General features: G+C 73.3%; 45 protein-coding genes and 4 pseudogenes (2 of these 49 running past the window's edge). 20 read left to right on the top strand and 29 right to left on the bottom strand.

Translation table 11 applies throughout. From position 1 onward, the window contains the following. Nucleotides 1–1,927: the 5' portion of a DUF3516 domain-containing protein gene (locus ABZ624_RS12275; RefSeq protein ID WP_360085901.1), read on the bottom strand. 587 nt of this gene lie to the left of the window's left edge; only the first 1,927 of its 2,514 coding nucleotides appear in the window; the start codon lies at nt 1,925–1,927; its stop codon lies off the left edge, out of view. A 145-nt stretch (nt 1,928–2,072) separates the two neighbouring features. On the opposite strand from ABZ624_RS12275, the gene ABZ624_RS12280 reads away from it, so the two are divergent. Further along, the gene (locus ABZ624_RS12280) at nt 2,073–2,867 is read left to right on the top strand and encodes a metal-dependent hydrolase (protein ID WP_360085904.1); all 795 of its coding nucleotides are present in this window, start codon (nt 2,073–2,075) and stop codon (nt 2,865–2,867) included. 35 nt (nt 2,868–2,902) lie between these two features. On the opposite strand, the gene ABZ624_RS12285 is transcribed toward ABZ624_RS12280, so the two are convergent. From ABZ624_RS12285 to ABZ624_RS12300, 4 genes are all read right to left on the bottom strand, one after another. Further along, nucleotides 2,903–3,166 (bottom strand): type B 50S ribosomal protein L31, encoded by a 264-nt coding sequence (locus tag ABZ624_RS12285; RefSeq protein ID WP_360085907.1) that lies wholly within the window; start codon nt 3,164–3,166, stop codon nt 2,903–2,905. Nucleotides 3,167–3,184: 18 nt separating this feature from the next. Then, nucleotides 3,185–3,655 (bottom strand): DUF5709 domain-containing protein, encoded by a 471-nt coding sequence (locus ABZ624_RS12290; RefSeq protein ID WP_360085910.1) that lies wholly within the window; start codon nt 3,653–3,655, stop codon nt 3,185–3,187. A 684-nt stretch (nt 3,656–4,339) separates the two neighbouring features. Further along, nucleotides 4,340–6,121, bottom strand: coding sequence for an ABC transporter ATP-binding protein (locus tag ABZ624_RS12295; protein WP_360085913.1), 1,782 nt, complete (start codon nt 6,119–6,121; stop codon nt 4,340–4,342). Continuing rightward, complete coding sequence (locus ABZ624_RS12300) at nt 6,118–7,923, bottom strand: ABC transporter ATP-binding protein (RefSeq protein ID WP_360085916.1); 1,806 nt, start codon at nt 7,921–7,923, stop codon at nt 6,118–6,120. Before ABZ624_RS12300 ends, ABZ624_RS12295 begins: the two co-directional genes overlap by 4 nt. A 186-nt stretch (nt 7,924–8,109) precedes the next feature. Here ABZ624_RS12300 and ABZ624_RS12305 point away from each other — a divergent pair, with 186 nt between their 5' ends. Then, a complete protein-coding gene (locus ABZ624_RS12305; RefSeq protein WP_360085919.1) occupies nt 8,110–8,943 on the top strand; it encodes a L,D-transpeptidase family protein in 834 nt (277 codons plus the stop codon). On the opposite strand, the gene ABZ624_RS12310 is transcribed toward ABZ624_RS12305, so the two are convergent. Next, entirely contained in the window at nt 8,940–10,892 is a 1,953-nt protein-coding gene (locus ABZ624_RS12310) for a peptidoglycan recognition family protein (protein ID WP_360085922.1), read from the bottom strand. The two genes, ABZ624_RS12305 and ABZ624_RS12310, sit on opposite strands and share 4 nt — an antisense overlap. 222 nt (nt 10,893–11,114) lie before the next feature. Continuing rightward, nucleotides 11,115–12,689: a M1 family metallopeptidase gene (locus tag ABZ624_RS12315; RefSeq protein WP_360085925.1), complete on the bottom strand. Its 1,575-nt coding sequence runs from the start codon at nt 12,687–12,689 to the stop codon at nt 11,115–11,117. A gap of 151 nt (nt 12,690–12,840) precedes the next feature. On the opposite strand from ABZ624_RS12315, the gene ABZ624_RS12320 reads away from it, so the two are divergent. Next, complete coding sequence (locus ABZ624_RS12320; protein WP_360085928.1) at nt 12,841–14,451, top strand: peptide-N4-asparagine amidase; 1,611 nt, start codon at nt 12,841–12,843, stop codon at nt 14,449–14,451. A 182-nt stretch (nt 14,452–14,633) separates the two neighbouring features. Here the strand turns inward: ABZ624_RS12320 and ABZ624_RS12325 are convergent, their stop codons facing one another. Next, nucleotides 14,634–15,083 carry a MarR family transcriptional regulator gene (locus ABZ624_RS12325; RefSeq protein ID WP_360085931.1) on the bottom strand — a complete coding sequence of 150 codons (450 nt, stop codon included), beginning with the start codon at nt 15,081–15,083 and terminating at the stop codon, nt 14,634–14,636. Between the two features lie 114 nt (nt 15,084–15,197). Between ABZ624_RS12325 and ABZ624_RS12330 the strand changes: the two genes are divergently transcribed. Next, entirely contained in the window at nt 15,198–17,006 is a 1,809-nt protein-coding gene (locus ABZ624_RS12330; protein WP_360085934.1) for an ABC transporter ATP-binding protein, read from the top strand. A gap of 62 nt (nt 17,007–17,068) precedes the next feature. After that, complete coding sequence (gene mltG / locus ABZ624_RS12335) at nt 17,069–17,968, top strand: endolytic transglycosylase MltG (RefSeq protein ID WP_360085937.1); 900 nt, start codon at nt 17,069–17,071, stop codon at nt 17,966–17,968. Nucleotides 17,969–17,980: 12 nt separating this feature from the next. Here the strand turns inward: mltG and ABZ624_RS12340 are convergent, their stop codons facing one another. From ABZ624_RS12340 to ABZ624_RS12360, 5 genes and pseudogenes are all read right to left on the bottom strand, one after another. Further along, complete coding sequence (locus tag ABZ624_RS12340) at nt 17,981–19,060, bottom strand: NAD(P)-binding domain-containing protein (RefSeq protein WP_360086067.1); 1,080 nt, start codon at nt 19,058–19,060, stop codon at nt 17,981–17,983. 114 nt (nt 19,061–19,174) lie between these two features. Next, nucleotides 19,175–20,035, bottom strand: a pseudogene (locus ABZ624_RS12345) (ABC transporter substrate-binding protein); the annotation flags it as partial. Between the two features lie 11 nt (nt 20,036–20,046). Beyond that, a complete protein-coding gene (locus tag ABZ624_RS12350; RefSeq protein ID WP_360085940.1) occupies nt 20,047–20,808 on the bottom strand; it encodes an ABC transporter ATP-binding protein in 762 nt (253 codons plus the stop codon). Next, a pseudogene (locus tag ABZ624_RS12355) lies at nt 20,781–20,984 on the bottom strand (ABC transporter permease); the annotation flags it as partial. The pseudogene ABZ624_RS12355 and the gene ABZ624_RS12350, both read right to left, overlap by 28 nt. 90 nt (nt 20,985–21,074) lie before the next feature. Next, nucleotides 21,075–21,158: a putative leader peptide gene (locus tag ABZ624_RS12360; protein WP_352027631.1), complete on the bottom strand. Its 84-nt coding sequence runs from the start codon at nt 21,156–21,158 to the stop codon at nt 21,075–21,077. Nucleotides 21,159–21,280: 122 nt separating this feature from the next. Here ABZ624_RS12360 and ABZ624_RS12365 point away from each other — a divergent pair, with 122 nt between their 5' ends. After that, entirely contained in the window at nt 21,281–21,703 is a 423-nt protein-coding gene (locus ABZ624_RS12365) for a secondary thiamine-phosphate synthase enzyme YjbQ (RefSeq protein WP_360085943.1), read from the top strand. 144 nt (nt 21,704–21,847) lie between these two features. After that, on the top strand, nt 21,848–24,277 hold the full coding sequence (locus ABZ624_RS12370) for an NB-ARC domain-containing protein (RefSeq protein WP_360085946.1): 2,430 nt from the start codon (nt 21,848–21,850) through the stop codon (nt 24,275–24,277). Here the strand turns inward: ABZ624_RS12370 and ABZ624_RS12375 are convergent. Next, a complete protein-coding gene (locus ABZ624_RS12375) occupies nt 24,260–25,888 on the bottom strand; it encodes a hypothetical protein (protein ID WP_360085949.1) in 1,629 nt (542 codons plus the stop codon). The two genes, ABZ624_RS12370 and ABZ624_RS12375, sit on opposite strands and share 18 nt — an antisense overlap. Nucleotides 25,889–26,312: 424 nt before the next feature. After that, nucleotides 26,313–26,714: a DUF5997 family protein gene (locus tag ABZ624_RS12380; RefSeq protein WP_360085952.1), complete on the bottom strand. Its 402-nt coding sequence runs from the start codon at nt 26,712–26,714 to the stop codon at nt 26,313–26,315. A gap of 82 nt (nt 26,715–26,796) precedes the next feature. Here ABZ624_RS12380 and ABZ624_RS12385 point away from each other — a divergent pair, with 82 nt between their 5' ends. Beyond that, nucleotides 26,797–27,570, top strand: a complete 774-nt coding sequence (locus ABZ624_RS12385) for a LysR family transcriptional regulator substrate-binding protein (RefSeq protein WP_360085955.1) — start codon at nt 26,797–26,799, stop codon at nt 27,568–27,570. 322 nt (nt 27,571–27,892) lie between these two features. On the opposite strand, the gene ABZ624_RS12390 is transcribed toward ABZ624_RS12385, so the two are convergent. After that, nucleotides 27,893–29,356, bottom strand: coding sequence for an MFS transporter (locus ABZ624_RS12390; protein ID WP_360085958.1), 1,464 nt, complete (start codon nt 29,354–29,356; stop codon nt 27,893–27,895). A gap of 258 nt (nt 29,357–29,614) precedes the next feature. Beyond that, complete coding sequence (locus tag ABZ624_RS12395; RefSeq protein WP_189300821.1) at nt 29,615–30,091, bottom strand: Lrp/AsnC family transcriptional regulator; 477 nt, start codon at nt 30,089–30,091, stop codon at nt 29,615–29,617. 235 nt (nt 30,092–30,326) lie between these two features. Between ABZ624_RS12395 and ABZ624_RS12400 the strand changes: the two genes are divergently transcribed. Together ABZ624_RS12400 and ABZ624_RS12405 are read left to right on the top strand one after the other, a co-directional pair. Continuing rightward, nucleotides 30,327–31,817 (top strand): FUSC family protein, encoded by a 1,491-nt coding sequence (locus ABZ624_RS12400; RefSeq protein WP_360085961.1) that lies wholly within the window; start codon nt 30,327–30,329, stop codon nt 31,815–31,817. A gap of 182 nt (nt 31,818–31,999) precedes the next feature. Beyond that, nucleotides 32,000–33,055: a lactonase family protein gene (locus tag ABZ624_RS12405; RefSeq protein WP_360085964.1), complete on the top strand. Its 1,056-nt coding sequence runs from the start codon at nt 32,000–32,002 to the stop codon at nt 33,053–33,055. Nucleotides 33,056–33,193: 138 nt separating this feature from the next. Here the strand turns inward: ABZ624_RS12405 and ABZ624_RS12410 are convergent, their stop codons facing one another. From ABZ624_RS12410 to ABZ624_RS12420, 3 genes are all read right to left on the bottom strand, one after another. Next, nucleotides 33,194–34,120 carry a hypothetical protein gene (locus ABZ624_RS12410; protein WP_360085967.1) on the bottom strand — a complete coding sequence of 309 codons (927 nt, stop codon included), beginning with the start codon at nt 34,118–34,120 and terminating at the stop codon, nt 33,194–33,196. Nucleotides 34,121–34,327: 207 nt separating this feature from the next. Next, entirely contained in the window at nt 34,328–35,302 is a 975-nt protein-coding gene (locus tag ABZ624_RS12415; protein WP_360085970.1) for a BadF/BadG/BcrA/BcrD ATPase family protein, read from the bottom strand. Beyond that, nucleotides 35,299–35,541 (bottom strand): hypothetical protein, encoded by a 243-nt coding sequence (locus ABZ624_RS12420; RefSeq protein ID WP_360085973.1) that lies wholly within the window; start codon nt 35,539–35,541, stop codon nt 35,299–35,301. Before ABZ624_RS12420 ends, ABZ624_RS12415 begins: the two co-directional genes overlap by 4 nt. Nucleotides 35,542–35,691: 150 nt before the next feature. On the opposite strand from ABZ624_RS12420, the gene ABZ624_RS12425 reads away from it, so the two are divergent. Further along, a complete protein-coding gene (locus tag ABZ624_RS12425; RefSeq protein ID WP_360085976.1) occupies nt 35,692–36,369 on the top strand; it encodes a uracil-DNA glycosylase in 678 nt (225 codons plus the stop codon). 375 nt (nt 36,370–36,744) lie between these two features. Here ABZ624_RS12425 and ABZ624_RS12430 read toward each other — a convergent pair whose 3' ends face one another. Further along, the gene (locus ABZ624_RS12430) at nt 36,745–37,833 is read right to left on the bottom strand and encodes an exo-alpha-sialidase (protein ID WP_360085979.1); all 1,089 of its coding nucleotides are present in this window, start codon (nt 37,831–37,833) and stop codon (nt 36,745–36,747) included. Between the two features lie 288 nt (nt 37,834–38,121). Between ABZ624_RS12430 and ABZ624_RS12435 the strand changes: the two genes are divergently transcribed. After that, nucleotides 38,122–38,712: a hypothetical protein gene (locus ABZ624_RS12435; RefSeq protein ID WP_360085982.1), complete on the top strand. Its 591-nt coding sequence runs from the start codon at nt 38,122–38,124 to the stop codon at nt 38,710–38,712. 422 nt (nt 38,713–39,134) lie between these two features. On the opposite strand, the gene ABZ624_RS12440 is transcribed toward ABZ624_RS12435, so the two are convergent. Together ABZ624_RS12440 and ABZ624_RS12445 are read right to left on the bottom strand one after the other, a co-directional pair. Next, nucleotides 39,135–41,135: a HEAT repeat domain-containing protein gene (locus ABZ624_RS12440; RefSeq protein WP_360085985.1), complete on the bottom strand. Its 2,001-nt coding sequence runs from the start codon at nt 41,133–41,135 to the stop codon at nt 39,135–39,137. 167 nt (nt 41,136–41,302) lie between these two features. After that, on the bottom strand, nt 41,303–42,997 hold the full coding sequence (locus ABZ624_RS12445; RefSeq protein ID WP_360085988.1) for a DNA alkylation response protein: 1,695 nt from the start codon (nt 42,995–42,997) through the stop codon (nt 41,303–41,305). 72 nt (nt 42,998–43,069) lie between these two features. Here ABZ624_RS12445 and ABZ624_RS12450 point away from each other — a divergent pair, with 72 nt between their 5' ends. The 5 genes and pseudogenes from ABZ624_RS12450 (at nt 43,070) to ABZ624_RS12470 (ending at nt 49,732) form a co-directional block, all read left to right on the top strand. Beyond that, nucleotides 43,070–43,828: a PaaX family transcriptional regulator C-terminal domain-containing protein gene (locus ABZ624_RS12450; RefSeq protein WP_360085991.1), complete on the top strand. Its 759-nt coding sequence runs from the start codon at nt 43,070–43,072 to the stop codon at nt 43,826–43,828. After that, entirely contained in the window at nt 43,825–44,244 is a 420-nt protein-coding gene (locus tag ABZ624_RS12455) for a DUF6221 family protein (protein WP_360085994.1), read from the top strand. Before ABZ624_RS12450 ends, ABZ624_RS12455 begins: the two co-directional genes overlap by 4 nt. Before the next feature lie 39 nt (nt 44,245–44,283). Further along, a pseudogene (locus tag ABZ624_RS12460) lies at nt 44,284–44,589 on the top strand (SGNH/GDSL hydrolase family protein); the annotation flags it as partial. Between the two features lie 206 nt (nt 44,590–44,795). Then, nucleotides 44,796–45,425: a hypothetical protein gene (locus ABZ624_RS12465; RefSeq protein WP_360085997.1), complete on the top strand. Its 630-nt coding sequence runs from the start codon at nt 44,796–44,798 to the stop codon at nt 45,423–45,425. Nucleotides 45,426–45,433: 8 nt separating this feature from the next. Then, nucleotides 45,434–49,732, top strand: coding sequence for a cation-translocating P-type ATPase (locus tag ABZ624_RS12470; protein ID WP_360086000.1), 4,299 nt, complete (start codon nt 45,434–45,436; stop codon nt 49,730–49,732). A 332-nt stretch (nt 49,733–50,064) separates the two neighbouring features. Here ABZ624_RS12470 and ABZ624_RS12475 read toward each other — a convergent pair whose 3' ends face one another. Continuing rightward, on the bottom strand, nt 50,065–51,144 hold the full coding sequence (locus tag ABZ624_RS12475) for an NADH:flavin oxidoreductase/NADH oxidase (protein WP_360086003.1): 1,080 nt from the start codon (nt 51,142–51,144) through the stop codon (nt 50,065–50,067). 131 nt (nt 51,145–51,275) lie between these two features. Here ABZ624_RS12475 and ABZ624_RS12480 point away from each other — a divergent pair, with 131 nt between their 5' ends. Continuing rightward, nucleotides 51,276–51,632, top strand: a complete 357-nt coding sequence (locus tag ABZ624_RS12480) for a helix-turn-helix domain-containing protein (protein WP_360086006.1) — start codon at nt 51,276–51,278, stop codon at nt 51,630–51,632. Here the strand turns inward: ABZ624_RS12480 and ABZ624_RS12485 are convergent. Next, nucleotides 51,549–52,958 (bottom strand): nucleobase:cation symporter-2 family protein, encoded by a 1,410-nt coding sequence (locus tag ABZ624_RS12485; RefSeq protein WP_360086009.1) that lies wholly within the window; start codon nt 52,956–52,958, stop codon nt 51,549–51,551. The two genes, ABZ624_RS12480 and ABZ624_RS12485, sit on opposite strands and share 84 nt — an antisense overlap. 152 nt (nt 52,959–53,110) lie before the next feature. Next, a complete protein-coding gene (locus ABZ624_RS12490; RefSeq protein ID WP_360086012.1) occupies nt 53,111–54,445 on the bottom strand; it encodes an FAD-dependent oxidoreductase in 1,335 nt (444 codons plus the stop codon). Between the two features lie 195 nt (nt 54,446–54,640). Here ABZ624_RS12490 and ABZ624_RS12495 point away from each other — a divergent pair. Both ABZ624_RS12495 and ABZ624_RS12500 read left to right on the top strand, forming a co-directional pair. Beyond that, a pseudogene (locus ABZ624_RS12495) lies at nt 54,641–54,940 on the top strand (DUF6214 family protein); the annotation flags it as partial. Nucleotides 54,941–55,180: 240 nt separating this feature from the next. Further along, complete coding sequence (locus ABZ624_RS12500; RefSeq protein ID WP_360086069.1) at nt 55,181–55,528, top strand: DUF6214 family protein; 348 nt, start codon at nt 55,181–55,183, stop codon at nt 55,526–55,528. 17 nt (nt 55,529–55,545) lie between these two features. Here the strand turns inward: ABZ624_RS12500 and ABZ624_RS12505 are convergent, their stop codons facing one another. The 3 genes from ABZ624_RS12505 to ABZ624_RS12515 form a co-directional block, all read right to left on the bottom strand. After that, nucleotides 55,546–56,223 carry a helix-turn-helix domain-containing protein gene (locus ABZ624_RS12505; protein WP_360086015.1) on the bottom strand — a complete coding sequence of 226 codons (678 nt, stop codon included), beginning with the start codon at nt 56,221–56,223 and terminating at the stop codon, nt 55,546–55,548. A gap of 275 nt (nt 56,224–56,498) precedes the next feature. Beyond that, nucleotides 56,499–57,188 carry an HAD-IA family hydrolase gene (locus tag ABZ624_RS12510; RefSeq protein ID WP_360086017.1) on the bottom strand — a complete coding sequence of 230 codons (690 nt, stop codon included), beginning with the start codon at nt 57,186–57,188 and terminating at the stop codon, nt 56,499–56,501. Between the two features lie 10 nt (nt 57,189–57,198). Further along, nucleotides 57,199–57,671: the 3' portion of a phosphatase PAP2 family protein gene (locus ABZ624_RS12515; protein ID WP_360086072.1), read on the bottom strand. Its footprint extends 157 nt past the window's final position; only the last 473 of its 630 coding nucleotides appear in the window; its start codon lies off the right edge, out of view; its stop codon occupies nt 57,199–57,201.

A 57,671-nucleotide genomic window follows, 5' to 3' on the forward strand; every position in this document is an offset into this window, starting at 1 on the left:
TGCCCTCGGTGCGGGCCAGCTCGTAGAAGGACACCAACTCCGTGAAGGACATAGCCCGTTCGTACATGTCCCGGATGACGGACTTCGGCGACAGAGGGTGGTCGCCGACCCACGGGTGGCTCTTGCGGTAGGTGTTGTACGCGTGGAAGAGCAGCTCTTCCAGCGGCTTCGGGTACGTGATGTCCTGGAGCCGCTCCATGCGCTCCTCGTACTCGACGCCGTCCGCCTTCATCGCGGCCACGGCCTCACCACGCGCCTTGTTCTGCTGGGCGACGAGGATCTGCCGTGGGTCGTCCAGGGTGGACTCGACGACGGACACCATGTCGAGGGCGTAGGAGGGCGACTCGGGGTCGAGGAGTTCGAACGCGGCGAGCGCGAACGTGGACAGCGGCTGGCTGAGCGCGAAGTCCTGCTGGAGGTCGACCGTGAGCCGGACGATGCGGCCCTCGGCGTCGGGCTTGTCGAGCTTCTCCACGATCCCGCCGTCGAGCAGCGAACGGTAGATCGCGATCGCCCGCCGGATGTGCCTCAGCTGCTGCCTGCGCGGCTCGTGGTTGTCCTCCAGAAGGTGACGCATCGCCTCGAACGCATCGCCCGGGCGGGCGATCACCGACAGCAGCATCGTGTGCGTCACCCGGAAACGCGAGGTCAGCGGCTCCGGCTCCGACTCGATCAGCTTCTGGAAGGTGTTCTCCGTCCAGCCGACAAAGCCCTCCGGAGCCTTCTTGCGCACCACCTTGCGCCGCTTCTTCGGGTCGTCGCCCGCCTTCGCCAGCGCCTTCTCGTTCTCGATGACGTGCTCGGGTGCCTGCGCGACGACGAGCCCCGCCGTGTCGAAGCCGGCCCGGCCGGCCCGGCCCGCGATCTGGTGGAACTCACGGGCCCGCAGGGTGCGGACACGGCTGCCGTCGTACTTGGTCAGCGCCGTGAACAGCACGGTCCGGATGGGTACGTTGACACCCACACCGAGCGTGTCCGTGCCGCAGATGACCTTGAGCAGACCGGCCTGGGCGAGCTTCTCCACCAGGCGCCGGTACTTGGGCAGCATGCCGGCGTGGTGCACGCCGATGCCGTGCCGGACGTAACGGGAGAGGTTGCGGCCGAACTTGGTGGTGAAGCGGAAGTTGCCGATCAACTCCGCGATCTGGTCCTTCTCCTCACGCGAGCACATGTTGATGCTCATCAGCGCCTGTGCCCGCTCCACGGCCTGCGCCTGCGTGAAGTGCACGATGTACACCGGCGCCTGCTTGCTCTCCAGCAGGTCGGTGAGCGTCTCGGTGAGCGGAGTGAGCTGGTACTCGTAGGAGAGGGGTACCGGTCGGGTCGCCGAGCGGACCACGGCGGTGGGGCGGCCGGTGCGGCGGGTGAGATCCTTCTCGAAGAAGGACATATCGCCCAAAGTGGCCGACATAAGGATGAACTGCGCCTGGGGCAGCTCCAGCAGCGGGATCTGCCAGGCCCAGCCGCGGTCGCCCTCGGCGTAGAAATGGAACTCGTCCATGACGACCTGGCCGACGTCCGCGTTCTTGCCGTCGCGCAGTGCGATCGAGGCCAGTACCTCGGCGGTGCAGCAGATCACCGGAGCGTCGGCGTTCACGGAGGCGTCGCCGGTGAGCATGCCGACGTTCTCGGTGCCGAAGAGCTTGCACAGCTCGAAGAACTTCTCCGACACCAGCGCCTTGATCGGGGCCGTGTAGAAGGTGACCTCGTCCCTGGCCAGGGCGGCGAAGTGCGCGCCGGCGGCGATCATGCTCTTGCCGGAGCCGGTGGGCGTCGAGACGATCACATTCGCGCCGGAAACCGCCTCGATCAGCGCCTCCTCCTGATGCGGGTAGAGGGTGAGACCGCGCTCCTGCGCCCACGACTCGAAGGCTTCGTACAGGGCGTCGGGGTCGGCGGTCGGCGGCAGCTGATCGATGAGGGTCACACACCCATCTTGCCTGGCCTCGTCCCCGAGAAGGGAATCGGCTGCGGGCACGAAGATCACGGCCGCTACGCTGTGACGCCGACGCAGGGTCAGCGCACCAGGTCAACTGGACAGCGGCACACGAGGAATGGGGCGGGAAGCGGCCATGATGGGACCAGCACACTCACTGTCGGGGGCCGCGGCCTGGCTCGGCGTCGGAGCGGCCGCCGCCGCGGCCGGGCGCCCGATGCCCTGGCCGGTCCTCCTCGTCGGCGCTCTGATCTGCGCGGGTGCCGCGCTCGCCCCGGACCTCGACCACAAGGCGGCCACCATCTCGCGCGCCTTCGGACCGCTCTCGCGCTGGATCTGCGAGATCGTGGACAAGCTGTCGTACGGCGTCTACAAGGCGACCAGGATGAAGGGCGACCCGCGCCGCTCCGGCGGCCACCGGACGCTGACGCACACCTGGCTGTGGGCGGTCCTGCTGGGCGCCGGCTGCTCGGCGGCGGCGATCACCGGCGGCCGGTGGGCGGTGCTGGCGATCCTGTTCACGCACATGGTGCTGGCGATCGAGGGCCTGCTGTGGCGGGCGGCGCGTGGCTCCAGCAGCGATGTCCTGGTCTGGCTGCTGGCGGCGACCAGCGCATGGATTCTCGCGGGCATCCTGGACAAGCCGGGCAACGGCTCCCACTGGCTGTTCACCGCGCCGGGGCAGGAGTACCTGTGGCTCGGCCTGCCGATCGTGCTCGGCGCCCTGGTGCACGACATCGGGGACGCGTTGACGGTGTCGGGCTGCCCGATCCTGTGGCCGATCCCCTTGGGCCGCAAGCGCTGGTACCCCGTGGGGCCGCCGAAGGCGATGCGGTTCCGCGCCGGAAGCTGGGTGGAGCTGAAGGTGCTGATGCCCGTGTTCATGCTGCTCGGCGGAGTGGGCTGCGCGGCGGCCCTCAACGTGATCTGAGGCACCCGTCACCTGACCTGAGGCACCGCTCCGGATCAGGTCGCGTCGCCCGCGTCGGCCCCGCCGTACCGGCGCTCGAAGCGGGAGATGCGGCCCTCGGTGTCGACGGTGCGGGCCTTGCCCGTGTAGAAGGGGTGGCTCTCCGAGGAGATCTCCACGTCGATCACCGGGTAGGTCCGGCCGTCGTCCCACTCGATGGTCTGCTCGCTCCGCGCGGTCGAGCGGGTCAGAAACGCGTAGCCGGCGGCGCGGTCACGAAAGACCACGGGGTGGTAGTCGGGGTGCTTGTCCTCCTGCATGGCGGCTCCTCGTGCGGTTCAGCCGGACAGGGAGTCCTCGTCGACGATGTGCATCGCGGCCTCCTCGGCGGAGGCGGCGGCGCCGTCGATGCCGACGTCGGTGGCGACGAGGGCGGCCTCCTCGTCCTCGTGCGCTCCCTCGTCGGGTGCCACCAGCCGGCCGGAGCGGAGGTGGCCGACCTCGTTGTCCAGGAGTTCCCCGTCGGTTCCGGTGCAGTCGCCGAGGCCGTCGCCGCCGGGCGTGTCGAGGTCGGGCAGTTCCTCGGCGAGCCGCTGGTCGAGGGTCTCGCCCGCCTGGCGCTCGGCCGCCGTCACCCCGCGGTGCTCAACCGCCCACGGGCGCTCCGGAGGGGACCAGCCGCGGTCGAGCGGGTCGTTGACGCCGTCGAAGTCCAGTGTGTCCTCGACATCGAGCACCCCCGAGTCCTCCCGGATCTCCGAGGGATCGGGCTGGTAGACGTCGTCCCCCCAGCCGTCGGCGCTGTCCACGAGTACCTCCAGGTGGTGAGGACGGCCGGGTGCCACCGCGATGGGCGGCGGGCCGTCGGCACGCGCGGCACGGGTGTCACACGCCGCGGACCGGGTGGTTCCGGAGCGTTCCCCGAGCCTGTGCCGTTCTCCAGCCTTCCACCCCTGCTCGGGACCGCGCAACGGCACGGACGCCGGTCAGGCCCACCACTCGTGCACCGGCACCCGGCAGTCCCCACCGGGCCCTGCCCGGCCGCCCCGCGGACGGACTCCACCGAACGCCGGACGCGCACCCCGGCGGCCTCCATCGCACGCCGCCCCACCACGACCCGCCCACTCCGGAAACCGGCGCCCTCCATCGCAAGCCGCCCCACCACGACCCCCCACTCCGAAAACCGGCGGCCTTCATCGCACGCCGCCCCACCGCAGCCCGCGCATCTCAAGCGCTGGCGGAGCCGCGGCATCTCAAGCCCTGGCGGAGCCCGCCGTACGTCGCCCCGCCGTGGTCCCGCGCACCCCGAACACCCCGAACACCGGCAGACCCCCGCATGCCGCCCCGTCCCGCCCCGACCGGCCCGGGTTCCGGCCGTCGCGGCCACGGTGTCCGGCGGGGCTGGTCCGGGTGCGGTCGGCGGCATACCCGTGGCGAGCGTGGTGACCGGCGCTGCGGGCGGGTGCCTCGCTGCCGTACCGGCCGGCGGATCCTCACCCGTGCCAGGACCGCCACAGCGCGGCGTACGCGCCGTCCGCGGCGACCAGCTCGTCGTGGCTGCCCAGCTCGCTGATGCGGCCGTTCTCCACGACGGCGATCACGTCGGCGTCATGGGCGGTGTGCAGGCGGTGGGCGATGGCGACCACCGTGCGGCCGTCCAGGACGCGAGCCAGGGAGCGTTCCAGATGCCGGGCCGCGCGCGGGTCGAGCAGCGAGGTCGCCTCGTCCAGCACCAAGGTGTGCGGATCGGCGAGCACCAGCCGGGCCAGCGCGATCTGCTGGGCCTGGGCCGGGGTCAGCGCGAGTCCGCCGGAGCCGACCTCGGTGTCCAGGCCGTCGTCCAGCGCCCGCGCCCAGGCGTCCGCGTCGACCGCGCCCAGGGCGGCCCACAGCTCGGCGTCCGTGGCGCCGGTGCAGGCCAGCAGGAGGTTGTCGCGCAGTGAGCCGACGAAGACGTGGTGTTCCTGGTTGACGAGGGCGACGTGCGAGCGGACGCGTTCCGCAGGCATCCCGGACAGCTCCGCGCCGCCCAGGGTGATCCGGCCCTCCCGCGGCGCGTAGATCCCGGCGAGCAGCCTGCCGAGGGTGGACTTGCCCGCCCCCGACGGGCCGACCAGGGCCAGCCGGGTGCCCGGGGCGACCTCCAGGGACACCTTGCGCAGCACGTCGACGCCCTCGCGGTAGCCGAAGTGCACCCGGTCGGCGTGCACGTCCCGCCCGTCCGGTGCCAGTGAGGCGTCCCCCGCGTCCGGCTCGATGTCCCGCACACCGACCAGCCGGGCCAGCGACACCTGCGCGACCTGCACCTCGTCGTACCAGCGCAGGATCAGGTTCACCGGGTCGACGAGCATCTGCGCGATCAGGGCGCCCGTGGTCAGCCGGCCCACCCCGATCCAGCCGTGCAGGACGAACACCCCGCCGACCATGAGGACCGAGCCCAGCACGATGACGTGCACGGCGTTGATGACCGGGAAGAGCACCGACCGCAGCCAGAGCGTGTACCGCTCCCAGGCCGTCCACTCCTTGATCCGCCGCTCCGACAGGGCGACCCGGCGGTCGCCGAGCCGGTGCGCTTCGATGGTGTGGCCGGCGTCCACCGTCTCGGCGAGCGCGGCGGCGACTGCCGCGTATCCGGCGGCCTCGGAGCGGTAGCCGGCGGGCGCCCGCTTGAAGTACCAGCGGCACCCGGCCACCAGCACCGGCACGGCGAGCAGGACAGCGGCAGCCAGCGGCGGTGCCGTCACCACGAGTCCGCCGAGCAGCAGCAGCGCCCACACGACGCCGATGGCCAGCTGGGGCACGGCCTCGCGCATCGCGTTGGCGAGGCGGTCGATGTCGGTGGTGATGCGGGACAGCAGGTCGCCGGTGCCCGCCCGTTCCAGCACGCCCGGCGGCAGTCCGACCGACCGGACGAGGAAGTCCTCGCGCAGGTCGGCCAGCATCCGCTCACCGAGCATCGCGCCCCGCAGCCGTACCTGCCGTACGAACACGGCCTGCACGGCGAGCGCGAGCACGAACAGACCGGTGGTCAGGCCGAGATGAAGCTCCCGTGCCCCGTCGGACAGCCGCTCGACCAGGCCGCCGAGCAGGTACGGCCCCACCATGGACGCGACCACGGCCACCGTGTTGACCGTGATGAGCAGCAGGAAGGCCCGGCGGTGCCGACGGAACAGCTCGGTGACGTAGGCCCGTACGGTCGCCGCCGCGCCGACGGGCAGGGTGGTGGCGGTCGTCGGGGCCGCCGGGTCGTACGCCGGTGGCGCAACGCCGATCATGCGCTCTCCTCGATCTCTTCCAGCTCCTGCCGCGCGCCCGTCAGGGCACCCTTGTCGGCCGCGATCAGTTCGTCGTCCGTCTCCCGCGTGACCACGGCCCGGTATCGCGGCTCGCCGTCGATCAGTTCGCGGTGCACGCCGACTGCGACGACCTCGCCCTCGTGGACCAGGGCGACCAGGTCCGCGCGGTCGAGGACCAGCGGTGAGGAGGTGAACACCACGGTTGTGCGCCCCGAGCGCAGCCGGTGCAGCCCGTCCGCGATCCGTGCCTCGGTGTGCGAGTCGACCGCGGAGGTCGGCTCGTCCAGCACCAGCACCTCCGGGTCGGTGATCAGCGACCGGGCCAGCGCGAGCCGCTGGCGCTGGCCACCGGACAGGGAGCGCCCGCGCTCGGTGATACGGGCGGCCATCGGGTCCGCGGCGTCCAGCGATCCCTGGACGAGCGCGTCCAGGACGTCGCCGCACTGCGCCGCCTCCAGCGCGTCCGCGGCCCGTACGGTTCCGGAGGCGGGGACGTCGAGCAGCTCGCGCAGGGTGCCCGACAGCAGCACCGGGTCCTTGTCCTGGACGAGGACGGCGGTACGGGCGCTGTCCAGGGGGAGTTCGTCCAGGGGCACCCCGCCGAGCAGCACCGAGCGGCCCGGCTCGGTGGGATGACCGCCCAGCCGTTCCGCGAGCCGGCCCGCCGCGTCCGGGTCGCCGCAGACCACGGCGGTGAGACGGCCGGCGGGAGCCAGCAGACCGGTGCCGGGGTCGTACAGGTCGCCACCCGGCGCCTCCGCCTCGCGGGTGCCCTCGGTGGCCGTGGACCGCTCCAGCGACAGCACGCGGGCCGCCCGTTTGGCTGACGGGCGCGAGAAGGAGTACGCCATGGCGATCTCCTCGAAGTGCCGCAGCGGGTAGTTGAGGACCATGACCGCGCTGTAGACGGTGACGAGTTCGCCGACGGTGATGCGGCCCTGGCGAGCCAGGTGGATGCCGTGCCAGACGACGGCGATGAGCAGCAGTCCGGGCAGCAGTACCTGAATGGCGGAGATCAGCGACCACATCCGGGCGCTGCGCACCGCGGCGTGCCGTACCTCCTGGGAGGCCCGGCGGTAGCGGTCGAGGAACAGCTCCTCGCCGCCGATGCCGCGCAGCACCCGCAGTCCGGCGACCGTGTCCGAGGCCAGCTCGGTGGCCCGGCCCGCCTTCCCGCGCTGCACGTCGGCGCGCCGCGTCGCCCGGGGCAGCAGCGGCAGCACGGCGATGGCCACCACGGGCAGTCCGACGGCGACGACCACGCCCAGGGCGGGCTGGTAGACGAGGAGGCCGGCACAGACCACGACGACCGTCAACGCGGCGGCGGTGAACCGGGAGACGGCCTCGACGAACCAGCCGATCTTCTCGACGTCACCGGTGGAGACGGCCACCACCTCGCCGGCGGCCACCCGCCGGGTCAGGCCGGAGCCCAGCCGGGAGGCCTTGCGGGCCAGCAGTTGCTGGACGCGCGCGGCGGCCGTGATCCAGTTGGTGACGGCGGCCCGGTGCAGGAAGGTGTCGCCGAGGGCGATGCCCGTGCCGCACAGCAGCATCAGACCACCCGTCAGGGCCAGCCGGGTGCCGGAGCGGTCGACGACCGCCTGGACGGCGAGACCGACGCAGAAGGGCAGCGCCGAGACGGAGACGAAGTGCAGCAGGCCCCAGGCGAGCGACTGCAGCTGTCCGCCCAGCTGGTTCCGCCAGAGCCACCACAGGAATCGTGGGCCCGAACGTGCGTCGGGGACGCCCGGATCGGAGTACGGAAGGTCTTGAATCTGCATGACGTCCCAGTTGCTCGTGTCAGGGGAGGGAAGCGGCGATGAGCGCTGACAAGCCGTGACAGGTTCGCGTCGCAGAGTGGTGAATTTCAAACGGTTTTCTCGGCCGCCTCCCGGATACACCGGCTTCCGGCCAAGGGGTTATCGAAGATCACACAATCGGCCGGTGTGTGCTGCGACCATGGTCCGGTGCCCTTCGAGAACGACAGCGTACGGCGGCGTGTGACGGTGGCGACGGCGGCCTGCGGAGCGCTCTTCGCGACCCTCACCGCATGCGCCAGCCCCGCATCCGGTCCCGCTCGCACCGGCGGCGCGCCGGCGTCCGGCGGCCGGACCGCCCACAGCCCGAGCGAGTCCCCGGCTCCCACGACCGACCCGGCCCGTATCCCCGGCGTCGGAGCCCGTCTCTACCGGCGGATCCCCGCCGACTCCCGCCAGATCGTGGCCGTCTACGGCGAGGGCGCGAACTCCGCCGAGTCCAGGATGGTGCTGTACACCCGCCGTGGTGCCAAGTGGCACCGGATGGCCAGTTGGCCCGCCCACAACGGGCGGCACGGCTGGACCGCCGACCACCACGAGGGGGACCGGCGGAGCCCGGTCGGTGTCTTCACCCTCTCCGACGCGGGCGGTGTGCTCCCCGACCCGGGCGCCCGACTGCCGTACGACCACGACGTGAGCGCCTATACGCCCCCGGCCGACTGGGACGAGGCGCACCGGCACGACTTCGACTACGTCATCGCCATCGACTACAACCGCCTCCCGGGCACCCCGCCGCGCGACGCCGGCCGCCCCTGGGGCGCGGACAAGGGCGGCGGCATCTGGTTGCACATGGACCACGGCAGCGGCACCTCGGCCTGCGTCAGCGTCTCCAAGCAGGCCATGGAGTTCCTGCTGCGCACGCTCGACCCGGCGCGCCATCCGGTCGTGGTGATGGGGGACCGGGCGGAACTGGCCGCCCAGGCCCTGTCGTCACATTCCCGCCTCCCGGCGGGCGGACGACGGGAATCTGACGACAGAGCCTAGCGTCCGGCCGGTCCGTCCATGGGCGCCGACGGCGGTCCTGCGGCGGCCGGGGCGCTCTCGGTGATGTCCACGTCACTCGCCCGGACGTAGGCGAGCCGGTGGCCGAACTGGATCTCGTAGTACCCCTCGTGGCCCTGCACCACCGGGTCGGGCGTGTCGACGATGGACGACCGGGGAATGTACGAGCTGCGCACGCGAGCCTGTGTCACATACCGCTGTCCCGCCAGCAACCGGTAGGGCAGCGGCGATTCGGGCTCCTCCTCCACTCCCTCGGGGTAGGCCTCCTCCTCCGGGAGGGCACGCCCGTACACCGGGATCTCGTCCAGGCCTTCCTTCGGCGTCACCATCCGGCCGCTCGCGCCGACGGCCGTCGGGTGTTTCGCCGGGTTCTTGAACCAGGCCCTGTGGCCCTGGAACCAGATCGCCGTCCAGTCGCCGCTGCGGTCGGCGACGGCGAAGGTCTGGCCGGCGGAGACGCGTGAGCCCAGGTCGTTGACGTCCTCCGTGGAGGGGTCGCCGTCCGGTTTGCGGCCGGGGTCCTGGATCAGCGGGGCGTTGTCGTCCGGTCGGGTGCGGAGGCGTACGGCGCTGGAGCCGTGCGCCGGACACGGTTTGTCGCCCTTGCACCCGGTGAACCGTGGCTTGTGCGTGGTGTAGTCCGGAAGGATCATCACCATGTCGCTGTCCGGTCCGGCCGAGGCCCGCAGCGGCGCGCCGAGCAGGTCGAAGTAGTGCCGCCAGTCCCAGAAGGGACCGGGGTCGTCGTGCATGTCGGGGATGCTGTCGGCGGTCGGCGCAGGCACGTTGTCGTGGCCGATGATGTGCTGCCGGTCGAGCGGGACCTCGTACTTCTTCGCCAGGTAGCGCACCAGGCGTGCCGAGGCCCGGTACATCGGTTCCGTGTACCACTTGCCGGGCTGGGTGAGGAAGCCCTCGTGCTCGACGCCGATCGAGCGGGCGTTCACGAACTGGTTGCCGGAGTGCCAGGCCTCGTCCTTGGTCCGCACGTGCTGGGTGACGTGGCCGTCGCTGGAGCGGATCGAGTAGTGCCAGGACGCCTCCGTGGGATCCTGCACCGTCTTGAACATGTTCGGCAGATACGCCTCGGTGTCGTGGATGACGATGTAGTCGATCTTCTGGTCGACGGGCCGGTTGCCGAGGTCGTGGTTGCCGTAGTCGCCGTCCTCGTCGATCTCCTCGTACGGCGCGCTGAGCCAGTCGCAGGACAGCTCAGCGGGGCACTCGACCTGCTTGGGCCGCGGTGGGGTCTGTGCCCGTGTGACGCGGGGGCGTACGCCGGGGCTGGCGGCGAGGGTGACGTCCTGTCCTTCGGCGGTGGTGCGGTGCGCCCCCTTGCGGATCACGTCGAAGACATCGTTCGCGTACGTGGTCGCCGCCGTGACGTCACGGGTGCCCGGGTAGTGCTGCACCGCCTCCCACCAGTCCGCCGGGTTGTCGCTCAGGGGCTTGCCGAGCTGGCGCTGCGTGGCGGCCAGGAGCGCCGCGCCGCCGCGGATGTTGGCGGTGGGGTCCGTCCGCAGGCGTTCGCTCGGGACGTCGATCAGGCGTGCGGCGCGGTCCAGGTCCGCAGGCTGGACGGTGTGGCCGGGCGAAGGGGCGGCCTCGGGTGCGGCAGGGGTTCCGGCCGCCCCCGCGTGCGGCCGGATGCCGGAGCCGTGCTCTGCCGAGGGGCCTGCATCCGCTGCCGGGGCCTCGGCTCGGCCGGGGTCCACCAGGTGCATCGGCCCGTAGCCGCCCGCGACGCTGGGGGCACCCGGATGGGTGTCCCAGCGCGTCTGCATGTAGGACACGCTCATGAGCACACTGCGCGGCACGTGGAACTCGTGGGCGGCCTCCGCGAAGGTGTTCTGCAGCTGCTGGTCCGGTGCGTCGTCGTCGGCCAGCGGGATGAGCAGCAGCGGCACCAGCACCGCCGCCGACGCGATCACACAGGCCGTCCGGCGGCACTCGCGAAGGGAGTTGGGAACCCGTGGGGCGGCCGGTCTTCTCATTGCACGGTTCTCCAGACATGTCGTCACCACCAGAACACAGGGATGGGTCCTGGACGCCACCCTTGGTACGTTTCCGTGCCTTACGCGCCGTGTCGCGCCAAGCGTCACCGGGGTGGCCGAGCGGCCGGGCAGGGGCCACTCGGTCGGCGGCGTGCCGGCTCAGTCCTCGACCGGGTCCACCTGCCAGTCGGGATGGCCCGGCATGGGCGGGGTGTGCGGCCCGTACAGCCACGGGGTCAGGAACGGGCCCAGGTCCTCGCCCGCAACGCGGGACGCGACGGCGATGAAGTCCCGGGTGCCGGCCGCCCGGCCCTGATATGCCGTCACCCAGGAGCGCTCGATCCGGCCGAAGGTCTCCGCGCCGACCTTCTCCCGCAGGGCGTAGAGCACCAGCGCCGAGCCGTCGTAACGCATCACCTTGAACAGCGTGGGCTCCGTGGGCTCGGCGGGTGCCCCTTCGTCGTGCCGCCACTGGTCGTGCTGCTCGTAGGCCGCCCGCATCGCGTCCTCCAGGCCGACGCCGCCGTGCCCGGCGGAGTACAGCCGTTCGTAGAAGCGCGCGTGACCCTCGCTCAGCCACAGGTCGGACCAGCGCCGGATGGCGACGCTGTCACCCGTCCAGTGGTGGGTGAGCTCGTGTACGAGGTTGCGTTCGGCGTCGACCCGGTCGCCCAGCAGGTCGTCCTTCGGTACGACGGACAGCGACTGCGTCTCCAGGGCCACCGGCAGGTCGGTGTCGCCGACCAGCACGCCGTAGCGGCGGAACGGATACGGGCCGAGGCGCTGTTCCAGCCACGCCAGATGCTCCGGGGTGAGCGACCGGAAGCCTTCCGTGTCGCCGACCAGGTCGTCCGGGACCACGTCGCGGACCGGCAGTCCGCGCGGGCCGGTGCTGTCGGCGAACGTGAACCTCCCGATCGCCATCTGGACCAGCTGCGCCGCGATCGGCTGCTCGGAGTCGTAGGTCCACCTGACGCGTCCGTCGCGTCGCCGGACGGTGCCGACGAGGCGGCCGTTGGCCGCCGCGCTGATACCGGGCGGGGTGGTGATGTGGAAGGTGACGGGCGCCCGCAGGCTCGGGTGGTCGTTCGCCGGGAAGATCAGTTTCGCGCCGTCGGGCTGAGCGCAGACCAAGGTGCCGTCGGCCGTGGGCACCCAGCCGTAGTCCTGGATCGCGTCGGCGCGGTGGCGGCTCTGCGTGGGGTCGGCGGTGTAGGTGACGCGGACGGCGAACGTGCTGCCGAGGGGGATGGGGCGCGCCGGGGTGACGACGAGTTCGTCGCCGTCGCGTGCCGCGGTGGCCGGTGCGCCGTCGACCGTCACCTGGTGCAGCGTGTTGCCCGCGAAGTCGAGGTCGAAGCGGGACAGGGACTGCGTGGCGGTGGCGCTGATGGTGGCGCCGGCGGTGAACGGCGTCCGGGGAGCCCGCCAGTCGAAGTCGAGCGTGTAGTGGCGGACCGTGTAGCCGCCGTTGCCGGCGAGCGGCATGAGTGGGTCGCCGATGCCCGGGGCGCCGGGGGAGGGCACCGGGTCCGCCGAGGCGGCCGGGCCGGGGGCGGGCGAGCCGGGGGCCCCGTGCGAGAAAAGGGCGGCGAACGCGACGGCACCGGTGACGGCACCGGCGAGGGCCAGGGTCAGGGCGGCGCGAGGGGTGCGGAGGGCGGGGTGGGGGCGCCGGTGCCGGGGCTTCTGGCGCGGGGACCCCGCTGGGCGGCCGGCGGGCATGATCTTCATGACCGCACTATGTCAGCGAAGTGTGCTTATAGCATTAAATGTTCCACTGCGTGGTCAGCCGGTATGCGCTCCCGCCGGACCGGCTCGCGCGGAGACTGTCGTCCGATCTCCTCATTGCGGCCGGTGGTCGACTCCCCGTAGAACTCGGGCCATGAGAAGACGGATAGTCATGTCCATGCTCGCCGGAGTGACCCTCCTGGCGAGCGCGTTCTTCGGCACCGGAGCCGCTGCCGCGCAGGCGGCCGACGTTCCGCCCGAGTTCGGCACCGACTGGCACGACCCGGTCACCGCGGCGCCGCCCGTCGACCGGCCGCACACCCCGTCCTGTCAGGTCACGCTCGCCGACGCCCAGTTCCGCGACTTCACGCCCTACCGGGGCACGTACACCCCGCCCGAGGGCTGCGGCGACCGCTGGAGCAAGGTCGTGCTGCGGCTCGACGGCAAGGTGAAGGGCCGTCAGTACGACCGCCTCGGCTATCTGCACGTCGGCGGGGTCGAGATCCTGCGCACCTCCACACCGGAGCCCTCGCCCGACGGCATCGCATGGCACGTCGAGAAGGACGTCACCCGCTACAGCGACACCTTCCGCAGCGCGCAGGACGTCGAGATGCTCATCGGCAACGTCGTGGACGACACCTACACCGGCGTCATCGACGTGCACGTCACCCTGACCTTCTACGCGGGCCGTCCCGCGGAGCGGACCCCCGACCGCGTGCTCACCCTGGCCGACACGCCCGACGGCACGACCCTCACCACGCCACGCAACAGCGAACGGATCGTCGCCGAGGTGTACGCGACCGGTTCGGGCGGCGGCTGCGAGGAGTTCTGGTATCTGACGGTGGCCGATCCGGCGTCGTACTCCTGCAAGGCCGATCACGGCCCCTACCGCGAGGTGCAGATCAAGGTCGACGGCCGGCTCGCCGGAATCGCCGCGCCGTTCCCGAACGTCTGGACCGGCGGCTGGTCCAACCCGTTCCTCTGGTACGTCCTCCCGGCGCCGGGAGCCTTCGACGTCCGCCCGATCACATACGACCTCACGCCCTTCGCCGGCCTGCTCGACGACGGCCGTCCGCACCGCGTCGAGGTCTCCGTGGCCGGCGTGCCCGCGGGCCAGCCGGGCTGGAGCGCGCCGGTGAACGTCCTGGTCTGGCAGGACGCGCACCGTGACCGCGTCACCGGCGCGCTGACCGCGGACCGGGCGACGGACATCGCCAACTCCTCCGTCTACACGCCCGGTTCGGAGAACCGCGTGACCACCGACGCCGGACACCGGCTCACCGTCGCGGGATACCTCGACACCTCGCACGGCCGCGTGACCACCACCGTCACCCGGACGCTCGCCAACACCTCCGTCCACCGCTGGACCGACGGCGAGAACACGGACGGACTGGACGCGGCCTGGTCCGACGACCAGTCGGTCGCCGTCGGCGGACAAGGGCCCGCGCGGACGACGCACACGCACCGGACGTACACCCTGAACGGCGCCACGACCATCGGCACGGACGACCGGCTGCGCACCGTGCTGACGCTCGGCGACCGTGCGACGGTCGTGGAACTGCGGGACGGCCGGCGCACCGCGTGGTCGCGGCTCGACGACACCTACAGCGGCGACGCGGCGTACACCATGAACGTCCCGCGCGACCAGCGGCACGCGGTCGGCACGTCGAGCGAGCGCTACCGGCTGTACGGCTCCGACGGCTGCTACGACCGTTCGCTGGCCACGGCTCAAGGGGTGCTGACGGAGGACCGCGACCGCTGTTGAGCACGGGGCACCAGCGGCGGGACGAAGGCCTTGATCAGGCGAGTGCCTTGATCAGGCGAGTGCCTTGATCAGGCGAGCGGCTTGACCAGGCCGGCGCCTTGGTCAGGCCAGAGGAACAGCCGCCGCGCGGCTGGGAAGCCGTGGCCCACTCCGGCCACGGCTTCCCGCGTCGGCCCGCGGGCTCAGCAGCGTGTGCCGCCGTCCCCCTCGACCAGCGTGTCCAGCAGGACACCGAGCACCTGCCGTTCCTTCTCCGTCAGCGGAGCGAGGATCTCCTCGGCCGCCGAGCGGCGCGCGCCGCGCAGCTCGCGCAGGGTCGTGCGTCCCTCGTCCGTCAGCTCGATCCGCGTCACCCGCCGGTTCGCCGGATCCGGCGCCCGCCGTACTTTCCCGCTCGCCTCCAGGCCGTCGACCAGCGTCGTCACCGCACGTGGCACCACCTCCAGGCGCTCGGCCAGGTCGGCCATGCGCGGGGGCGATGCGTAGTGCGCGAGGGTGCGCAGCAGCCGGGACTGGGCCGGGGTGATGCCCAGATCGTGCCGTTCCAGATGGCGTTTCTGGATGCGGTGCACCCGGCGGGTCAGGCGCAGCAACTGCTCGGCGAGCAGGCCGTCGCGGTCGGGGGTGGTCATGCGGGAACAATATCAGGATGCCGTTCATTGTGAGTATAGGTAACAATGAGCTACGATCCGTTCGTCCTCGTCGGTCGATCCCTGACCGGCGTCCGTTCACCTCCGTAGGAGCCCATGCATCCCGACCGTGAAACGTCCTGGACCCCGCCTGCCGACGCCAGGGAACAGCCCCGGCAGGTGCGCCGCATCCTGAAGCTCTTCCGTCCCTACCGCGGCCGGCTGGCGGTCGTCGGCCTGCTGGTCGGCGCCTCCTCCCTGGTCTCGGTGGCCACGCCGTTCCTGCTCAAGGAGACCCTGGACGTCGCGATCCCCCAGGGCCGCACCGGCCTGCTCAGCCTGCTCGCGCTCGGCATGATCCTCAGCGCGGTCCTCTCCAGCATCTTCGGCGTGCTGCAGACGCTGATCTCGACCACCGTCGGCCAGCGCGTCATGCATGACCTGCGCACCGCCGTCTACGGCCGCCTCCAGCGCATGTCGCTCGCCTTCTTCACGCGCACCCGCACCGGCGAGGTGCAGTCCCGGATCGCCAACGACATCGGCGGCATGCAGGCCACCGTCACCTCCACCGCCACCTCCCTCGTCTCCAACGCCACCAGCGTCGTCGCCACGATCGTCGCGATGGTCGCCCTGGACTGGCGGCTCACGATCGTCTCGCTGCTCCTGCTGCCGGTGTTCGTATGGATAAGCCGCCGCGTCGGCAGCGAACGCAAGAAGATCACCACACAGCGGCAGAAGCAGATGGCCGCGATGGCGGCCACCGTCACCGAGTCGCTCTCGGTCAGCGGCATCCTCCTCGGCCGCACCATGGGCCGCTCCGACTCGCTGACCGCGTCCTTCGCGGAGGAGTCCGAGCGCCTGGTCGACCTGGAGGTGCGGTCGAACATGGCCGGCCGCTGGCGCATGGCCGTGATCACGATCGTCATGGCCGCGATGCCCGCCGTCATCTACTGGACCGCCGGTCTCGCCCTCCAGCTCGGCGGCCCGAAGGTCTCGCTCGGCACCATCGTCGCCTTCGTCTCGCTCCAGCAGGGGCTGTTCCGCCCGGCCGTGAGCCTGCTGGCGACCGGCGTCCAGATCCAGACCTCCCTCGCCCTCTTCCAGCGCATCTTCGAGTACCTCGACCTGCCCGTCGACATCACCGAGCGCGAGCGGCCCGTCCGGCTCGACCAGGTCAAGGGTGAAGTCCGCTTCGAGGGCGTGGAGTTCCGCTACGACAACGACGACGGGTCCCGCCCCGTCCTCGACGGCATCGACGTCACCGTGCCCGCGGGCGGCAGCCTCGCCGTCGTCGGTCCGACCGGCGCCGGCAAGTCCACGCTCGGCTATCTGGTGCCCCGCCTCTACGACGTCACCGGCGGCCGCGTCACCCTGGACGGCGTCGACGTCCGGGACCTCGACTTCGACACCCTCGCCCGCGCGGTCGGCGTCGTCTCGCAGGAGACCTACCTCTTCCACGCCTCGGTCGCCGACAACCTCCGCTTCGCCAAGCCGGACGCGACCGACGAGGAACTGAGGGCGGCGGCCAGGGCGGCGCAGATCCACGACCACATAGCCGCGCTGCCCGACGGCTACGACACGGTCGTCGGCGAACGCGGACACCGCTTCTCCGGCGGTGAGAAGCAGCGCCTCGCGATAGCCCGCACCATCCTGCGCGATCCGCCGGTCCTCATCCTCGACGAGGCGACCAGCGCGCTCGACACCCGTACGGAGGCCGCCGTCCAGGAGGCGATAGACGCCCTGTCGGCCGACCGGACGACGATCACCATCGCCCACCGCCTGTCCACGATCCGCGGCGCCGACCAGATCGTGGTCCTGGACTCCGGGCGGGCCGCCGAGCGGGGCAGTCATGAGGAGCTGCTGGAGCTGGACGGGAGGTACGCCGCGCTGGTGCGCCGGGACGCCCAACTCGAACCGACGAGCTGACGCTGTGACCGACAACTGCATATGTGCCGGATTTAGGGCGATATACGTATTACCGTGCCCGCATGCAGACGAAGATTCCGCCACGGGGCACGATGCGACTGACACGCCGGGGCAGGCTCGTCCTCCTCGCGGCCGGCGCCGTCGTGGTCGGCGCCGCCGTGGCGGTGCCGCTGCTGACGCTGGACAGCGGCCCGGGGGAGCCGCCACCGCCCGCCGCGCTGGTCGTCCCGGAAGGCTGGCGCGCGAGTCAGGTGTACGACGCGATCGACAGGGCCCTCAAGCTGCCTGCGGGAAGCACGCGCAAGTCCATCGGGAAAGCGGGGCTGCAACTGCCCGGGGAAGCCCAGGGCAACCCGGAGGGCTATCTCTTTCCGGCGACGTATCGCATCGAGAAGGGAACGACGCCCGAGTCGTTGCTGCGCTCCATGGTCGACACGGCCAACAGCGAGTTCAACGCGGCGCCGGTCGCGGCAGGGGCGCAGCGCAACGCGATGAACGTCTACCAGGCGGTCACCATCGCCAGCATCGTCCAGGCGGAGGCCGCGACGCAGACCGACATGGGGAAGGTCGCCAGGGTCGTCCTCAACCGGCTGGAACGCGGGATGCCGCTGCAGATGGACTCGACGATCAACTACGCGATGAACCGCAGCACCGTCCGCACCAGCCAGGACGACACCCGCATCGAGAGCCCGTACAACTCCTACCAGCGCATGGGCCTGCCGCCCACACCGATCGACAACCCCGGTGAGGAGGCGATGCGCGCCGCACTCAACCCGACGCCGGGCGACTGGCTGTACTTCGTCACGGTCAAGCCGGGAGACACCCGCTTCACCTCCGACTATCCGACGCACCTGCGCAACGTGGCGGAATTCAACGCCGTGCACCAGGCGCCGGGCCAGGAGCAGAACCCGGGCCAGAGTCCGGGCGGCTCCGGGGCCTCCTCGCAGCCTTCGGTCCGCTGAGCCGGCGGACGGTCACGCGGCGACCGGCTGTTCCTCCGCCGGCAGCCGCCTGATGTCCCGGACGGCCGCGCGGCCCGCGCGGTTGGCGCCGATGGTGCTGGCCGAGGGGCCGTAGCCGACGAGGTGGACGCGCGGATCGGCCACCGCCCGGGTGCCCACGATCCGGATCCCGCCGCCCGGCTCGCGCAGCCGCAGCGGACGGAGATGCTCCAGCGAGGCCCGGAACCCGGTCGCCCAGAGGATCACATCCGCGTCCACGCGCCGTCCGCTGCGCCACGCCACGCCATCCGGGGTGATCCGGTCGAACATCGGCTGCCGGTCCAGGACCCCGTCGGCGAGCCCCTGCCGAACGGCGTCGTTGAGGGGCAGCCCGGTGACCGAGACCACACTGCGCGGCGGCAGGCCCTGGCGTACCCGTTCCTCCACCAGCGCGACGGCCGCCCGGCCCGCCTCCTGGTCGAAGGGCCCCTCGCGGAACACCGGAGGCCGCCGGGTGACCCAGGTGGTCGCGGCCGCGTACGGGGCCAGCTCCAGCAGGTGCTGGGTGCCCGAGGCGCCTCCGCCGACGACCACGACCCGCTGTCCGGCGAAATCCTCGGGTCCGGCGTACTGCGCGGTGTGCAACTGCCGCCCGCGGAAGGTCTCCTGACCGGGACAGCGCGGCCAGAACGGCCGGTCCCAGGTGCCGGTCGCGTTGATCAGGGCGCGCGTCGACCAGTCGCCGTCCGAGGTCTCCACGAGCAGCCGCCCGCCGTCTCCCTCCCGGACGGCCCGTACGTCGACGGGCCGTCGTACGCGCAGGCCGAAGGCGCGCTCGTACCGGTCGAAGTACGCACCGATCACCTCTGCCGAGGGCCGCGCGGGGTCGGCGTCCGTCAGCTCCATGCCGGGCAGGGCGTGCATCCCGTGCACCTTGCCGTAGGTCAGCGAGGGCCACCGGAACTGCCAGGCGCCGCCCGGCGCGGGGGAGTGGTCGAGGATCACGAAGTCGCGCTCCGGCTCGTAGCCGGTGCGCCGCAGGTGGTAGGCGCTGGACAGCCCGGCCTGGCCGGCGCCGATGACGACGACCTCGACCTCACGCGATTCGTTCACGCTTCTACTAACAGGGCTTCCGGTGCGGATCTTCCCGGGACCGGGAATCCGGGAGTCCGGGAATCCTGCCGGGGCGTCCTCTCCCCTCAGCCCTCGGCCGGGCTCGTCGACGGCGACCGCTACCCGGGTGGAGTTGCTCCGCTTCACCGAGGCCAGCGCCACGTCGTACGGCAGCCCGGTGTCCTTGGCCCACACCCGGGCCCACTCCTGCTGATGGCTGTAGACCCAGACCTGGGCCCGTCGCAGTCGGGCCAGGTAGTCCTTGACGACGGCTGCCTTCTTCGGGTCCTTGAGGGCGGAGGGCGCGGCGACCTGGAAGGTGAGCCCGTTGGTGATGCCCTCGCCCGTGGTCAGCACGCGGCCCTGCCTGGCCTGGAGGATCCGGGAGGTGCACGGGTCCCAGACCGCCCATGCGTCGACCTTGCCGGAGGTGAACGCGGCGAGTGCGTCGGCCGGCTGGAGATACTTGACGTGGACGTCGGCCAGGCTCAGCCCGGCCGCCTTGAGGGAGGCGACCAGCTGGTAGTGCGCCGACGACCCCTGGGCCACGGCGACGGACCTGCCCTTGAGCTGGTCCGGCCGGGTCAGCTTGGAGCCGTTGGGCACGAGGATGGTGTCGCCCTTGGAGGTGCCGTGCCAGGCGGCCACGACGGAGATCTTCGAGCCGGCGCCCGCCGCGAAGACGGGCGGGGTGTTGCCGACGCCGCCGATGTCGACGGCCCCCGCGTTGACGGCCTCCAGCAGGGGCGGGCCGGAGGTGAAGGTCGACCACTTGATTCTGTAGTCCAGGTTCTTCAGCTCGCCGGCGGCGCACAGGATGGCCTCGGAACCGCCCGTCTGGTCACCGACATCGAGCGTGACGGAGCCCTGTCCGTCGGTGGCCGTGCCGGTGTTCGCGGACGAGTTCCCTCCGCAGGCGGTGAGCAGAAGCGCAAAGGGCAGGAGCAGAGCGGCGGGGACGAGGTGTCGTCGCATGGCGGTTCCGTTCAGGTGCAGGGAGGTCCGAGGGGCCAGGCGGCTTCGGCGGCGGTGCTGACGCCGAGCCGTGCCAGCAGGCCGGCGCGGAGCCCGGCGAAGCGCGGGTCGGTGATCTCCCGCGGCCGGCCGAGGCCGATGCGCTGCTCGTGGGCGATCCGGCCGCTGTCCATCACCAGGACGCGGTCGGCGAGCAGCACGGCCTCCTCGACGTCGTGGGTGACCAGCAGCACCGCGCAGCCGCGACGCTGCCACACCTCCCCGACCAGTCGCTGTGCCCTGATCCGGGTGAGCGCGTCGAGGGCGCCGAACGGTTCGTCGAGCAACAGCAGATCGGGCTCGCGCACCAGGGCGCGGGCGAGTGAGGCGCGCTGTGCCTCGCCGCCGGAGAGGGTCTTCGGCCAGGCGTCGATCCGGTGACCGAGACCGACCTCGTCCAACACCCGCTCGGCGACGGCGCGTTCGGGCCTTCCGGGCAGACCCAACAGCACGTTGCGCCAGACCTTCTTCCAGGGCATGAGCCGGGGCGCCTGGAAGGCGACGGCCCTGCGCCGCGGGACCAGCGCGGTGCCCTGGATGTCGCGGTCGAGTCCGGCGAGGATGCGCAGCAGCGTCGACTTGCCGCAGCCGCTGCGGCCGAGCAGGGCGACGAACTCGCCCGCAGCGATGTCGAGCCGGAGGTCGTCGATGACGGCACGCCCGTCGAAGGAGCGGGCCAGCCCCTCGACACGCACCGCGGGTCCGGTCACCGGCCGGTGAACGTCGGTCGCCATTGCAGCAGCAGCCTTTCGAGGGAACGGACGATGAAGTCGGCGAGCAGGCCGAGAAAGGCGTAGACGCTCAGACAGACGACGATCACGTCGGTTTGCAGGAACTCGCGTGCCTGCACCATCAGAAAGCCGATGCCGGCGTCGGCGTTGACCTGCTCGGCGAAGACCAGCGCAAGCCACACGGCGCCGACAGGTCATGCCCGTATCAAGGGGTGGGGCGGTGGTGGAGCCGGCGGAGCCGGGAAACAGCGGAGAAGCGGGAAAGGGCGTCAGCGACCGCGGCGACACGCGGCGGAGGCCACCCGCAGCAGGTCGATGTGACCGCGCGTGGTGAGCAGGGCTGTACGCAACATGCGGCCGAACGTAGCCAGACGGCCGCTCCATGGTCAATGGCGTCTCGCCCAGTGGACCGCTCGTCTCGGCGAACACCCGTGCCGCAGGGTGTGAAACCCGGCGTACGGGCCAGGATGGGGGCATGTCAGATGCCTTCACCACCCGAACACTGAACGTCTCCACCGGCTCCCGGGAACGCGTCGTCGACCTCACCGCCGACTGCGAGGACTTCCTGCGGGAGGCGGCGGCCGGCCGCGACGGCCTGCTCAACATCTTCGTCCCGCACGCCACCGCCGGAATCGCCGTCATCGAGACCGGTGCCGGGAGCGACGACGACCTCCTCGCCGCCCTGCATACCCTGCTCCCCGCCGACGACCGCTGGCAGCACCGCCACGGCAGCTCCGGCCATGGCCGCGACCACGTCCTGCCGGCCATCGTCCCGCCCCACGCGACCCTCCCGGTCATCGCCGGCCGCCTGGAACTGGGCACCTGGCAGTCGGTGTGCCTGGTGGACACCAACCGCGACAACCCCGAACGCAAGGTGCGGCTGAGTTTCCTCGGCTGACTCCGGTGGCATCCGCGCCGGCCCGGACCCGGTGCCGGGCCTGGAGACGCATCGGCTCCGGTGGCGCCGACTGGGAATTCGGTGAAGATCCTTCTACCGTGGGGTCCGCCTGTCCCGGTGCCGCTGACGACGTAAGGGGGCTTGGTGGAAGCCGAGTTGGGGACGCTCGCCGCGCAGGGGGCCACGGCCCTGGTCGGGCTGGTGGTCGCGGACGCCTGGGTGCAGATGAAGCATGTGCGGCGGCGGGTCGCCTGCTGGCTCTCGCGGCGCGGAGCGGACGACGAACTCGACGCCGCGCGCGAGGAGTTGGAGTCGGCCCGGCAGAGCGGCGACGAGGAGGACGCGGCAGGCCGCGTCGCCGCCGACTGGGAACGTCGCCTGCTTCGCATCCTCCAGGAGGACCCCGAGGCGGCGGAGGAACTGCGCCGGCTGCTGGCCGAGGTACTGCCGGGAACGTCGTACGACATCGCTTTCGACGTCCGCTCGGCCGGCCCCTCCGTTCCCGGCGCCCAGCCCGACCACATCCCGGCCCTCACCGGCACGTTCAGCAACCGCGTCGCCGAGCTGGACCGGCTGGACGCCGTGGGCGGCGAGCGCGGCCGGGTGGGACTCGCGGTGCTCGCCGGCCTGCCCGGCGTCGGCAAGACCGCGATCGCCTGCCGCTGGGCGGACAAGGAACGCGACCGGTTCCCCGACGGCCTGTTCTACGTCGACTACGCCGCCCTGCGCGACGAGTCCGCCGTCGGCGCCGCGATGGGCGCCGACGTCTCCCAGGCACTCACCGGGATCCTGCGGGCCCTGATGGGCAGCGACGAGCACATTCCGGCGACGCTCGCGGAGCTGACCCGGCAGTACACGGCCCACTCCCGCGACCGGCGCATCCTCGTCCTCATCGACAACGTCACCCTGCCCGCCCAGGTCCGGCCGCTGATCCCGAGCGGACCCGGCAGCACGGTCGTCGTCACCAGCCACAACAAGCTCGGCGAACTCGTGGCCGTGGACGGCGCCGAACTCATCGCGCTCAAACCCCTCGACGCCGAAGGCGGCCTGAAGCTGCTCGCCGACCACCTCGGGGAGCGGACCGTGACGGCCGACCGCGCCTCGGCCGAACGCCTGGTGGAGCTGTGCGGTGGCCTGCCGGTGGCGCTGCGGATCGTAGCGGCCCGGCTGCTCAGCGACGAGTTCCTGACCCCCGCCGACCTCGCCGGGGAACTCGACGACGAGGCCGAACGCCTGGAGGGTATGTCCCTGCCCGGCGGCAGCCACTCGGTGTCGGCCGTCCTCGGACCGTCGTACCGTCTGCTGCCGCCCGGGCCCGCCCGGCTGTTCCGGCTGCTCGGCTGGCTTCCAGCCGGCCTGTTCGACGCGGGCGTCGCGGCGGCGGCGACGGGCATCGACCTGCGCACCGCCCGCCGGCTGCTGCGCGAACTCGTCGCCGCCAGCCTGCTGGAGACCGAACGCGACGGCCGCTACCGCATGCACGACCTGGTGCGCCTCTACGCCCGGGAACGCGCCGCCGAGGAGGAGCGGGCCGGCGAGGAGACGGCCCTCGTCGAGCGGGTCGCCACCCACTACCTCGTCCTCGTCGCGCTCGCCGACCGCGCGGTGCGCGCGGACCGGCTGCGCGTCGCCGATCTGACGCCCCTGCTGGCCCAGGCCACCGACCCCTTCACCGCCGCCGGCGGCCCCTCCGCGCTGACCTGGCTCGACACCGAGTGCGCCACGATCCTCGCCGTGCTGCGCGCGGCCGTACGACACGGTCTGCACGGGCTCGCCTGGCCGCTGGCCGAAGCGTTCACGGTGCTGTTCCTGCACCACCGCTACCTCGGCGCCTGGAAGGAGTCCCTGGAGCTGGGCGCCGAGGCCGCCGCCGCACTGGCGGCCTCGGCCCCGGACGGCTCCGCCGGCCCCGCCGCCGACGCCGTGGCCGGCGAGGCCCGCCTGCGCAGCCTGCTCTCCCGACCGCTGATGGACCTCGGGGAGCACGACCGAGCCCGCGCCGAACTGGAGCGCGCCGTGGCCCTCGCCGAATCCACCGACCGCCTGCTGCTGCGCGCGTCCGTCCAGGAATTCCACGGCCGCTACCTCGACCGCTGCGACCCGCCCCGCGCGGTGGACACCTACCGGTACTGCCTCGAACTCAACCGGCGCGCCCAGGACCAGCGCGGCGAGGCCCTGGCGCTGCTCTTCCTCGGCTCGGCCATGGACGCGCGAGGGGAACACGCGGAGGCGCTCGCCGTGCTCCGGCAGGCGCGGGAGGGTCTGCTGAACCTGCCCGAACCCGACGTACGCATGGCGGCACGCGCCCTCCTCGCCGCCGGCCTCGCCCACGACCACCTTCAACAGACCGAAGAAGCCGTCCGCGCGCTGCACACGGCGGCCCGCACCCTGCGAGAGCAGCGCGCCACCAGCTATGAGGCCGACGCACTGGAGGCCCTCGTCGGGATCGCCGAGCGCACGGGACGTCATCGGGACCGGATGCGCGCGTGGCTGAGCCGGGCCGTCGAGATCCATGACGGCAGCGGCAACCGGCGGGCGGACGAGCTGCGGCGACGGCTACGGGAACTCGGCTGACGGACGCATGCGCAGCACCACGTCCTCGTCCCTGACCCCGGCGAGGCGCAGGGTCAGCAGGGCGTCGGCCGGGGCCGGCCGGTCCGCAGGCGCCGCACACAGCTGCCGTAGCCAGGCGTAGACGACCGCCGCCGGGAGCCCGGAGGCCGTCGCCGGTCCGGTCACCGCCGTCTCGACCACCCGGCCGTCGCGCAGCCCCACCAGATGGCCACCGCTGCGTACCGCGCACGCCGCGAGCAGAGCGCCGGGCAGCTCCGCCAGGGTGGCCCGGATCCAGGCCAGCGCCTCGGCCGCCGAACCGGCCGGGGCGGTCCGCGCGATCACCGAGGCGCTCTCCAGCCGCCGGCGGTCGCGCTCACCGTCCGAGCAGGCGAGATGAACGCAGCGCAGCGACCCGTCCTCGGCGTCGATCCCGCCCCGCGCATGCGCACGCGCCGCCGCCGGATACCGCCGCACCGTCACGACCGCACCGGACGCCTCCATGCCCGTCTCGGTGACGACCAGCCACGAGGTGACGGGCTCGGCGGCCGGCTCCGGGCGGGGCAGCAGCAGGTCCGGCGGGGGTCCGGACGCGGGCTCCGGGAGATCCAGCAGCTCGTAGACGACCTCGCGGAGCCGCACGAGCGCCCGCCCCGCTCCGGCGAAGGCCTGCCGCGTCACCGGCGCGTACCGCTCGGGGGTGTGGTCGCGTACGACGTCCTCGACCTGGGCCGCCAGATCACCGCCCGGGTCGAGGCGCGGGGCCGCGGCGGCGAGTCCGCGCACGGCCGTCTCCGGCACCGCGTCCGCGCCGAACGCGCCGAGCAGCACCGGGTGGCCGAGGGCGGCGCCGTACAAGGTCACCGAGCCGTGGTCGCCGATCACCACGTCCGCCGCGACGAGCGCCGGCCGCCACGCGTGCACGGGCGGCATCAGGATCAGACCCGCGTCGAGCGCCGAGGCCTGGAGGGTGCGGATCTGCCAGGCCCCGTGCGCCGACCAGACGTTGGGGTGGACGACGGCGGCGACCCGGTACGCGTCCTGGGGGAGCGCGCCCAGCAGGCCGACCGGCAGATCGGGGTGCCGGCCGAGCAGGGAGGTCGGGCCCCAGGTGGAGCTGATGACGACGAGCCGCTGATCCGCCGCCACCCCGAGGGCCTCGCGGTACGCGTCCCTGCGGGCGCGGCCGGCCAGCAGTTCGTCGTAGCAGGGGTCGCCCAGCAGCAGGGTGCGGCCGGCGGTCTTGGGGTGGGCCGCGAGCAGCTGCCGTTCCTGGTCCGGGTGCGAGACGGCGAGCCAGGCGCGTCCGGATTCCAGCAGCGTGTCCGGGACGAGGCCGGACAGCCGGTCGTGCGGCCCACGCGCGTCCGGGACGCGCTTCTGGAAGCCTATGCCGTGCGGCAGTACCAGGACCGGGCAGTCGCCCTCCGGTACGTCCACGTTCTCGCTGGCCGTGAGGATGAGATCGGCGTCTGTGTGCGCCAGCTGCTCCCAGGGCATGACCCGGCACCCGGACGCCCGCAGAAGGTCCCGTACCCCGGAGCCGAACGCGGAGCTGGGGTCGTGGGCGAAGACGACGCTCACCCGCGGGTCGTCGCGCAGCAGCGCGGGCAGCGACTCAAGGATGCGCACGGTGGACGTGACCGTACGCGCGGCGACGACGAGCGTCCGCTCGGCGGGGAAGGTACGCCAGCGGTGGGCGTCGGGGCCTACGGGAACCCGCAGAAACCCTTCAGCCGCCAGACGCCTCCCGGCTCCCGGCTCCCGGGCGGCCGCCCTATCACATGGCTAATTGACTGACAACCCTTCAGATCGGCTCGGATTCCGGCGGACCGCTCCACGGTAACGAATCATGCGGAGCGAGCCCAGGCGCAGGGTGGGCCGGCCGACGGTAGTTCCTCCCGACCAGGCCGCGAGGCAGAGCGCGCGCCGGCCACCCGAGTGACGGGAACTGTAGGCCGGGCCACTGACAACGCCCCCCGGAGGCCGGAGGGCGTTGTGGGAAAACGGTTTTGGAGCAACGAGGGAAGAAGACGGGGCAAGAACCGGGGGGAGATCAGTCGCGCCCGGCGGCGCGCTCCTGCTTCTCCTTCTTCAGCTGCTTGACCCGCGCGCCTTCCTTGCGGACCTCGGCCTGCGTGCCGCGCTCCTTCTCCAGCCACTCGGGCCGCTCCTGCTTGAGCGCCTCGATCTGCTCGGTGGTCAGCGCCTCGGTGACCCCGCCGCGCGCGAGGCCGGCGATGGACACGCCGAGCTTCGCCGCGACCACCGGACGCGGGTGGGGGCCGTTGCGCCGCAGCTCGCTCAGCCACTCCGGCGGGTTCGCCTGCAGCTCGTTCAGCTCGGCGCGCGAGATGACGCCCTCCTGGAACGAGGCGGGGGTGGCGGGGAGGTACACACCCAGCTTCTTCGCCGCGGTCGCGGGCTTCATCGTCTGGGTGCTCTGCTGCGAACTCATGTGGCCAAGGGTATCGGCCGCGTGCCGGAGGGCCGACCACGGCCGGTGCCGGAGGGCCGGCCACGGCCGGTAACCTGGCCTGGTGACAGGCTCGGAGGAATCACCGTCGTTCCGGCTCGCGTACGTTCCCGGAGTGACGCCCGCCAAATGGGTGAGGCTCTGGGGCGAGCGCCTGCCGGACATTTCGCTCACCCTCGTCCAGGTACCGGCCGCCGAGGCGCCCGGGGTGCTGCGCGCAGGCGAGGCCGACGCGGGCATCGTACGGCTCCCCGTGGACCGTACGGTCTTCAGCGCGATCCCCCTCTACACCGAGACCACGGTGGTCGTGGTCCCCAAGGACCACCTGATCACGGCCGTGGACGAGGTCACCCTCGCCGACCTCGCCGAGGAAGTGCTCTTCCACCCCCTGGACGACGTCTTCGACTGGGACGGCCCGCCCGGGGAGCCCGCCTTCGAGCGTCCCGCGACGACGGAGGACGCGATCGAGCTGGTGGCCGCCAACGTCGGCCTCCTGGTCGTGCCGCAGTCCCTGGCGCGCCTGTACCACCGCAAGGACCTCACCTACCGCCCGGTCACCGACGCCCCCCAGTCGGACGTCGCCCTGTCCTGGCCCGAGGAGGCCACCACCGACCTGGTGGAGGACTTCATCGGCATCGTCCGCGGTCGCACCGTCAACAGCACCCGCGGCCGTACGACGGCTCAGGCCCCCGCACCGGCCGAACAGAAGCGGAAGCGTGCCGAACCGGGCGGCACCCGGCAGAAGCCGACGGCGAAGTCCACGGGCCGCCCGCCCCGCGCGCGTGGGGCGGGAGCCAAGCAGACCCCCAAGCGGGGCAAGCCGCGCCGGAGGTCGTGAGGGCGGGAGCGGCACCGTGCGGCGCAGCGCGCATCCCATGCCCCGGTCATTCCATGCCCCGGTCATCCCAGTTCCGGGCAGCTCGTGCCCCCGGTCATCCTGCGCCCCGGTTCTCCCAAGCCCCGGGCACCTCGCGTCTAGGCCGTTCCACGCTCCGGTCGCCCCGTGCATCGCAAGCCCCACCCACCTCGTGGCTAGGCCGTTCCACGCTCCGGTCGCCCCGTGCATCGCAAGCCCCACCCACCTCGTGGCTAGGCCGTTCCACGCTCCGGTCGCTCCGGTCCTCCCGAGCCCCGGGCACCTCGGGCCCTGCCACCCCCGTCTACGCCTCCTGCCGCGCCGTCTGCCTCGTCTGTTCGGGGTGTGGGCTGACCCGGCGTTCCCGCAGGTCGGCGAAGGCCAGGCAGAGGGCCAGCAGGATGATGCCGACGCAGGTGAGCAGGCCGTACTGGAGGGCGGCGGCCGGGTCGCCGTGGTTGGCCAGGTGGGCGAAGAACACCGAACCCACCGCCGCGACACCGGCCGCTGAGCCGATGCGCTGCCCGGTCTGCAGCACCCCGCCCGCCGCTCCGGCCCGCCGCACGGGCACGAGGGTCAGGGTGAGCGTGGTGTTGGGGGAGGTGGTCAGGCCCGAGCCGATCCCGGCGAGCAGCATGGGAAGCGCGGCCGCCAGGGCCACGCCCTGGCCCGGTACCCAGTGCACGGCCGCGATGACGCCCAGAATCCCCACCGTCACCGTGCACAGCCCGGCGACGACCAGCTTGCGCCCGAAGCGCACGACCAGGCGGCCGCCGACCGCGGCACCCACCGCCGTGCCCGTCGCGAAGGGCATCGACGACAGGGCCGCCGCCAGCGCGCTGTAGCCCATCCCGTTCTGCAGGAAGATCGTGTAGACGAAGAACAGCGTCGTGAAGCCGCCGAAGTACACCAGGCTCAGCAGCGCGCCGAGCGAGAAGGAGCGCAGTGCGAAGAGCCGCAGGTCGACCAGGGGAGCCCGGTCGTTCCGCTGCTGGCGCCGCTCCCACATCCAGAACGCGGCCAGCAGCCCGGCGCCGGCCGGGAGCAGGGCCCACTTGAGCCGCCCGTGCCACTGCTGCTCCTGCACCAGAGGCAGCATCAGGGCGACCACACCCGAGCCGAGCAGCAGGACGCCCGGCACGTCGAAACACTCCCGCTTGCTTGGTGAGCCGGGGTAGCGGGGCAGCAGCCGCAGCGCCGCGCAGAAGACGGCCACCCCGATGGGCAGGTTGACGTAGAACACCGAGCGCCAGCCGTCGACCCCGCTGGACGCGTGGATCAGCAGGCCGCCCGCCAGCGGGCCGACCGCCGTGGAGACGCCGATGGTGGCGCCCATCATGCCGAAGGCGCGGGCCCGTTCAGCGCCCTGGAACATCTGCTGGACCAGCGCCGTGGCCTGCGGCGCGAGCATGCCGGCCGACGCTCCCTGGACCAGCCGGAACAGCACCAGCCAGGTGGGGCCGGAGGACAGCCCGCAGGCCGCCGAGGCGAGTGTGAACAGGGCGAGTCCGGTCAGGAAGGCCTGGCGCTGTCCGCGCAGGTCGCCGAGCCGCCCCGCCGGGACCAGGACCAGACCGAAGGTGAGCGCGTAGCCGGACACCACCCAGGACAGGTCGGCCGGGCTGGCGTGCAGCCCACGCTCCACCGAGGGGAGTGCCACGTTCACGATCGACGTGTCCAACAAGGACATGAAGGCCGCGGTCAGACAGACGGCGAGCGCTTTCCACCGTCGGTCGTCCTGGACGGGGCCCGCCTGGTCTGTAGTCATGGGATCACGCTATGCAGCCGCCAGGTCCGCCGCACGGCGGGAAAACGTGTTCCGTCCCCACTGGCCGGGTCCGCTCCCCTCGGGTGACGTACGAGGCCTTCCGTGCCGCCCGCGACGGGCCCGAGGTGGAGAACCAGCGCGGCTTTGCTCCAATAGGGGTGCCCCGGCCTGCACCGGGTCGCGATCAGTGGGCTTCCGGGGCCGCGCGGTCCGCAGGGTCGGCGCCGAGATCGCTCACGCGGTCCAGCGTGCCGAAGGTCAGGCGCGGGCCGCCCGGCCCACCGACTCCACCAGGGGCAGCAACCGGTACGGGACGCGTTCGCGCAGGGCCACCTCCGTGCGGGTGCGCACGACGCCCGGCAGGCTGATGAGTTTCTGGATGACGTCCTCCAGGTGGGCGTTGTCCCGGCCCACCACCCGGGCGAGCAGATCCCCGCCGCCCGTGATCGAGAACGCCTCCACGATCTCCGGCACGGCGGCCAGTGCGTCCCCGACGTCGTCCAGATGGCCCTGGGTGACCTCGATGTGCACGAAGGCCAGTACCGGATGGCCCAGGGCGGCGGGGGAGAGGGAGGGCCCGGTGCCGGTGATCACGCCGTCCCGTTCCATACGGTCCAGTCGGGCCTGGAGCGTGCCACGGGCGACGCCGAGGATGCGGGCGTACTCGCGCACGCTGGTGCGCGGCTGCTCCAGAAGGAGCCGCAGAATGCGGGTGTCGAGTTCGTCCACGGCCATGATGGACGACTGTACCAATGGCTCAGCATCTCGACGGCCGTGTGTGCCGTCCGACCTGGTCCGTTGGCATTCCGAGGGCCCTGGCTGTCTGCGGCGTGCTGTACCAATGGCTCAGCGATTCGGATCACACTTGAGCCAGTGACCTCGGTGATGCTCTCATGGACCCGTCGATGGCGCTGCGGACCCCGCGGCGCCTTTTCTGTGCCGGTGCCGGTGTTCCATGGGGAGGGCAGTAGTGGTGAAGAGGATGTTCGTGGCTCCGGACCCGGGGCGGGCGCGGTTGCGCTTCGCCGCGCGGGCCGTCCTCGGCATCGGCCTCGCGGTCGTCGTCTGCCTCCTCACCGGCCACTCCCTCCCGGGCGCGGTCACGGGCGGCCTCGCCGCCCTGCTCGCCCTGTTCACCGTCGCCGACCCGACCGTGCGCGGACAGGCGGTCACCACCGCGCTGCTGCCCGCCGTGGGCGTGCCGGTGCTGGCCGTCGCGGCCGGGCTGCACGACGTCCCCGTCGCGCGCGACCTGGCCTTCCTCGGCGTCGTCGGCGCCGGGGTGTACGCGCGCCGCTGGGGACCGCGCGGGCACAGCCTCGGCGTCTTCGCCTTCATGACGTTCTTCGTGGCCCAGTTCCTGCACGCCACCCCGGCGCAGCTGCCCGAGCTGTACACCGCCGTCCTGCTGTCCGTGCTCAGCGCGGCCGTGGTGCGCTTCGGCGTGTGGTGCTACGAGCGCCGGCTGCCCCCGGCCGCCGTACCTGTCCCGCCCGCCTGGCGCGGTCTGGCCCGGGTGACCACGCGGCAGGCCGTCCAGGCGACCGCGGGCGCGGGCTTCGCGCTGGTCGTGGGTCAGCTGGTGTCCGGGCAGCGCTGGTACTGGGCCGTCGGCGCCACCTGGTGGATCTTCGTCAACACCGCCTCGCGCGGCGAGACGCTGGTACGCGGCTTCCGCCGGGTCCTCGGCACGGTCATCGGCATCTGCCTGGGCTTCCTCGTCGCCGTCCCCGTGGACGGCGCGCCGGTCCCGACGGCCGTCCTCGTCGCCGTCGCCGTCTTCGGCATCTTCTACACGGCAGCCGTCTCCTACACCTGGATGATGCTCTGGGTGACCCTGCTCGCCGAACTGCTCTACGGCCTCCTCGGCGTCCTCAGCCCCGGCCTGCTCGCGCTGCGCCTGACCGAGACCGGCGTGGGCGCGCTGGGCGCCGTACTCGCCGTGCTGTTCGTCCTGCCGGTCACCACCCACGCCGTCACGGACGCCTGGATCCGGCGTGCCCTGCGCTGCGTCCACGCCTGCACGGCCGAGGCCACGGCACGCCTCGCCGGCTCCCCGACGGCGGACCCGGCGCCTCACGTGGCCGAACTGGAGCAGTTGCTCGGCCGGGTGCGGCTGTCGGTGGCCCCGCTGGTGCACCCGCTGAACCCGATGCCGGCCCGCAAGCGGCGCGCCCGCAGGGTCCTCGCTCTCCTCGACGACTGTGCCCGCGACGTCCGTGGGCTGGTGGCGGTCGCCGCCGATCCCGAGGCCTCCCACGACGCGCGCCTGGCCGCGGCCTGCTGGCGCGTGGAGGCCGCGGTCGAGGCGCTCACCGCGGGCCGCACGGAGCCTGTCCACAGCCCCGCCGAGCCGCCCTCCGAACCTGCCCTGGCCCATCTGCACGGCCTGGAACGCGCCCTCGCCGATCTGGCCGAACCCCTGCGGGCCCCGTCGGGGTCGCGGTTGGTGGGGGCGTGAGCGGTGCGCCGGCGCGGCTTGCGACGGCCTGGGTCCGTGCACGTAAGGGGTGCGGACCCGGCGAAGGGGTTTGCGTGGGCAAGAACCGCCCAGCATGCCCGCGCCTCTTGGTCTAGACCGGCCTGGTCGACTGCTACCGTCGGGCCGGGACGGGCTCGACCGAGGACCGAGAGGGGACAGCGGTGGCAGAGGACGGCAGGCCCGGCAGGCCCGGCAGGCCCGGCAGGCGCCGGGCGTTCATCGGCTCGTTCACGGCAGCGGGCGGCCCCGGCCTCGTGACCGCAGAGGTCGCGCCGGACGGCGGCGCCCTCACCCTCGGCCCCGCCGTGAAGGACGTACCCGACCCGTCCTACCTGGCCCTGTCACCGGACGGGGAGACGCTCTACGCGGTCAGCGAGACGGCCGAGGGCGCCGTCGCCGCCTACCGCGTCGACGGCGGCCGGCCGGTACTCGCCGGTGCGCCCGTACCGGTCGACGGCAGCGGACCGGCCCACCTGGGCCTCTACGCCGGCCACGTGCTGACCGCCAACTACGGCTCCGGCACCGTCACCGCCGTACCCCTGCGCCCGGACGGCACGCTCGCCGCCAAGCCCTCCGGGCTGCTGCAGCACACCGGCTCCGGCCCGCACGACCGGCGCCAGCGCGGGCCGCACGCCCACCAGGTGCAGGCCGACCCGAGCGGCCGGTGGGCCGTCAGCGTCGACCTCGGCACGGACTCGGTACGGGTCTGCACCCTCGCGGACGGCGTCCCCGTCCTGCACCGCGAGTTCGCCCTGCGCCCCGGCTCAGGCCCCCGCCATCTGGCCTTCCACCCGGACGGCGCGCACGCCTACGTCGTCAACGAACTCACCCCCACGGTGACCGTGTGCCGCTGGGACGCCGAGGCAGGCTCCCTCAAGCCGCTGACGGAGGTCCCCGTCCTGCCCGGTGCGCCCGCCGGCGACGCCTATCCGTCCGGCATCGTGGTCTCGCCCGACGGCCGCTTCGTGTGGACGGCGACCCGCGGCGAGGACGTCCTGTCGGTCCTCGCCGTCGAGGGCGAGACACTCCGGCTGACCGGCACGGTGCCGTGCGGCGGGCACTGGCCGCGTGCGCTCGCCGAGCACGACGGCTTCCTGTACGCGGCCAATGAGCGCTCCGGCGAGGTGACGTGGTTCGCGGTGGACGAGGCGACGGGGGTGCCCCGGTACGACGGTTCGGTGCCGGTTCCCGCGGCCTCCTGCATCGTCTTCGGCTGAGGGCTGCCCCCGTCCCTGCCTCGCGTCTCCGGCCTCCGGCGTGCAGCATCCTCGCCGAACCGCAGGGGCAGGACGAGGGCCCGCTCCGAGGTGTGGAGCGGGCCCTGTCCCGTACGGGTGCCGTGTGCCGGCGTGGGGTCAGCGGACCGGCATGCCCTGCGGCTGCTGCGGGGCGATGCCCAGCGCCGTCGTGTACTTGGCCAGGGCGAGCTTGCCGATCGCCGGGTACGAGCCGAGCGCCTCGGCCGTGGCGCAGCCCGCCTCCTCGGCGGCCGCCGCCAGCAGCGCCGGGTCGATCTCCGGGCCGATCAGATACGGCGCCAGGGCCAGCTGCTGCGAGCCCGAAGAACGCAGCTGCTCGGCGACGGAGGTGATCGAGCCCTCCTGGTCCAGGGCCGCCGCCATCACCGGCACCGCGAGGCGCGCGGCGAGCAGCATGCCGGTGATCCCGGCCGCCTGTACGGCCTCCTCGCCGCCCACGGAGGCCAGGACGATGCCGTCCGCGGCGGTGGCCACCGTGAACAGGCGCGCGCGGTCGGCACGGGCCAGACCCGCCTCGGACAGCCGCACGTGCAGCGCCTCGGCGAGCAGCGGGTGCGGGCCGAGCACATCGGTCAGCTCGGCGGCGACCCGGCTGTCCATCACGGACTGGCGGATCTGCCGCAGCAGGGCGCTGTCCGGTCCGGCCAGCAGCGGGACGACGACCGCGACCGGGCCGTCGGGCTCCTTGACCCCCTCGAACCCTGCGGCGACGGCCTGCTCATAACGGGCCGTGCGCTGGTCGGCGGCGTGCGCGAGCACGGACCGGAGCGTGGGGAACTCGGCGTCGTCCCCGTCCAGGTATCCGATCCGGGCGTCCAGGCCGGGCAGCTCGGAGCGGGCGATGCTCACGACCTCCTCGGCGAGGGCGCGCGTGGCGGCACTGGGCGCACCGGGCACCGCGAGGGCGAGCGCGGGCGCACCCTCGGGAGCCACCAGCGGTTCCGGTCGGCGGTGCCGTCCGGGCTGGCGGGGTCGCGGCATTCGTACTGGCAGGCCGGACTCGGGCCCAGTGGGGGTGCTCATGGCGCCGCATGTTACTGGCTTCGGGGGTTCCTCCGTTCGGGGAGGGTGCAGGTGAGCGGTTTCCGTCCGGTTTTGTCTGATGAGTGACAAGCGGTTGACACATGTTCGGAGCACGTGCCGAGAACATGGGCTGACAAAAGGACGGCAAGGGGACGACAAGGGGACGACAAGGGTGGAAGGGGACGTGATCCGCTTTCGGGAGGGACCTCAATCGGCTTGTACCGGGACCACTTGGAACATGGCTTTTTCACCCGGCAGGGTGAGCCGGCCGGTCGCCAGGCCGGCCGCGATCCTCACCGCGCCGTGCAGCGGATCGCCCTCGGCGGGCACCTGACGGGCGTGCGGCAGCCTGCTCGTCAGCTCCTCGCGCAGGGGGACGAGGAGCGGGTCGCCCAGGCGGAACAGACCGCCGGTGAGTGCCACTTGGGGCGTGCCGTCCGCCGGGCACACGGCCGCCGCGGACTCGGCCATGTGCCGGGCCGCCGCGCGCAGGATGTCCGCGGCCACCGGATCCTGCGCGGCGCAGACGGCCACCCGGGGGGCGAAGGAGGCCAGTACGGCGGGCCGGTCGGAGCGGGGGTAGAGCAGGCCCGGCAGGCCGCGCACCGGCCCGAACTGCTCCTGTGCACAGGCCAGCAGCGGTGCCGAGCCGCCGTCCCGGCCGTCGTGGGCGCGCAGCGCCGCCTCCAGGCCCGCCCGCCCGATCCACGCGCCGCTGCCGCAGTCCCCGAGCAGATGGCCCCACCCGTCGGCCCGGTGCCAGGCGGTGAGGTCGGTGCCGACCGCGATCAGCCCGGTACCCGCGGCGAGCACCGCGCCCGGGCGCTGCCCGAGGGCGCCGACGTAGGCGGTGACGGCGTCGGCGGCGAGCGCCACCTGCCGTACGCCCAGTTCCCGGGCGAGGGCGTTGGGCAGTTCGGCGCGCAGGGCGTCGCCCAGGCCGGCGAACCCGGCGGCGCCGACGACGGCCGTGTCCAGCCGGCTGATCCCGGCCTCGGTGGCGGACGTCCGGGCCAGCGGGACGAGCTGGGCCATCAGATGGGCGGGATCGATGCCCCGTGCATCCGTGCGGACCGGTTCCCGTGACGCGCGCCGGGCGGCGGGCGCCCGGCCCGGCACGCCGACGGCGATCCGCAGACCGGAGCCTCCGGAGTCCACCGCCAGATAACCGGGAACGCTCACGGCAGTCGCCGGTCCACCGGTTGTCCGACCTGCTGCGGGCGGCGCGGAGCCAGGGTCAGCGTCCTGATGGACAGCAGGACGCCCTGCTGGGTGCAGGGGGGTGTCAGGTCGTCGTCGGACGGCTGGGACACGCCCGGGCCGGCGTTCGGCTCGCGCTTGCTGATCGGTCTGGGCTGCGGCGGACGTGCCTCGGGCGCGACCGGGAACGACGGGCGGTTCCTGCTCACTGGACGGAACACGCTCCCCTCCTTCCCGGTGACCGGCTGCGTGATCTGCTCTCCCGGCTGAAGATCTCGACGAGGAGGAAGGGTAGCGCCTGAGGGCCGGCCCGGTGCGGAGGCTTCCCGGCGTATGCAGGGTGCCTGTGTGTGCCAGTAGAGTGACGCGCCGTGGCACCACGACCGTTGCATGAACTTGTTGAACCGGGCTGGGCGAAGGCTCTTGAGCCTGTGGCCGAACGCATCGCCGCCATGGGGGACTTCCTCCGGGCCGAGATAGCTGCGGGCCGGACCTACCTGCCGTCCGGAGCGAATGTCCTGAGGGCCTTCCAGCAGCCCTTCGACGACGTCCGCGTCCTGATCGTCGGCCAGGACCCCTATCCCACCCCGGGGATGGCGATCGGGTTGAGTTTCGCGGTCTCCCCGGAGGTGCGTTCGTTGCCGGGCAGTCTGGAGAACATCTTCCGGGAGATGCACTCCGACCTGGGACTGCCCAGGCCGTCGAACGGCGATCTGACGCCGTGGACGCAGCAGGGTGTGCTGTTGCTCAACAGGGCGTTGACGACGGCCCCGCGCAAGCCCGGGGCCCACCGAGGGAAGGGCTGGGAGGAGGTCACGGAGCAGGCGATACGGGCGTTGGCCTCGCGCGGTAAACCGCTGGTGTCGGTCCTGTGGGGGCGTGACGCGCGTAATCTGCGGCCGTTGCTGGGGGATCTTCCGGCGATCGAGTCCGCGCATCCGTCTCCGATGTCGGCGGACAGGGGCTTCTTCGGTTCGCGTCCGTTCAGCCGGGCCAACGACCTGCTGCTGCGGCAGGGTGCCCAGCCTGTGGACTGGCGACTGCCGTAGAACCACGGCGGCGGTAGGCCGGCCGGCCTGAAGGGCCTGGCCGTGGTGGAGGAACTCGATCCTCGGTCGTCTTGCCGCCCGCGCGGTGGGAAACCCGACGACGCGCTCGGCACCGTGCCGGACCGACCGCCGTGCCGGACCGACCGCCGTGCGGGCTGATCACGTCGTGCGGGAGGCGCGGTTGCAGGTGCGGCGTCCTGGACCGCGCCGACGCCCAGCGGGGCCATGCGCGTTCGGGCGTTCTTCCCGCCGACGGCAGCCGGATACGGAACATGTTCTTCCGACAGAACGGCGCCCACCGCACCGCTCAGTTCGACAACCGGTGGCCGAACCTGAAAGCCCGACGGAGAGGCCCCCTGCGGCCGTCCGTGCGGTTCAGCCGATCACCGCCGCCCGCACGCACAGCACGTCCGGCAGATGGGCCGCCAGCTGCTGCCAGCTGTCGCCGTCGTCTGCCGAGGCGAACACCTCGCCGTTGCGGTTGCCGAAATAGACCCCCGCCGGTTCGGCGTCGTCGGTGCACAGGGCGTCCCGCAGCACCGTGCCGTAATGGTCCTCCTGCGGCAGCCCCTTGGTCAGCGGCTCCCAGGTCCGGCCCGCGTCCGTGGTGCGGAAGACCCGGCAGCGGTGCTCGGCCGGCACCCGGTCCGCGTCGGCGTTGATCGGGAAGACGTACGCCGTGTCGGCCCGGTGCGGATGCGTGGCCACCGCGAACCCGAACGTGGACGGCAGATCCGCGCCGATGTCGGTCCAGTGCGCGCCCGCGTCGTCGCTTCGGTACACCCCCCAGTGGTTCTGCAGATACAGCCGGTCCGGGTCACCCGCGTCCTTGGCGACCTTGTGCACGCACTGGCCGAACTCCGGGTTCGGATCGGGCAGGAACACCGCCGACACGCCCGAGTTGGACGGGGCCCAGCTCGCGCCGCCGTCGGTGGAGCGGAACACCCCGGCCGTCGAGACGGCCACGGTCACCGCGCGGGGGTCGCGGGCGTCGGTGACCACGGTGTGCAGTCCCTCACCGCCGCCGCCCGGCACCCACCGGGAGCGCGTCGGGTGCTCCCACAGCGGCCGGACCAGGGTGAAGCTCTCGCCGCGGTCCTCCGAGCGGTACAGCGCCGCCGGTTCCGTGCCCGCGTAGACCACGCCGGGCTCGGCGGCGGCCGGGTGCAGCTGCCAGACGCGCTCCAGGGAAGCACCGGTGTCCTTGGGGAACTTGACGGCCGGCTGCGGCGGTTCGGCCCAGGTGCGGCCGAGGTCGTCGGAGTGGAAGACCGACGGACCCCAGTGCGCGCTGTCGCCGCCCGCCAGCAGTCGGGGCCGGTCCCCACGGGTGTCGATCGCGACCGAGTAGACCGCCTGCGCGTTGAAATGCGGACTGTCGTCGAACTCCCAGGCACCGCCGCTCCTTCGGCGCCCGATGAACAGACCTTTGCGGGTGCCCACCGCCAGCAGTACCTCGGTCATGCCGATCACCTCCGGGACGCCGTCGTCCAGGTAGTCGTGAGTCAGTTGGTCGTCAGTTATCGGCCAGTGTGCACCTCACCACTGACACTCTCCCCCGGAGAGTGTGTTCGTGCAGGTCACAGCGGTGTCGTCGGCCCGTGACGAAGATCGGCCGGGGCCCGTTACGACATGTGCCTGCGCGAACGGGGTGTCTCGTGCGACCGTCGGGGAGACGGCTCGTCGTGAGCAACGGAGCGGTCTCCCGCGTATGGGAGGGCGGTCCGGCCGGTCGGTGCGCTCGTGAGGAGGATGCCTTTGAAGGCGTTCCGTGGTCCGAAGGTGTGGCTGTGGCGCTGGCGGCGCAACCCGCTCAAACGCCGGGCCGACACGGTGGAGGCCTGGGTGGTGCTCGGCGCCTGGCTGCTGACCGTCCTGGCGGGGGTCTCGGCCGGGCTCGTGGGGGCCCGGTCGGTGGAGCACGGACTCGCCGGGGAGCGGGCGGCCTCGCGCCCCGTCGTGGCCCGTGTAGTGGCACGGGCCACGGGAAGTCCGCCCGCGCACGGCCACACGTCCTCCGGTGATCAGGTCTGGGCCAAGGTGCGCTGGACGACGGCCGACGGCTCCGCCCGCACCGGTCAGGTCCGGGTGGAGCCCGGCAGCAAGGCCGGCACGCCGGTCACCGTCTGGACCGACTCGCAGGGCCATCTCGTCAGCCGCCCCACCTCCGCCGGGGAGGCCGCCTTCCGCGGCACTCTGATCGGCTGCCTGGTGGGCGTGAGTACCGCGGCCGTCCCCTTCATCGGCGGCCTTGCCCTGCGTGCCCGTCTGGAACGCCGCCGCATGGACGCCTGGGACACGGAATGGGCACGGCTCGGCCCGCAGTGGGGACGCACGGTCTGACCAAGGCCGAAGTCCCGGCTTCCGGTCCGCGGCGATACGGCTCTGCAACCGAGTGGCTGCGTAGGGGCAGGGAGGCGAGCTGGGCATCGCGCCCGCCGGGATGCCCAGCAGAGGCGAGGCAGGGATCCGCGTCGTCGACGCGGCCGATACGGGTCAGATTGGGCGTCGGCCCCGTCGAGAAGGGCACCTGCGTGAGGCGCAAGGTACGAACAAGGCCCCTGCGCCAGCGGGTTGGCGTCAAGGCCGCGGCGTCAATGCCGCGGTGTCAAGGCCGCGGTGTCCAGGCTATGGGGGCCGGGACCGTCTGCCCGGAGCCGGTGGCTGAGTGCCGGTGCGGCCCGGCCTGGAACCGCGCCCGCTTCAGCCTCGCCGTCTTCGCGGAGCAGAGGCGTACAGCGGCGGCCCCGGACCGTCGGCTCGGGTCAGTGCCTGCCGTGATCCCCCTCCATCGCCCCCAGTGCCTCCCGGCACGCTCTCAGCAGCGTCTCGTCCTCCGGTACGGCCTGGCCGCCGTGGCCTCCCGGGTGGGCCGGGAGGCGGCGCGGGGCAGCCAGTTCCGCCGCCACCAGGTGCCGTAGCGGGGCGGCGGCCGGGCCCATCGCGGTGAGGCACCGGGCGATCGGAGCGCGGGTGTGCGGGGCGTCCGCCCAGGCCGCCCGGAACGCCGGCAGGACCGGCTCGGGATCCGTGTCGATGCGCCACAGCGCGCAGGCGGCCGGCACCCGCTCCTGCGCCGGCCGCGAGCAGGCCATCCGGCGCAGCGCGGGCAGCGCGGCACGCGCGGCCGGCCCCAGTCTGCCGAGCTGCCCGGCGGCCCGGCACCGGCGCTCCGGATCGGCCTGGGCCAACTCCCGCAGCAGCACCGGGAGTACGGCGGAGGCGTCCTGGTGCGCCGACCACAGTGCGCCGACGGCGACGGCGGCGTGCCGGGTGTGCAGCAGTGCGCGCAGGACGGGTACCGCCTGCGCGGAGGCGCCCAGCGTCTCCAGCGTCTCGACGGCCTGGCCCGCGACCGCGTCCCGTGCTCCCAAGCCGTCGGGAGCCCCCGACAGCAGCCGCAGCACCTCCGGAACCGCGTCCTCGTCTCCGACCGCGCCGATCGCCGCCAGCAGCGGGGCTGCGAGCCGGGCGGCGGAGGGAGAGGCCGGCGGGATACGGCCGAGCCGGTGCCGTACCGCGGGGGCGAGGGGGGCCGCGGCGGCGCCCAGGCGGGCCAGCGCGAACCCCAGGTCCGCCGGCGCGGCCGGGCCCGCCAGCAGCTGGGCCAGGGCCGGAACCGCACGCGGATCGCCGCTCCCGGCCAGCGCCTTGAGCGGTCCGCCCAGCGTGGGGGAGCCGCGCTCGAAGCGGTGCGTCCACAGGTCGGGCCGGGCACACACCAGCGCGTGCAGCTCGTCCGCGGCGGGCGCGGCCAGCGGTCCCAGCTCCGTCAGGACCGCGACCGCCGCGTCCCGCAACCGGTCCTGTTCCGCGGTCAGTTGGGCACCGAGCAACCGGACCGTTCCGCTGTGGTCGCCGCGCCAGCCGCGCAGCAGTGCCGCCGCCATCCACACGGCGTTGCACCGGTCCACCGGGTCCGGGCTGGTCAACTGCCCGCCCAGGAGCGCGGTCCGGTCGTCGACGCGGTCGCCGAGCCCGGTGTGCAGGGTGCGCAGCAGCCGGGAACCCTCCTCGTCGGACGGGCGCAGCCGCCGTAAGCGCCCGACGAGCGTGTCGGCGGAGGGCTCGGGGATCCGGGCACGCTGCGCGGAGCGCTCCCGGAGCAGCCGGACCGCCGTCGGCACGACATCGGCGGGCAGGCGGCCGGGCGCGACGAGCGCGAGCTGGCCGAGCGCGGCGAGCCGCAGCTCCGGGGCGTACGGCGGCGCACCCTGCTCGGCCAGGAGGTCCGTCGCGGCGTCGGCGTGCGCGGGGTACCGGCGGACGAACAGGCCGAGCGCCTCCGTGAGGGCGAGCAGAACGCGGTTGTCCCGCTCGGCCCGCAGCCGCTGCCGCAGCAGGTCCAGGACCCGCGTGGGTGCGGTCAGGAAGTGCACGACGGCCCCGGCGGCGGCCCGGCGCACCGCCGGGTCCGGGTCTTCGGCGAGCGGGACGAAGACCTGGGAGCCCGCGCACACCGCCTCCCGTGCGCGCGGGTCCCCGTCCGGGCTCTCCGCGCCGATGCCGACCAGCAGTTCCACGACGCCGGACCGGTCCGGCAGCTCCTCGCGGGCCACGAGCGAGAGCAGGAAGGGGACGCAGGCCAGTGTCGAGTCGTACACGCGCCCCTGGTGGTGCAGCGCGCCGTACATCCCGTCGAGCGCGGTCGCCCGCTCGGCGGTGTCCGCGGACGCCAGGGCCCGTAACCATCCGGGCACGTCCTCCGCCGTGCCGTGCGCGTGCCGCAGCGAGGCCCAGTCGACCTCGTCGATCCCCGTGACCACGTTGTCCTCCCCAGACGAGTGCCACCTGATCGCGAGTGTGCACCACGGCACCGACAACGGTGGGGAACCGCGCGCTGACTGTGTGCGATCCGTCGGCTGTCACCGGCCAGGGAGTGAGCGGCCGGCGGGGGCGCGCGGGCGGCCCGCGCGCCCCCCGGTGGGAGGCGTCAGTTCAGGCCGGGCAGGGCCCTCTCCAGGATCGCGCCGAGACCCGCCCCGGCGGGCAGGGTGCCGAACGCGTGCCCCCAGTCACCGCCCAGCCGGCTCGCGCAGAAGGCGTCCGCGACCGGGTGCGGGGCGTGCCGGACCAGCAGGGAGGCCTGGAGGGCGAGCGCCATCCGCTCGACCAGCCGGCGGGCGCCCACCTGGTCCGTTTCGGCCAACTGGTCCTTGAGCGCGGCGACGGTCGCGTCCAGACGGGCGTCCGCCCCGCGCGCGAGGGCGAGTTCGGCGAACAGGGCCTCGGCCGTGTCCGGTTCCCGGCCGAGGGCGCGCAGCACGTCGAGCGCGTTGACGTTGCCCGAGCCCTCCCAGATCGACAGCAGCGGCGCCTCCCGGTAGTGCCGGGGCATGCCCGAGTCCTCGACGTACCCGTTGCCGCCCAGGCACTCCAGCGCCTCCGCGGTGAACGCCGGGCCCCGCTTGGTGACCCAGTACTTGCCGACGGCGGTCGCGATCCGCCGGAAGGCGCGCTCGCCGGCGTCCCCGCGCACCGCGCGGTCGGCGGCTCCGGCCAGCCGCAGGGTGAGCGTCGTCGCCGCCTCCGACTCCAGCGCCAGGTCGGCCAGGACGTTGCGCATCAGCGGCTGCTCGATCAGCCGGGCCCCGAACGCGCTGCGGTGCCGTGCGTGATGTCCCGCCTCGACCAGCGTCTTGCGCATCAGGGCCGCCGAGGACATCACACAGTCCAGCCGGGTGCAGTTGACCATCTCGATGATGGTCTTCACCCCTCGGCCCTCCGGCCCGACCAGCCAGGCCACCGTACCGTCGAACTCCGGCTCCGAGGACGCGTTGGACCGGTTGCCCAGCTTGTCCTTCAGGCGCTGGACGCGGAAGGTGTTGCGGCTGCCGTCCGGCAGCACCCGCGGCACCAGGAAGCACGACAGACCTCCTCTTCCACGAAGAGGCGATGCCTGCGCCAGCACCAGGAAGACGTCGCACATCGGCGCCGACGTGAACCACTTGTGCCCGCGCAGCGTGTACACACCCGGCTCCGCGGTGGGCGTGGCCACGGTGGTGTTCGTCCGGACGTCCGACCCGCCCTGCTTCTCGGTCATGCCCATCCCCGCGAGCAGCCCCGGCTTCTCGGCCGGCACTCGCAGCTCGGGGTCGTACTCCCGGCTGGTGAGCAGCGGTTCGTAGACCTTGGCCAGATCCGGCTGGGCGCGCAGCGCGGGCACCGCGGCGTACGTCATCGACGTCGGGCAGCCGTGCCCTGCCTCCGTGTGCCCCCACACCAGGCCGCCCGCGGTACGGGCCACATGGGCGCCGGACCGCTCGTCCGCCCAGGGCGCTCCGGCCAGGCCCTGGGCGACCGCCGTGCGCATCAGGTGGTGCCAGCTGGGGTGGAACTCCACCTCGTCGACACGGTGGCCGTAGCGGTCGTGGGTGCGCAGGACCGGCTCGTGCCGGTTCGCCAGCTCACCCCACTCCTGCGCCTCCGCGCTGCCGGCGCGCGCCCCCAGACGGCGGATGTCCTCCTCCGCCCACCCGGCGCCCTCCCGGCGCAGCCCCTCCAGCAGGGCCGGGTCGTCGGAGGCGTCGTACGGAGTCAGGGGCGGGGCCTGGTTGGTGACGTCGTGGGTGGCGTACGGCGGCTGAGGCCGCGGCTGCGAGGGCGACTGCGCGGGAATCGAGACCATGGGAGCATGTTGCACTCTTTCTGCGGCTGTAGCAATGATGCAACACGGAGCCCGCGCGTACAGTACGTTCCCATGCGCATGAACGTCCCGCCCGAGGCGGAGGAGGCAGGCCTGCGGCCGCTGTCCGCGCGGTCGGTCGTGCTGAGCCTGCTCCTCGGCGCGCACCCGGCGGAACTGCCGGTGAAGGACCTGGTCCGGCTGGTGGAACCGTTCGGTGTCGGCGGCTCCACGCTGCGCGCCGCGCTGAGCCGGATGGTCACCGCGGGGGACCTGCGCCGCACCGATGCCGTCTACCGGCTCAGCGACCGGCTGCTGGCGCGCCAGCAGCGCCAGGACGAGGCGCTACGGCCCGGCACGCGCGCGTGGGACGGCGACTGGGAGATGGTGGTGATCACGGCGACCGGTCGGGGCCCCGCCGAACGCGCCGAGCTCCGCACCCGGTTGACCGCCCTGCGCCTGGCCGAACTCCGCGAGGGCGTGTGGCTGCGCCCGGCCAACCTCGACCGTGGCCTGCCGGACCTGCTGTACTCCGTCGCCCGGACGTACACCGCGCGCCCCGACGAGCCCGAACAGGACCTGGTCGCCCGGCTCTGGCCGCTGGGCGACTGGGCGGTCACCGCGCGGACGCTGCTTGCGCACACGGCGGCCGCCCGCGGCCCGGCGGACCGGCTCACCGCCTACGCCGCGGCCGTACGCCACCTGCTCACCGACCCCGTTCTGCCCCCCGCACTCCTGCCCCCCGACTGGCCGGGCGAGGCCCTGCGCACGGCCTACGCCGGTTATCAGCGGGAGTTGGCCGCGTCGCTGGGACTCAGGGAGCGTGCCGCATGACGGCGGTGGCCCTCGAACGGTTCCTGCGGGCCCGGTTCCAGGAGGAGGAGCGGGTGGCCCGCGACGCGATCGCGGGGGCGCCCGGCGCGGTCTGGGGCGTGATGGCGGACCACATCGAGCAGGTGCTCACCTCCCAGGACCGCGGGACCACACACACCCCACTGGTGCAGTTCGGCGCCGAGGACCCGGTAGGGCTGCTCACCCATGTGGCGCGTCATGATCCGGCGCGCGTCCTGCGGAACACCGAGGCGGGCCGGGCGCTGCTGGCGGAGCACCGGGCGGCGGAGGACGGCCGGTGCCGCACCTGCGCCGCAGCCGCCGGAGGAAGCCGGCCACCGGCCCCGTGCGCCACGCTCCGGCTGCTCGCCCTGCCGTTCGCCGGGCATCCCGAGTACGACGAGGCGTGGCGCCCGTAGCCGGCGCGGCTCACATGTAGGTGATGTCCGAGCCGGAGTATCGTCGTCCGCGCCCACGCCCAGGGCACCGGGTCTGCGGTGCGACCCTCACGCCGTTGGGCCGCAACACCCCGTACGACGACGCGGCCGGGGAGCGGGAGGCCTCCCGGCAGGGGGTGAACGTCTGGATCCGCACCCCCGGCCACTTGGACGCGGTGATCGGCTTCGGCCGGGCGGTACGCGACCCCTCGGCCGGACCGGCCGCGGCCCGACCTGCAGACCGGGGACTGGCTGCGCCTCAACCCCGAGGGCCACCGGATCCTGGCCGCGACGGTGCTCACAGGACTGTTCCGGGGCGGCAGCTGAGGCGCCGTGGCGGGGGTCGCACGGGTGTCGGGGCGGGGCGGCTCTCAGGCGGCGTGCCCGCGCTCGTGCCGGGCCCGTGCGGGTGGCGCCGAGCCGGTCCGAGGAGTTCTCTGGGGAGAGTGGCGCCTTCGCCCGGAAACGGGGGATGACCAGCGCGATGGCGGGCACTCGGTGGGCACGTAAGGCGAACTCACCCGAGGAGAGTCATGGCTGAGCAGAAGTCGTCGTCGGCCCTCACGGCGCCCCTGCACGGCGCGGCCTCGGTGCTGCGCAGGGTGCCCGGCGCCGGGATGGTGAGCAGGGCCGCCGAGGGGACGCTGGACAAGGTGGGCGCGGTGTCGCCCCGGGGGCGGCGCATCGCCGTGTACGCGGGGGCCGGAGTGCTCGGTGCCGCGGGCGTGGTGGAGTGGCCCGTGGCCCTCACGGGCGCCGCCGTGGCCTGGCTCACCCAGCCCCGGCCCGCGCATCCGGCCGCCGGCGAGAGCGGGGCGGGGCAGGAACCCGAACCCGCCCATGACCTCGGCAGCGCGGCCCTCAGGTCCGGCCACGGCACCGCGCCGGGCAACGCCGGCGGCACGGGTGCGGCGGCCTCCGTCGGGGGCGGGTCGGAGGCGGCCGGGACCACCGGGGCCGCGAGCGGTGCCGGGACCGCGGCTGCCGGCGGTGCCGGGGCTTCCGCAGGTGATGCGGCGTCGGCATCCGGTGGCGGCCGGAGTCATGGCGGCAGAGGGTCGTCCGGCAGCGCCCGGGCCTCTCGCGGCGCCGAGGGCTCGGCGGTCAAGCCGCCCAGCGGTCCGCTCGGTCCCACGGCGCGGCCCGACCGCACCACGCTCTGAGGAGGGCCATGGTGCTCGGACTGCTGGCGGCGCCCTCGGCCGCCGTACGGCTGCTGCCCGCCGCACCGAGGGTGCTGGCGCGGGCGGCCGCGCCCGCGGTCGGGATGGCCGCCGGTGCCGCCGCGGGAACGGCGCGCGCCGGAGTGCGCGGCGCGGACGCCGCCGTACGGGTGGCACGGGTCGCCCGCAACGCGTTGCCCGGCGCCGACGACCACTGGCGGGCCGGCGCCCGGGCCCACCTGGCCCTGCGGCCCTTGGAACAGGGCGCGGGCGGCACGGCACACCTGGCGCGCCGGATGGCCGAGACGCTGGCCGAGCGGCCCGAGGTGCTCGTCGCCTACTGGGACCAGGGGCTCGCGCGCCTCGTGGTGACGGCGACCGGCGAGGAGGCCGTCGACCGGGTCGTGGAACACGCCGCCGAAATTGCCGAGCGGCACGGCCTGGTGCTGTCGGCCGACGACGTCGAGGAGACCACGCATCCCGCCGACCCGGCCGGGGTGCGGGCCGCCGTGGCCACGCTCGCCGCCGACGCGGTGGGCATCGGCGCCGCGCTCACCGCCTACTCGCTCCGGCTGCCGCCCTCCCCCCGCCTGGTCACCGCGGTGGTGACGCTGCTGCGGGAGAACCCGCGCTTTCGTTCCTGGCTGCGCGCCCGGCTGGGTGACACCCGCATGGATCTCGTGCTGGCGTGCGCGAACGCCGCTGCCCACGGCGCCGGGCAGACCCCCACCTCGCTCGTGCTCGACGGCGCCCTGCGGGCCTGCCAGGTGGCCGAGACGGTGGCCCGCGCCGCCGCCTTCGACGCGGTGCACGACCGGCTGTGCGCGCCGGACCGCGTCAGCCTCCCGGCGGACGGCGCCGCCCGACCGCCGCTGCGGGAGTCCCCGGCGCAGGAGTACGCCGCACACGCCTCCGCGGGCAGTGTGCTGGGCGCCGCGGCCACCCTCCTGGTCAAGCACGACGGCAGTGAGGCGGCGGAGGCGGTCCTCGCCGGCTCGCCGAAGGCCGCCCGCTACGGCCCCGCCGCCTTCCACGCCGTCCTGAGCGCGGCGCTCGCCCGGACCGGCGTGCTGGTGCGCGCCCCGGAGCGGCTGCGCCAGCTGGAGATGGCCGGCACGGTCGTGCTGCACCCCAGCGTGCTGCGCACCGACGACGGGGAGGCCGACCCGTGGGCCGAACCGGTCCTGGACGCGGCCCGCCGGGCGGGCCTGCGGGTGGTGCTCGTGGACGACCCCGCCCTGGAGGACTTCACCGGGCTCGCCGACCAGGTCGTGGACGCGCGCCGGCCGCTGGACGACGTGGTGTACGAGGCGCGCGGCGACGCGGGCGCGGTGCTCGCCGTCGCCCGGGTGCGCTCCGCCGACGAGCACGGGGTCATGGCCGGGCTGCGCGCAGCCGACCTCGCCCTCGCCCTCACCGACCGCGACGGCGCCGTGGTCTGGGGCGCGGACCTGCTGGCCCTGCACGGGCTGCCGGACGTGTGGCGGGTGCTCACCGCGATACCGGCCGCCCGCACGGTCGGCCGGCACGCCCAGACCCTCGCCCGCTCCGGCGCCGCGCTCTCCGGCCTGCTCGTGGCCATCGGCGAGTCGGGCGGCGGCCACGGACGCCTGGCCGCGCTGCCAGGGATGCGGCACGCCCCCGTCGACATCGGCGCCGCGTCGGCCCTGCTCTCGGGGGTCAGGGCTGCGCTCGGCGTGGCGGCGGCCCGGCCCCCGCACCCCCGTCCGCGTGTGCACTGGCACGAGCTGGACCCCGAGCAGGCCAGGGAGCGGCTGGCGCATGAACCGGCCGCCGAGGCCACCGCGGCCGAGGGACTGACCGCCCGCTTGCGCAAGGCCACCGCCGGTGTCGCCCGGCACCCGCTGGCCGCGCCCGTGCGCTGGTCCTACCGGCTCGGCGGGGCCGTACGCGGTGAACTCCACGACCCGCTCACCCCGGTGCTCGCCGTCGGGTCGGCGGCGTCCGCGATCCTCGGCTCGGTGGTGGACGCCCTGCTCGTCGTCGGCGCCCTCGATCTGAACGCCCTGGTCGGCGGCGTCCAGCGGCTGCGCGCCGAACGGGCGCTGTCGGGACTGGTCGCCGAGCAGCAGCAGAAGGCGCGTCTCGTGCCGCCGGAGGCGGAGGCACCGGCCGGCGGCACGCGCACCGTGGAGGCGGGCAAGCTGCATCCGGGCGACGTGATCCAGCTGAAGGCGGACGACGTGGTGCCCGCCGATGCCCGGCTGCTGTGGCAGGACGGTCTGGAGGTCGACGAGTCGGCCCTGACCGGCGAGTCGCTTCCGGTGGAGAAGCAGACGGACCCGACCCCGCACGCCCCGGTCGCCGACCGGCGCTGCATGGTCTTCGAGGGGACGACCGTGGTGGCGGGCCAGGGCCGGGCCGTCGTGGTCGACATCGGTGAACGCACGGAGGCCGCCCGCGCCGTCCACCTGGCCGCCCGTACGCCCCCGGCCGGCGGCGTCCAGGCCCGGCTGCAGGAACTCACCCGCAAGGCCCTGCCGTTGACGCTGGCGGGCGGCGGCGCGGTCACCGGACTGGCGCTGCTGCGCGGCACCCCCATCCGGGAGGCGGTCAGCGGTGGTGTGGCGGTGGCCGTGGCGGCCGTACCGGAGGGGCTGCCGCTGGTGGCCACGGTCGCGCAGCTGGCCGCGGCCCGGCGCCTCAGCCGCGGCGGCGTCCTCGTCCGCACCCCGCGCACGCTGGAGGCGCTGGGGCGCATGGACACCATCTGCTTCGACAAGACCGGCACGCTCACCGAGAACCGGCTGCGGCTGGTGCGCACCTCCGACGCCGACGGCACGGTCCGCGCGGTGGACGACAGCGGATCCGCCGCCACCGTACGGGCCGCCGCGCGTGCCTGCCCACAGCTCAACGGCGGCAGCGACCGCCCGGTGCACGCCACCGACGAGGCGGTGCTGGCCGCGGCCGGTGCCGACCCGGACTGGACCCAGCTCGCGGACCTGCCGTTCGAGGCGGCACGCGGATACGCCGCCGCCGTCGGCCGGAGCGGGGACGGTCCCCTCGTGCTCGTGGTCAAGGGCGCCCCGGAGACCGTGCTGCCCGCCTGCTCGGGTCTCCCGGAGCACGCCTCGGAGGCGGCCCACGCGCTGGCGGCGGACGGCCTCAGGGTGCTGGCGGTGGCCGAACGGCGGCTCGACGCGGTCGGTCAGGAGGCCGCTGACGTCCTCGAACAGCCACTGCAGGAGCTGGAGTTCACCGGTCTGCTGGCGCTGTCCGACGTACCGCGCGAGACATCCACGGCACTGGTGGAGGGGTTGTACGAGGCGGGCGTACGACCGGTCATGCTCACCGGCGACCATCCGCAGACCGCACGGTCCATCGCCGCCGATCTGGGCTGGCCCGAGGACACCGTCGTGGTCACCGGGGACGAGCTGGCCGCGGCGGACCGGGCCACCAGGGCCGGGATGCTGCGGGACGCGGGCGTGGTGGCCCGGGTGGCGCCCGAGCAGAAGCTCCAGGTCGTCGAGTCGCTGCGGGACGCGGGCCGGGTCGTCGGCATGGTGGGCGACGGCGCCAACGACGCCGCGGCCATCCGCGCCGCCGACATCGGCGTCGGCATCAACGCCCGCGGCTCGGCCGCCGCGCGCAACGCCGCCGACATCGTCCTCACCGACGACGATCTGACGGTCCTCATCGACGCGGTCGGCGAGGGCCGGGCGCTGTGGCACAGCGTGGCCGACGCCATCGCCATCCTGATCGGCGGCAACGCGGGCGAGGTCGGGTTCGGCATCCTCGGCACGCTGCTGTCCGGCCGGGCGCCGCTGTCCACCCGGCAGATGCTCATGGTCAACCTCTTCACCGACCTGTTCCCGTCGATGGCGGTGGCGGTGACCGAGAAGGACGACGAGCCCGGCACCGTACGCACCCGCAGCGGATCGCCGGAGGACGCCTCCGCCGTGCTCGGCGCGCCTCTGCTGCGGCAGATCCGGCACCGCGCGCTCACCACCTGCCTGGGCGCGGTGACGGCCTGGCTGATCGGCCGTTTCACGCCCGGCACCGCGCGCCGTTCCGGCACGATGGCGCTGTGCGGGGTGGTCGGCACCCAGCTAGTGCAGACGTGGCTGGACCGGCGCGACAGCCGCCTGGTGCAGATCACCTGCCTGGGTTCCGCCGTGGCGCTGGTCGCGGCGGTGCAGACCCCGGGCGTCAGCCACGCGGTCGGTTGCACCCCCCTCGGCCCGGTTGCCTGGGCCGGTGTCCTCGCGGCGATCGCCCTGGCCCTGGCGGGCCAGCGGGTGCTGCCCCGCCTGGAGGAGACGGTCGGCCGCCTGCTGCCGGGCTGAGCGCCGCAGGAGACGGTCTGCCGACTGCGAGCCCGAGCACCGGAGGAGCCGGCGGGTCGGCCGGTGCCTGGTTGAGCGAGGGAGGGGCCGGCGGGTCGGCCGGTGCCGGGTGGGGCGAGGGAGGGGCCCGGTTTGCCGACTGCCGGGCGGGGCAGGGCAGGGGCCGGCGGGTCGGCTGGTGCCGGGTTGGGCGGCCGAGGAGATGGCCGGCTGGCTGCCGCACCGCAGCCGGGCGGCAGTCGGCCGGACCGCTGCCGCCCTGCAGCCGTCCGGCCCGCTGCCGCCCTGCAGTCGGGCAGGCCGCCGCCGCCCCGCAGTCGGGCAGGCCGTGGTCAGACCGACCTGTGGTACTGCTCCGGCACCCGGACCTCGCCGCCCAGTTCGCGGGCGGCCTGCCGGGCCCAGGACGGATTGCGCAGCAACTCGCGGCCCAGCAGGACGGCGTCGGCCTCACCGTTCGTCACGATCTTCTCGGCCTGCCCGGCCTCAGTGATCAGTCCCACGGCCGCGACGCGCAGGGGGGTCTCGGTCTTCACCCGGGCGGCGAACGGCACCTGGTAGCCGGGGCCGGCCGGAATGGTCACCCCGGAGACATTGCCGCCGGTGGAGACGTCGAGCAGGTCGACGCCGTGAGCGTGCAGGTCGTGGGCGAAGCGGACCGTGTCCTCCGTGGTCCAGCCGCCGTCCTGGAGCCAGTCGGTGGCCGAGATGCGGAAGAACACCGGCTTGTCCTCGGGCCACACCGCGCGTACGGCGTCCACGACCTCGAGGGCGAACCGGGTGCGGTTCTCGTACGAGCCGCCGTAGGCGTCGGTGCGGTGATTGGAGTGCGGGGACAGGAACTCGTTGATCAGATAACCGTGGGCGCCGTGGATCTCGGCGATCTCGAAGCCCGCGGCGAGCGCCCGGTGGGCCGCGGCGGCGAACTGGCCGACGATCTCCTTGATCTGGTCCACCGTCAACTCGGTCGGCACCGGATGGCGCTCGTCGAAGGCCACCGCGCTCGGAGCGAGTGGCTGCCAGCCGTGCGCCTCCGGTCCGACCGGCGCCCCGCCCTTCCAGGTCGGGGCGGTCGATGCCTTGCGGCCGCCGTGCGCGAGCTGAACCGCCGGCACCGTGCCCTGGGTGGTGAGGAAGCGGGTGATCCGGCGGAACGCCTCCACCTGGGTGTCGTTCCACAGGCCGAGGTCGTAGGGGGAAATCCGGCCCTCCGGTGAGACCGCGGTGGCCTCCACGATCACCAGACCGGTGCCGCCCGTGGCGCGCGCCGCGTAGTGCGCGAGGTGCCAGTCGCGTGGAGCGCCCGTGAGCGGACCCTCCGGCTCGGCCGAGTACTGGCACATCGGGGGCATCCACACCCGGTTCGGGATGGTCACTTCGCGCAGGGTGATGGGCTCGAAGAGCGCGCTCACGACAGACTCCGTTCGTCACGGGACCGCTGGTCGACTCGTACGATAACGCTCGTACTACGAGGAGTGTCAAACTACGACGTCTCTCGTACTATGCTGGCAGCAGAGGAGTTCCGCGACGAAGGGCAGCCGCCGTGACCGACACCGCCACCACCGGCCGCGCACTGCCGCATCCGGAGCGCGACGAGATCCGGCTGGAGTCCGTGCTGCACGCCCTCTCCGACCCGATGCGGCTGCTGATCGTGCGCGAACTGGCCGCATCCGAGGCGGAGTTGACCTGCTCGCAGTTCGAGCTGCCGGTGACCAAGTCCACCACCACCCACCACTTCCGGGTGCTGCGCGAGAGCGGGGTCATCCGGCAGGTCTACCGGGGCACGGCCAAGATGAACGGCCTGCGCCGGGACGATCTAGACGGACTCTTCCCGGGATTGCTCGACAGCCTCCTGACGGCCGTCGACCGGCAGGCCGGCCGGCTCGGCGGGAGCGTCTGAACCCGCCCGCGCGGGAGGGGGGTTGACGGCTGGAAGGTGGTTGAAGAGCAGGTTCAGCACGATCGCGGACAGACAGCCCGCGCTGATCCCGCTGTTCATCACCGTCCGGAACCAGTCCGGGAACTTCGCGTAGACCGTCGGCACACCCACCGGCAGCATGCCGATCGCCACCGACACGGCGACCACGGTCAGACTGCTGTTGCCGCGGAAGTCCACCCGGGCCAGCGTCCGCAGCCCGCTCGCCGCGACCGTCCCGAACATCACCAGTCCGGCTCCGCCCAGTACCGGCGCAGGGACCGCCGCGACCACGGCTCCCAGCTTGGGCAGCAGGCCGAGCAGCACCAGGATCCCGCCGGCCGCCGCGACCACCCAGCGGCTGCGCACCCGGGTCATGCCGACCAGTCCCACGTTCTGCGCGTACGCCGTGTACGGGAAGGTGTTGAACACCCCGCCCAGCACGGTCGACAGACCGTCCGCCCGCAGCCCGTCGGACAGGGAACGCGGCTCGAGCGTCCGCCCGGTCAGTTCGCCGACCGCGACCAGGTCACCCGTCGTCTCGGTCATCGTCACCAAAGCCACCACCAGCATCGACACGATGGCGGACGTCTTGAACCGGGGTGCCCCGAAGTGGAACGGCGTGCTGATGCCCACCCAGTCGGCGTCCCCGACCCCGCTGAAGTCGGTGAAGTGGAAGGGCACGGCGACCGCGAGACCGACCGCGATGCCGATCAGTACGGCGGTCCGGCCGAGCGGGGCGGGCCCGAACCGCTGCACAGCCAGCACGACGAGCAGCACGAAGGCGGCCAGTGCCAGGTTCTTCGGCGCGCCGAAGTCCTTCGCGCCCGCGCCGCCGGCCGCCCAGCTGCCCGCGACCGGCAGCAGGGAGAGCCCGATGACCAGGATCACCGTGCCGGTCACCAGCGGCGGGAAGAAGCGCAACAGCGTACCGAAGACCGGCGCGAGCAGCATGATCGCAAGGCCCGCGACGATCACCGAACCGTAGATCGCGGGCAGCCCGCCGCCCGTCGTCCCGATGAGCACCATCGGCGACACGGCCGCGAACGTACAACCCTGCATGACCGGCAACCGGACGCCGAACCGCCACAGACCGACGCACTGGATCAGCGTGGCGATCCCGCACACCAGCAGGTCGGCGGTGATCAGATACGCCAGGTCCGCGGGTGACAGCTTCATCGCGCCGCCCACGATCAGCGGCACGGCGACGGCGCCGGCGTACATCGCGAGCACGTGCTGCAGCCCGAATGCGGCCAACTGCCGTACCGGTGGGATCTCGTCGACGGGGTGGACGTCCGCGGTCGTGGTCATGGGTGCTCCGTCAGCGGCGGGGGAGTGGCATCCGAACAGGACGAGACCGTAAGGGCCTTGAACAGTTTGTTGATTTCCGCTCTGTTGCCGGTGTGTGTCATGCCGCCAGGCCATGCCGCCAGGTCATGCCACCGGGCGACCGGGCCGTGGCGCTACGCCGACCGGGCCGCCGTCAGCAGCGCGTCCCAGTCGGCCAGCTTGACCACGCTCCGCCCCAGCCGCGCGCCCAGTGCGGCCTCGGCCTGCTCGATCGCCAGCCACCCCGCCCAGGGCACCGGTTCGATCCCGGCCGCGCGCAGCGCCGTCAGCGGATCCTCCGGCACCTGCTTGCCGAGCAGTGCGGGAGCGTCCGCGAGCAGGGACGTCACCGTCTCCTTGGCGCAGGGCCGGTTGGTGCCGATGACTCCCGTCGGGCCGCGCTTGATCCACCCGGCGACGTACTCGCCCGGGGAGGGGACACCGTCGCGTACGACGCGCCCCGCCACGTTCGGCACCGTGCCGCTCGCCGCGTCGAACGGCAGCCCGTCCAGCGGCACTCCGCGATAGCCCACCGAGCGCAGCACCAACTGGGCGGGCACGTCCTCGAACCGGCCGGTGCCCGTCACTCCGCCGTGCCCGTCCGGTGCCGTCCGCTCGAAGCGCACGGCGCCCACCCGGCCCCGGTCCGCGAGCAGTTCCACGGGGCGCAGGAAGAACCGCAGGCCGACGCGCCGGACGGCAGCGGCCGGGGGCCGGGCGGCCCAGTCGCGCAGCACCTCCAGATTGCGGCGCTGCACGGCGGCCAGTGCTGTCGGGTCGGCCGGATCCAGCGCCAAGTCGGCCCGGTCCACGGTGACTTCGGTGCCGGGCAGCGCGCCCAGCTCACGCAGCTCCTTGGTGGTGAAGCGAGCCTGTGCGGGGCCGCGCCGGCCCACCATGTGCACCTCGCTGATCCCGCTCGCCGCCAGCGCGTCCAGTGCCGCCTGCGGGATGTCCGTCGGGCGCAGCTCCGTGACACCCCGGACCAGCATCCGGGTCACGTCCACCGCCACATTGCCCACGCCGATGACGACGGCCGACCGCACTCCGCGCAGGAAGCCCGTGTCGGCCGCGTCCGGATGCGCGCTGTACCAGGCCACGAAGTCGGTCGCGGACCAGCTGCCCGGCAGTTCCTCGCCCGGGATCCCCAGCCGGCGGTCGGCGGCGGCGCCCACGCAGTACACCACCGCGTGATACGGCTCCCGCAACCGCTCCACCGGCAGCCCGCCCCGGCCGCCCACCCGGACCCCGCCGAGGAAGCGCACCCGCTCGTGCTCCAGCACCGTCCCGAGGCCGGCCTGCAGCGACTTGATCTTCTCGTGGTCCGGAGCGACACCGTAACGGACCAGGCCGTAGGGGCACGGCAACCGGTCCAGGACGTCCACGCACACTCCGGGGTCCCGCTGAACGAGACTCTGGGCGGTGTAGCACCCGCTCGGCCCTGAACCGACGACGGCGACACGCAGCACAGCGGTACTCCTTGCCCGAAGGAGGGGTGTGCGGACGGTTCCAGCATGGCATTCCCGGCCCCGCGGCGGCAGGGGCCGGGGGGGTGACGCCGACGCGTGTCCGTTCGTTATGGAATGCGATCATGCGGTTACGTTGCGTGTGTGCTAGAAGCATCCTTTCTTGATCTTTCTGATCGGAACGCGGAGGACGGCGCCGTGTCCGTGTGGCCCGCGTGGAAGGTGCGGGAGCACGGCGGCACGACGTCCTGGTACCAGGTCCTGCTGGCCTTCCCCGACGGCGCCCGCGTCGAGGTCCTGGCCGTCCTTCGCGACGGACGCGTCTCCATCGAGGACGTCAGCGCCCAGCCGGCCCTGTCTCTCACCGACCTGACGGTGCTCGCGCACTGGATCGAGGCGCCGCTGCTGGAGTCGTGCGGGGTGGCGGCGCCACGGTCGTACGAGGGCGGCGGCGACCGGCGGCCGGACGAGCGGCACGAACGGGAAGCCGCCGGCACGGGGCAGGAGCGGGGAGCCGCCGGGGCGGGACACGAACCGCAACCCGCCGGCGCGAAGGCCGTCCCGGCAGCCGTCGGCGCGGAGCCTGTCCCAGCGGCCGTCGGCGCGGAGACCGTCCCGCAACCCGCCGGCGCGGAGCCCGTCCCGGCAGCCGGCGGCATGGAGCACATCCCGTATGCCGCAGCCACGGAGCACGCACCGGAAGCCGTCGGCATGGAGCACGCACCGGAAGCCGTCGGCATGGAGCACGCACCGGAAGCCGTCGGCGTGGAGCAAGCCTGGAAAGCCGCAGCCGCGGCGCGCGAACCGCGAGCCGACACCAAGAAGGAGCGCGGACCAGCAGTCGACGGAAAGCTGGAGAACGCGCTGTGCTACGCGGGGCCGCGCCGCGCCCGGCCGGGCTGGCCGCGGGGCAACGAGGGCCGGCGGCTCGTCGCACAGAAGTACCGCGCTGCCCAGGAACAGGGCTCCGACCCGGTGCTCGCCGTGATGAGCGCGACCGGACACAGCCGTCGCCGCTCCCTCAGGCTGATCGCCCAGGCACGGGACGCGGGATACCTGACGCCACGCCATGTGCGCCGCCGCTGAGGGGCGTTGCCACCACCTCAGGACTGACCGGGACGGCTGGAACGCTCTTCCGTGGCGAAGAACCGGGACAGGTCCTGCTCCCGCGCCTCGCCGCCCGGCACCTTCTCCGGCGGCACCCCCGACTCCCAGTCGAGCCCGTACCGCTGGAACAGTTCGGCCCGTAGCGCGGGAACGGGCATCGGCACCCCCGGCACCAGCGCCGAGTACACCGCGCCCATCAACAGGGCCCGCAGCAGCGGATAGTCGGCGAAGACGTCCTCGGAGCCGTACCGGGCGACGGTGTCGCCGAGCAGCTCCGACAGCCGGCGCTGTTCCGGGCACTGCACGAAGCCCTCCGCCTGCAGCAGCCCCGCCATGTGCTGACGCATCAGCACCGGCCGGTCGCGGGCCAGCCCCAGAATCGCGTCGATGGCCCGGGCGAGCCGCTCCCGGCCGTCCTCGGTGCGTGGTTCCCGCTCCAGCGCCTCTTCCAGCGTGCGGTGCATCAGCCGGTGCACGGCGGACTGCACCAACTGGCGCTTGCCGGGGAAGTAGTACGACACCAGTCCGCGCGCCGACCCGGCCCGGTCCGCGATGTCGCCCAAGGTGGTCGCCTCATAGCCGCGCTCGTCGACCAGTTCCACGGCGGCCTGCAACAGCCGCTCCCGGGAACGTCGCCGCAACTCTTCATTGACCGAGGCGCTGCGCGGGGACATCCTGTAACTCCTGCGTTGACTGGCTGCCAGCCAACTATACTCATCGCAGGGGGCGTCGCCCTGCCCGGGCCGCCCTGTTCCAGGGCTGCCGTCCGTCTGGGGCGACGCGGGGGATCGTCTCAGGCGGACGGCGCGGAAGCGAGCCTTTTTCGCCCCGCTCCCAGCGCCTTCCGTCCGACGCTCAGACGACGCTCGGACACCGGCGCAGCCGCAGCGCCCACGCGATCCGGCCGAGGTCGCCAGGGCCGGCCCGGTTCGCCGACTGCCTCCGGGCCTCAACCCACCAGGCCGAGCACGGGAAGCAGCGCGTCGGGCCGGTCCGTCACCGACAGGTGGTCGACGAAGTGCACCCGGCAGCCGAGCGCGGTCGCGCCGCCGTCCGCCTCCTTGCTGTCACCGACCATCAGCACCTGCCGCGGATCGGCGCCCAGCGCCGCACAGGCGACGGAGAACAGCCGCGGGTCCGGCTTCTGCACGCCGTGCTCGTACGACAGCACATACGCGTCCACATACGGGTCCAGGCCGTGCTCGCGGAACACCGGCCGCAGGTCCCAGCCGACATTGCTGACCACGCCGACGCCGATCCCGCGCTCGTGCAGCGTGCGCAGCACCTCGGCGGCGTCCGGGTACGGGGCCCAGGCTGCGGGGGTCATGTGCCGTTCGTACAGCGCGTCGTGCAGCCCGGGGTCGGGCAGCGGCACCCGCCGGGACATGCCCGTGTAGGCGGCCCGGTGCAGCTCCGCGCTCTCGTCCCGCACCGCCCAGACCTCGGCCAGATCCTCCGGCAGCTCCACCGGGTCCGCGCCGCCCGCTAGGGCACCGGCCTCCTCCAAGGCCCTTGCGGCAGCCAGCAGTTCGGGCTGCGGCAGGGGGTGCCCCGTCTCGGCCAGCACCGCCCGCAGCCAGGACTCGGTGGACTCGACGCGGAACAGCGTCCCGGAGAAATCGAACAGCACGGCAGTCATGCGCCCGACCCTATCCGGGCCCGCCGACGGGCGTACCGGGGGAGTGGCGGCGGTCCGACCACTCGTGCACCACCACGGCCAGGATGACGAGCAACGCTCCGAACAGCCAGCCGCCGAGCACGTCGGAGGGCCAGTGGACGCCCAGCCACACCCGTGTGACACCCACGCCCACCACCGAGACCACGGCCGCACCCACGGCCGTACGCCACCGGCCACGGCCCGCGCCGAAGCGGCGCAGCAGCCACAGCAGCAGTCCGCAGACCACGGTGGCCGTCATGGCGTGGCCGGAGGGAAAGGCCGCGTAGTGGGCGGAGTCCACGGGGTCCGGCCACACCGGGCGCGGTCGGCCGACGGCGTCCTTGACCGTCTGCTGCACGACCCCCGCGACGGCCACGGTGGCCGCCAGCCACAGCGCCGTCCACCAGGCGGCGTACCGCCACACCAGCCACACCACGGCCACCGCGGCCACCAGGCGCATGGTCA

The organism is Streptomyces sp. NPDC007205 (assembly GCF_040634095.1).
Taxonomy (GTDB): Bacteria; Actinomycetota; Actinomycetes; order Streptomycetales; family Streptomycetaceae; genus Streptomyces.

Coding starts and splice junctions, on each gene's coding strand:
- ABZ624_RS12470 (WP_360086000.1), top strand. CDS start 45,434: ATGGTGCTCGGACTGCTGGCGGCGCCCTCGGCCGCCGTACGGCTGCTG.
- ABZ624_RS12315 (WP_360085925.1), bottom strand. CDS start 12,689: ATGAAGATCATGCCCGCCGGCCGCCCAGCGGGGTCCCCGCGCCAGAAG.
- ABZ624_RS12380 (WP_360085952.1), bottom strand. CDS start 26,714: ATGAGTTCGCAGCAGAGCACCCAGACGATGAAGCCCGCGACCGCGGCG.
- ABZ624_RS12510 (WP_360086017.1), bottom strand. CDS start 57,188: ATGACTGCCGTGCTGTTCGATTTCTCCGGGACGCTGTTCCGCGTCGAG.
- ABZ624_RS12300 (WP_360085916.1), bottom strand. CDS start 7,923: ATGCAGATTCAAGACCTTCCGTACTCCGATCCGGGCGTCCCCGACGCA.
- ABZ624_RS12430 (WP_360085979.1), bottom strand. CDS start 37,833: ATGACCGAGGTACTGCTGGCGGTGGGCACCCGCAAAGGTCTGTTCATC.
- ABZ624_RS12445 (WP_360085988.1), bottom strand. CDS start 42,997: ATGGTCTCGATTCCCGCGCAGTCGCCCTCGCAGCCGCGGCCTCAGCCG.
- ABZ624_RS12390 (WP_360085958.1), bottom strand. CDS start 29,356: ATGACTACAGACCAGGCGGGCCCCGTCCAGGACGACCGACGGTGGAAA.
- ABZ624_RS12295 (WP_360085913.1), bottom strand. CDS start 6,121: ATGATCGGCGTTGCGCCACCGGCGTACGACCCGGCGGCCCCGACGACC.
- ABZ624_RS12500 (WP_360086069.1), top strand. CDS start 55,181: ATGGAGCACGCACCGGAAGCCGTCGGCGTGGAGCAAGCCTGGAAAGCC.
- ABZ624_RS12505 (WP_360086015.1), bottom strand. CDS start 56,223: ATGTCCCCGCGCAGCGCCTCGGTCAATGAAGAGTTGCGGCGACGTTCC.
- ABZ624_RS12435 (WP_360085982.1), top strand. CDS start 38,122: ATGCCTTTGAAGGCGTTCCGTGGTCCGAAGGTGTGGCTGTGGCGCTGG.
- ABZ624_RS12280 (WP_360085904.1), top strand. CDS start 2,073: ATGATGGGACCAGCACACTCACTGTCGGGGGCCGCGGCCTGGCTCGGC.
- ABZ624_RS12410 (WP_360085967.1), bottom strand. CDS start 34,120: ATGAGCACCCCCACTGGGCCCGAGTCCGGCCTGCCAGTACGAATGCCG.
- ABZ624_RS12465 (WP_360085997.1), top strand. CDS start 44,796: ATGGCTGAGCAGAAGTCGTCGTCGGCCCTCACGGCGCCCCTGCACGGC.
- ABZ624_RS12325 (WP_360085931.1), bottom strand. CDS start 15,083: ATGACCACCCCCGACCGCGACGGCCTGCTCGCCGAGCAGTTGCTGCGC.
- ABZ624_RS12360 (WP_352027631.1), bottom strand. CDS start 21,158: ATGTTGCGTACAGCCCTGCTCACCACGCGCGGTCACATCGACCTGCTG.
- mltG (WP_360085937.1), top strand. CDS start 17,069: ATGCAGACGAAGATTCCGCCACGGGGCACGATGCGACTGACACGCCGG.
- ABZ624_RS12285 (WP_360085907.1), bottom strand. CDS start 3,166: ATGCAGGAGGACAAGCACCCCGACTACCACCCCGTGGTCTTTCGTGAC.
- ABZ624_RS12330 (WP_360085934.1), top strand. CDS start 15,198: ATGCATCCCGACCGTGAAACGTCCTGGACCCCGCCTGCCGACGCCAGG.
- ABZ624_RS12395 (WP_189300821.1), bottom strand. CDS start 30,091: ATGGCCGTGGACGAACTCGACACCCGCATTCTGCGGCTCCTTCTGGAG.
- ABZ624_RS12365 (WP_360085943.1), top strand. CDS start 21,281: ATGTCAGATGCCTTCACCACCCGAACACTGAACGTCTCCACCGGCTCC.
- ABZ624_RS12320 (WP_360085928.1), top strand. CDS start 12,841: ATGAGAAGACGGATAGTCATGTCCATGCTCGCCGGAGTGACCCTCCTG.
- ABZ624_RS12455 (WP_360085994.1), top strand. CDS start 43,825: ATGACGGCGGTGGCCCTCGAACGGTTCCTGCGGGCCCGGTTCCAGGAG.
- ABZ624_RS12350 (WP_360085940.1), bottom strand. CDS start 20,808: ATGGCGACCGACGTTCACCGGCCGGTGACCGGACCCGCGGTGCGTGTC.
- ABZ624_RS12485 (WP_360086009.1), bottom strand. CDS start 52,958: ATGACCACGACCGCGGACGTCCACCCCGTCGACGAGATCCCACCGGTA.
- ABZ624_RS12450 (WP_360085991.1), top strand. CDS start 43,070: ATGCGCATGAACGTCCCGCCCGAGGCGGAGGAGGCAGGCCTGCGGCCG.